Here is a 44635-nt window from a genome sequence, read left to right on the forward strand (position 1 = left end):
CGGGCCGATGACCGCCGCTTTCAGATTGCGAAAGTGCACCCGCAGGATTCGCTGGGCCATGCGCACGGTACGTTCGTGACCCTTGTCGTGTTCGATCAGCTCGCGCAGATGGATCGGTGCCGAGAACTGCACGCGGGTCTTGCGCCCCAGGATCATGATGCTCAGCAAGCGGCGCAGGCGTCCGGTGACGGCCCAGCTGTCGGCGAACAGCAGCTTCCACGGGCTGGACTCGCTGTCGGGCGATTGGCCCCAGAACACGCTGACCGGGATGATCTGTGCGTCTTCGGCAGCGTTGTGGGTCAGGGCGTTGACCAGCCGCGTCAGGGTCGGCGGCGCGCCGCGTTTGTCCTGGCGTCCGAGCCAGTCCGGTGCCGGTGTCAGGTAGAAAAACGCCGCCGGCTCCAACAGGTTGCCCACCGAGACCGGCAGCACCGGGCGGGGCAGGCCGGCCTTGGTGCACTCGGTGTCGAGCACCGCCAGGTCGGTGAGTGAAGGATCTTGCAGGACGTAGAACACCGGACGACTGCGGTCGAGGTTGAGGGTGAAGGACGACTGGTTGATGGTCTCGGAGCGAACCCAGAGATACAACAGGCGGCGCAGGGTGCCAAACACAAGACGGCGGAGCGGGGAGCGGGTCATACGGCTTCTGCATGAGTGGATAAGATCAAGCGGCCGCTAGTGTGCCGGATTCGTCGAAAATCGGCAAAAAAGCGGCGAAGTAAAGTCAGTTGAGAGTTTTTGTGTCTGTCATATACTCGGCCAGTGACTGCCATGGCCTCCTTTCTGGACGGCTGGACGGCAGCTAACGTTCGTACGGCTTTCCCTCGAAAAGCCGACTTAAAAATAAAAATGGGAGTGAGCATCATGGCAGCACGCGAAACCGGCAACGTGAAGTGGTTCAACGACGCCAAAGGCTACGGCTTCATCCAGCGTGAAGGTGGGGCGGATGTGTTCGTGCATTACCGCGCCATCCGTGGCGAAGGCCACCGTTCACTGACCGAAGGCCAGCAGGTCGAGTACGCGGTGGTGGAAGGGCAGAAGGGCTTGCAGGCTGAGGATGTGGTGGGGTTGTAAGCCGTTACATCCACAACAGATCCCCTGTGGGAGCGAGCAAGCCCGCTCCCACATTTAGATCCAGGTAGGACCTGAGACTAGGATCACGCCGTCTTCCAGGTAATCTCTTCTTCCCCATCGGCGCTGATGCGAATCCAGCGATCCGCCGACTCTTCACCTTCCTCTTCCACCCAGGAGCCGGGTGCGCAACGCACTTCGACATTCAGTGCGGCGAAGGCCGCGCGGGCGCAGGCGATATCGTCTTCCCACGGAGTCTGGTCGCTTTCCAGGTACAGGCTGTTCCATTTGCCGACGGCCTTGGGTAGCCAGGTCACTGGGACGTTGCCGGCCTTGCACTTGTAGGTCTGGCCTTTCTGCACCCAATCGCTGCACGGGCCCAGCGCTTGGCCGAGCCAGGCGGCGATGGCCTTGTGGTCGACGTCGGCGTCTTTGAGGTAAATCTCGATATCGGGTTGGCGCATGGATGTCCTCGCTGCGGTCTTGAAAAATCCATTCGCGGATTTAACTGGCCCCGAGCGGTTGCCCGAGGTCCGGAATCAAAAGGTTATTGAAGAACGAAATAATCGTAGCGCATCGACACCGTGACTTCGAACGGCTCGGCCTGCTCGATCACGCTGGCACGGCGTTCGGCACTGGCGCGCCAGCCATGGGGTGTCATGGCCAACAGATTGGCACGGTCCTGGCTACTGTCGAGCGTGAGCTTGAATTCGAGGGTTTCGCTGTGATCCAGCACCATGCCCGAGGGCACCAGGGCCAGGTGCTTGTCATCGGTGTACTCGCGCACTTCGTCGTACAGCCGCTCGCGCAATTGCATCAGGTGGCCGGCGGTCGGGCCGACTTTCATCAAGCCGCCGCCGGGGCTGAGCAGGCGTTTGGCCTCTTGCCAGTCCAGCGGGCTGAACACGCTGGCCAGGAACTGGCAGCAACCGTCCGCCAACGGCACCCGGGCCATACTGGCAATCAACCAGGTCAGTTGCGGGTTGCGTTTGCAGGCACGCTTGACCGCCTCGCGGGAGATGTCCAGGGCATAGCCATCGGCATTGGGCAACGCTTCTGCGATTTGCGCGGTGTAGTAGCCCTCGCCACAGCCGATGTCCAGCCAGCGCCCGGGCGCGCGTTCGGCAGCCAGTTCCGCCAGGCGTCGGGCAACGGGGGCGTAATGCCCGGCGTTGAGAAAATCGCGCCGGGCTTCGACCATGGCCTGGTTGTCACCGGGGTCGCGGCTGTTCTTGTACTGCACCGGCAGCAGGTTCAGGTAACCCTGGCGCGCACGGTCGAACCGATGGCCGGCCGGGCACACCACACCGTTGTCCACCGCGTTCAGCGGCTCATTGCAGATCGGGCAGGCGAGCATCAGGCGAGCAACTTGATCAGCGTCTTGTAGTAGATCTCGGTCAGTACGTCGAGATCGGCCGCCAGCACCCGTTCGTTGACCTGGTGGATAGTCGCGTTGACCGGCCCCAGTTCCACCACTTGCGTACCCATGGTGGCGATGAAGCGACCATCGGAGGTGCCGCCGCTGGTGGACGCCTGCGTCTCGCGGCCGGTGACGTCCTTGATGCTCGACGACACCGCGTCCAGCAACGCTCCCGGCTCGGTCAGGAACGGCAGGCCGGACAGCGCCCAGTCGATGTGCCAGTCCAGCTGATGCTTGTCGAGAATGTCGGCGACGCGCTGTTGCAGGCCTTCGACGGTGGATTCGGTGGAGAAGCGGAAGTTGAACACCGCCACCAGGTCACCGGGGATCACGTTGGTCGCGCCGGTGCCGGAATTGAGATTGGAGATCTGGAAACTGGTCGGCGGGAAGAAGTCGTTGCCGTGGTCCCAATGTTCGGCGGCCAGTTCAGCCAGTGCCGGGGCTGCCAGGTGAATCGGATTCTTCGCCAGATGTGGATAGGCCACGTGGCCTTGCTTGCCGCGCACGGTCAGCTTCGCACCGAGGGAGCCGCGCCGGCCGTTCTTGACCACGTCGCCCACCAGGGTGGTGCTCGACGGCTCGCCGACGATGCACCAGTCCAAGCGCTCCTGACGGGCCTTGAGACGTTCGACCACGGCCTTGGTGCCGTGGTGAGCCGGGCCTTCTTCGTCGCTGGTGATCAGGAAGGTCACCGAGCCCTTGTGGTCCGGGTAGTCGGCGACGAACCGTTCGGCCGCCACCACCATCGCCGCCAGGCTGCCTTTCATGTCCGCCGCGCCACGGCCACAGAGCATGCCGTGCTCATCGATGACTGCATCGAACGGATCGAGCTGCCAGGCCTGCACCGGGCCGGTCGGCACCACGTCGGTGTGCCCGGCGAAACACAGCACCGGACCGTCCTGCTTGCCATGGCTGGCCCAGAAGTTATCCACATCCTCGATGCGCATCGGTTCGAGCTTGAAACCGGCATTACCCAGGCGCTGCATCATCAGTTTCTGGCAATCGGCATCCACCGGCGTCACGGACGGACGGCGGATCAGGTCGCAGGCGAGTTGCAGGGTCGGCGAGAGGTCGGCGTGGGCCGTCATGGAAACTCCGGGAATATTTAGTATGAACGCAAGGCTTGTGTGGGGGCTGGCTGACACCCACAAAATGGCGGTTATCTTATAGCAAAACGACCATCATGGTCCCCTGGTGCTGGTCGGTTGGAACACAAAACCTGTGGGAGCGAGCTTGCTCGCGATGGCGTCGGATCAGCCGCATCAATATTGACTGACACACTGCTATCGCGAGCAAGCTCGCTCCCACAAGGGAAATTGGTCGGATTCATTTCGCGACCGGCTCGAATTGCCGTAGCAAAGCCCTATAATGCGCGCCGGTTTTTGGGGTAATGGTCATGAGTACAGAAGATCCACGGTTTGCCGGTATCGCCCGTTTGTATGGCATCGAAGGCCTGGAGCGCCTGCGGGCGGCCCATGTGGCGATTGTCGGGGTGGGTGGAGTCGGTTCCTGGGCGGCGGAAGCGATTGCCCGATGTGGCGTGGGCGAGATCTCGCTGTTCGACCTGGACGATGTCTGCGTCAGCAACGCCAACCGCCAGTTGCACGCCCTGGACAGCACCGTCGGCAAGCCCAAGGTCGAAGTGATGGCCGAGCGGCTGCGCGGGATCAACCCAGACTGCACGGTGCACGCGGTGGCGGATTTTGTCACCCGCGAGACCATGGCCGAATACATCACACCGAACATCGACTGCGTGATCGACTGCATCGACAGCGTCAACGCCAAGGCCGCGCTGATCGCCTGGTGCAAGCGCCGCAAGATCCAGATCATCACCACCGGCGGCGCGGGTGGGCAGATTGATCCGACGCTGATCCAGGTGTGCGACTTGAACCGTACGTTCAACGATCCCCTGGCCTCGAAAGTGCGTTCCACCCTGCGCCGCGACTACGGCTTTTCCCGTACCGTGACCCGCCACTACAGCGTGCCCTGCGTGTTCTCCACCGAACAGCTGCGCTACCCGAAACCGGACGGCAGCATTTGCTTGCAGAAGAGTTTTGTCGGCGACGGCGTCAAGCTCGACTGTGCTGGCGGGTTTGGTGCGGTGATGATGGTCACGGCGACGTTCGGCATGGTCGCGGCGACCAAGGCTGTGGATAAGATTGTGGCGGGTGTGCGGCGGCCGGCGGACAGGGCCAAGCCTCAGGTTTGAGGGTGGGGCAGATGGCCTCATCGCGAGCAAGCTCGCTCCCACATTGGATCTCATGGAACACAAATTTTGTGTACGACACGAATCCCCTGTGGGAGCGAGCTTGCTCGCGATGGCGATTATTCAGTCAACTCAAACATCCGCTTTAACACCGCATTCAAGCCATTGCTACGCGACGGCGACAGCTGCCGCGACAATCCCAGTTGATTGAACCAATCCGGCAAATCCACCTGCTGCAACTCGTCAGCGGACAACCCATTGACCCGCGCCAGCAGCAACGCCACCAGCCCACGGATCAACCGCGCATCGCTGCTGGCGGCAAACTGCCAATGCCCGTCGTGCAGCTGACCCACCAGCCACACCTGACTTTCACAGCCACTGACCAGGTTGGCGTCGCACTTGTCCGCATCGCTCAAGGGCGGCAGGCGCTCCCCCCATTGCATCAGTAGCCGGGCGCGTTGCTCCCAGCTCGATGCGTCCTGGAAAATCTGCAGCGCCTCGGCGGCCTCGAACGGCAGGCTCATCGCAGCAGCTCCAAGGCCTGGTCCAGGGCTTCGAAGAAGCGTTCGATATCGGCGGAGTCGTTGTACAGCGCCAGCGACACCCGAATCGCTCCCGTCAGTTGCAAATGCTTGAACAGCGGCATGGCACAGTGATGCCCGGCGCGCACGGCGATGCCTTGTTCGGTCAGCAGGTGGGCGAGGTCGGCGTTGTGTACGCCTTCGACCACGAAACTGACCAGGGCCAGGCGCGGGTTGCCCACCAGGCGCACGCCATTGCGCGCCAGCAGGCCGTGGAGCAGGTAGTTATGCAAACCCGCTTCATGGTCGATGAGTGCTTGCGGGTCGAGGGCGGACAGGTAATCCAGGGTCGCCCCCAGGCCGATCACGCTGGCAATCGGCGGCGTGCCCGCTTCGAACCCCAGCGGTGCCGGGCGGAACGTGGCGCTGTGGTAATCGGCCTGTTGCACCATTTCGCCGCCGAACTGCCAATGGCGCAGTTGCTCAAGCGCTTCGGTGCGGCCAAACAGCACGCCCAGCCCCTCGGGGCCGTAGAGTTTGTGGCTGGAAAATACGTAGAAATCGCAACCCAGCGCCTGCACATCATGGCGGCCATGCACCACGCCTTGGGCGCCGTCGATCACCGTCAACGCACCTTGGGCCTTGGCCAACGCCAGCAGCGCCGGCAAGGGCTGCCAGGCGCCCAGTACGTTGGACAATTGGCTCACCGCCAGCAAGCGTGTACGCGGGCCGATCCGTTCGGCAGCGACGTTGAGATCGATCAGCCCATCGGCATCCAGCGGCAACACCACCAGCGTCAACGAACGGCGCTCGGCCAGTTGTTGCCACGGCAGCAGGTTGGCATGGTGTTCCAGGGCGCTGATGACGATTTCATCGCCCGGGTTGAACCGATGTTCCAGGCCATAGGCCAGCAAGTTCAGCGCCGAAGTGGCGCCATGGGTGAAGACGATCTGTCCGCAATCTCCGGCGTTGACCCATTGCGCGACCTTGAGACGGCTGTCCTCGAACGCCTGGGTGGCGTGGGCGCCTGGCAAATGTTGCGCACGGTGCACGTTGGCCGCGCCATTGGCGTAGTAATGCGCCAGGGCGTCCAGCAGGGCTTGGGGTTTTTGCGTGGTGGCGGCGTTGTCCAGGTACGTCTGGCCTTGCCGTTGCAGGGCGGCGATGGCCGGGAAGTCGGCGCGCCAGGGGGAGGGAATCAACATGCTTTCGGGTCCTGCTGGAGTTGCGCCGGACCCTGTGGGAGCAAGCTCGCTCCCACAGGTGACTGTGTGAAGCGGCTTAGTTGTGCGCGTGCAGTGCTTCGTTCAGTTCGATGGCCGATTTGTGGGTTTTGCATTCCACTGCGCCGGTCTCGGAATTGCGGCGGAACAGCAGGTCGGGCTGGCCGGCCAGGTCGCGGGCCTTGACCACTTTGACCAGTTGGTTGTTCTCGTCCAGCAGCGCGACTTTGGTGCCGGCGGTCACGTACAGGCCCGACTCCACGGTGTTGCGGTCGCCCAGCGGGATACCGATGCCGGCATTGGCGCCGATCAGGCAGCCTTCGCCGACCTTGATCACGATGTTGCCGCCGCCCGACAGGGTGCCCATGGTGGAGCAACCGCCGCCCAGGTCCGAGCCCTTGCCAACGAACACGCCAGCCGACACGCGGCCTTCGATCATGCCCGGGCCTTCGGTGCCGGCGTTGAAGTTGACGAAACCTTCGTGCATCACGGTGGTGCCTTCGCCCACGTAGGCGCCCAGGCGGATCCGCGCGGCATCGGCGATACGTACGCCGGCCGGAACCACGTAGTCAGTCATTTTCGGGAACTTGTCCACCGAGAACACTTCCAGCAACTCGCCACGCAGACGGGCTTCGAGCTGGTGCTCGGCCAGTTCGCTCAGGTCGATCGCGCCCTGGCTGGTCCAGGCCACGTTCGGCAGCAGCGGGAAAATGCCGGCCAGGTTCAGGCCATGGGGCTTGACCAGGCGATGGGACAGCAGGTGCAGCTTGAGGTAAGCCTCAGGGGTGGAGCTCAGTTGGGCATCTTCGGCCAGCAGGGTGGCGACCAGCGGCTTGTGGCTTTCGGCCAGGCGGGTCAGCAGCGCGGCTTGCCCGGCATCGACGCCCTTGAGCGCTTCAGCCAGTTGCGAAGCCTGGGCGGTGGTGAAGGTGATGGCCTGGTTGCCGTCGCTGTAGCCGAGAATCGGTGCGATGGCTGCGACGATGTCTGCCGATGGGTTGAGCAGCGGCTGTGCGTAGAACACTTCCAGCCAGGCGCCTTGACGGTTTTGAGTGCCGACACCGAAGGCCAGGCTGAACAGGGTAGTGGACATGAAATTACCTCTACAAAATGGACTGGGCAGGCTTACTTGATCTCTGCCGCATAAATATCTGGCTTGAAGCCAATCAGGGTTCGGTCACCGAGATCGAGCACCGGGCGCTTGATCATCGAGGGTTGGGCGAGCATCAGTTCGATGGCTTTCGTCTGGTCGAGATCGGCTTTGCGTTCGTCGTCGAGTTTGCGAAAGGTCGTACCGGCACGGTTCAACACCACTTGCCAGCCATGTTCGTTGCACCATTGGGTCAGGTGCTCACGGTCGATGCCGACGGTCTTGTAGTCGTGAAAGTCGTAGCGTACAGCGTGTTCATCGAGCCAGGTGCGCGCCTTTTTCATCGTGTCACAGGCTTTGATGCCGAAAAGGTGCAACGTTTTGCTTGAATCGGTCAAGGAATTGCCCCCTTTGCAGGTGCTGAAAGTAAAAGGTGAAGGATTATGCCATGACCGGACGGTTTCGCGACGGCTCAGATCGGCATGCACCCAAACCTGTGGGAGCGAGCCTGTGGGAGCAAAGCTTGCTCGCGATGAACGATGGCACAGTCTTGCAGTTGAACCGTGTCGCCTGCATCGCGAGCAAGCTTTGTTCCCACAGGTGCGCTCCAAAAGTGGGGCTGCGACATAGGTGTAACGGCCAGGCTCATCCTAAGCGGTTAATATGGCACTTCAACGGCAAGCTGTTGCCGGATGTGTGTCGCTGTAATTGGAAAACCGTCATGCAAAGCGCCTATACCGTCCTGATCCTGTTGATGCTGGTGGGCGTTTCGCGCCTGATCGGACGGTTGATCCCGCTGCCGTTGCCCCTGGTGCAGATCGGCGCCGGTGCCGTGCTGGCTTGGCCGTCCCTGGGCCTGCACGTGGCCCTCGATCCCGAGCTGTTCCTGTTTCTCTTCTTGCCACCGCTGCTGTTCTCCGACGGCTGGCGCATGCCCAAGCGCGAGTTGTGGCGCCTGCGTGGGCCGATCCTGACGCTGGCGGTAGGGCTGGTGTTGTTCACGGTGGTGGGCGCCGGTTACTTCATTCATTGGCTGCTGCCGAGCATCCCGCTACCGGTGGCCTTCGCCCTGGCCGCGGTGCTGTCGCCGACCGACGCGGTGGCGGTGTCGGCGATTGCCCGTGACCGTTTGCCCGCGCCGCTGATGCACGTGCTTCAGGGCGAGGCGTTGATGAACGACGCGTCGGGCCTGGTGACCTTCAAGTTCGCCCTGGCGGCGGCCATTACCGGGGTGTTTTCCCTGGCCAACGCGAGCCTGACCTTTGTCCTGGTGGCGGTTGGCGGGCTGCTGGTGGGCGTGGCCCTGAGCTGGCTGGTGGGCCGCTTGCGGGCCTGGATGGTGGCGCGCGGTTGGGACGATCCGGCCACCCACGTGGTGTTCATGTTGCTGCTGCCGTTCGCGGCCTATGTGCTGGCTGAACGCTTGGGGGCCTCGGGGATTCTCTCGGCGGTGGCGGCGGGGATGATGCAGAGCTGGCTCGACCTGCTGCCGCGCCAGACCGGCACGCGGCTGCTCAATCGCAGCGTCTGGTCGCTGCTGGAATTCGCCTTCAACGGCTTGATCTTCCTGCTGCTGGGCTTGCAATTGCCGGACATCATCAAGGCGGTGACCAGCCACGAAGCCACCCTGTGGCCGACACTGATCTATCGTTGCCTGGACGTGGTGGCGATTTCTCTGGTGTTGCTGGTGCTGCGGTTTGTCTGGGTGCAAAGCACCTGGCGGCTGTCCGGGCTGTTACGTCGCTGGCGTGGCGAGAGCGACCTGACCTTCGTGCCGACCGCGCGCTCCTGCTGGTTGCTGACCTTCGGTGGGGTGCGCGGGGCGGTGACGCTGGCGGGCGTGCTGTCGGTGCCGATATTGTTGGCGGCGGGTGAACCGTTTCCCGAGCGGGATTTGCTGATCTTCATTGCCGCCGGGGTCATTCTGCTGTCATTGATCGCCGCCTGCATCGCCCTGCCATTGCTGCTGCGAGGTATCGAGAAAAGCCCCGATGACAAGCGCCGCACCGAAGTGCGTGATGCCTGGCGTAAAACCGCTGAAGCGGCGATCCGCGCGTTGGAAGTGGAGGAGCCGAGCGAGGCCGCTAGCGCACCGGACGCGGCCCAGGCGGCGTTGGCAACCGAGGTCAAGGCGCGGTTGATGTCTGAATATCGCCATCAGTTGGAGGTGTTCAACGACTCCGCCGAAGCCCAGGCGCTTGCGTTCGAAATGGACCTGCTGGAACGCCGGCTGCGCTTGAAGGCCTATCGGGCGCAGCGGCTGGAGTTGTATCGCCTCAGCCGTCATCACCAGATTGGGGATGACGTGCTGCGAGAGGTACTGGGGGAGTTGGATCTGGCGGAGGCGAATTTGGGGTTGGGTAAATAGCAGCCATGGCGCAAAGCTAATTGTGGCGAGGGGATTTATCCCCGTTGGACTGCGCAGCAGTCCCAAAGCAGTCGATTCAAGCTGTCTGACACAGCGCGTTGGTTGTTGGGGCCGCTTCGCAGCCCAGCGGGGATAAATCCCCTCGCCACAACAGCCCCGATACAGTCATTAACCCCGACGCTGAATGAACGCGCGAATCCGCTCGGCCGCTTCCACACATTCAGCCAATGGCGCGACCAAGGCCATGCGCACACGCCCGGCGCCTGGGTTGACGCCATCCACTTCTCGGGACAGGTACGAGCCCGGTACCACGGTCACGTGCTCCTGTTCGAACAGGTCCCGGCAGAACGCCGCATCATCGCCCGCCACATTCGGCCACAGGTAGAAGCTGCCATCAGGACGCTGTACATCCAGCACCGGGCTGAGGATCTCCAGTACCGCGTCAAACTTCTCCCGGTACAGCGCGCGGTTGGCCCGTACATGCACTTCGTCGTTCCACGCGGCGATGCTCGCCAGTTGGGTCTGAACCGGCATCGCGCAGCCGTGGTAGGTGCGGTACAGCAGGAAACCCTTGAGGATGTCCGCGTCACCCGCGACGAAACCGGAGCGCAGGCCAGGCAGGTTGGAGCGTTTGGACAGGCTGTGGAACACCACGCAGCGCTTGAAGTCCTGGCGGCCCAGTTCGACACAGGCGCTGAGCAGCCCTGGTGGCGGGGTCTGTTCGTCGAAGTACAGTTCGCTGTAGCACTCGTCCGCGGCGATGACGAAGTCGTGTTCGTCGGCCAGGGCGATGAGTTTCTTCAGTACATCCACCGGAATCAGCGCGCCGGTCGGGTTGCCAGGGGAGCACAGGAACAGGATCTGGCAGCGTTTCCAGATGTCCGGCGAGACCGCATCGAAATCCGGGTTGAAGCCGTTTTCGTCCAGGCACGGCAGGTAGTGTGGCTTGGCCCCGGCCAGGAACGCCGCGCCTTCATAGATCTGATAGAACGGGTTGGGGCTGACGACCAGGGCATCGTCGCCACGGTTGACCACGGTCTGGGTGAAGGCGAACAAGGCTTCACGGGTGCCGTTGACCGGCAGCACATGGCGCGCCGGATCCAGCCAGCCGTTCGGTACGCTGAAGCGGCGCTCGCACCAGCCGGTGATGGCTTCACGCAATTCCGGGATACCGAGGGTGGTCGGGTACACGGCCATTTTTTCCAGATTGCTGGCCAGGGCCTCGGCCACAAAACTTGGCGAGCGGTGCTTGGGCTCGCCGATGGACAGGGCGATTGGGCGCTTGTCCGAATTGGGCGTGACGCTGCCGAGCAAGGCGCGGAGCTTTTCGAACGGGTAGGGCTGTAACTGGTTCAGGGCGTTGTTCATCGGGGGCCTCGTTCAATGTGGGAGTGGCGGTGCGGCGATCCGACTTGCTCGCGAAAGCAGTGGGTCAGTCAACATAATCATTCACTGACCCACCGCTTTCGCGAGCAAGCCCGCTCCCACAGGGGGAAATTGTTCGTTCAGATATTGATACGTGTCAGGTTGGCATCAGGTTCCTGGTTGACGCTCAAGTGCCGCTCCATTTCCTCCTGCAAGCGGCTGCACAACTGCGGATCGGACAGCGGTTGGCCATGGGCGTCGGTGATGAAGAACACGTCTTCCACCCGCTCGCCGAGGGTGGCGATCTTGGCGTTTTGCAGCGACAGGTCGAACTCCAGGAATATATGCCCGACCCGCGCGAGCAGGCCTGGGCGGTCCGGGGCGCTGAGTTCCAGTACGGTGACCTGGCGCTGGGCGTCGTTGTGGATCGTCACCTGGGGGGCGAACGCGAAGTGCTTGAGCTGGCGCGGCACCCGACGCTGGATGATGGTCGGGTAATCCGCCGGATTGCGCAGGGCTTCGGTCAGGCCATCGCGAATCTGTTTGACCCGCGCCGGGTTGTCGCCAATCGAGTCGCCGTCGGTGTCGAGCACGATGTAGGTGTCGAGGGTGAACTGGCTGCTGGAGGTAATGACCCGGGCGTCGTGAATGTTGAGGTTGAGCTGGTCCATCGCGGCCACGGTCACGGCGAAGAAGTCGTGCTGGTCGGGGGCGTAGATGAAGATCTGCGTGCCGCCCTCGAACTCGCGCTGGGTGGTTTCCTTGATCAACACCAGTGGCCCGCCATCAGCCGGTTGCTGCAGGATCGCGTCGCTGTGCCAGGCCACGTCGCCGGCGGTGTGGCGCAGGAAATAGTCATCGCCCAATTGCGACCAGAGCTGTTCGACGTCGTCTGGATCGGTGCCGCCGCGCACCAGGATGTCCAGGGCGGCGCTTTGGGTCCGGCGGATCTGTTCTTCGCGGTCCACCGGGTTTTCCAGACCACGGCGCAAGGCCCGCTTGGTCTCGGTGTAGAGCTGGCGCAACAGGCTGGCGCGCCAGGAGTTCCACAGGCTCGGGTTGGTGGCGTTGATGTCGGCCACGGTCAGCACGTAGAGGTAATCCAGGCGCGTCTCGTCGCCGACGATCTGGGCGAAGTCGTGGATCACCTGCGGGTCGGACAAGTCCTTGCGCTGGGCAGTGGTGGACATGACCAGGTGGTTCTGCACCAGCCAGACGATCAGCCGGCTGTCCCACACGGGCAGTTGATGGCGCTGGCAGAATGCCTCGGCATCCACCGCGCCGATCTCGGAGTGATCGCCCTGGCGGCCCTTGCCGATGTCGTGGTACAGCCCGGCCATGTAGATCAGCTCTGGCTTGGGCAGCTTGCCCATGAGCTTGCTGGCCAACGGGAATTTCTCCGACACCTGGGTGTATTGCAGCTTACGCAGGTGCTTGATCAGGTTCAGGGTGTGGGCATCGACCGTATAGATGTGGAACAGGTCGTGTTGCATTTGCCCGACGATGAAACCGAACTCCGGCAGATAGCGCCCGAGGATCCCGTAGCGATTCATGCGCCGCAGGTTACGGTGCACGCCGATCCGGCATTTGAACAGCTCGATGAACAGGCTGGTGTTGCGGATGTCGTGGCGGAAATCCTCATCGATCAGATGACGGTTTTCCCGCAGCAGGCGGATGGTGTCGGCGCGCACACCCTTGATTTCCGGCTGCTGGGCCATCAACACGAAGATTTCGAGCATGGCGAACGGCGTGCGGCGGAACACATAGTCGTGACGCGCTTCGATGTAGCCGTCGTGCAGTTGAAAGCGTGAGTTGATCGGCTGCGGCGGTTCTTCGTCTTCGGGGGCGAGGATGACCTCCTCGAAGTGCTGGATGATCAGTTCGCTGAGCTGGGCGATGCTCATCACCACCCGGTAGTACTGCTGCATGAAGTTTTCGATGGACTGCTTGGCGTCCTGGCCCTCAAAACCCAGCAGGCCGGCGATGGAGCGCTGGTGATCGAACAGCAGGCGGTCCTCGGAGCGCCCAGCGAGCATGTGCAGGGCGTAGCGTACCTTCCACAGAAATTCCTGGGACGAGGCCAGCAGGGCGTTTTCGCTTTCCACCAGGAAACCTTCGCCGGCCAGGGCCCGCAGGTTCAGCGTGCCGTACTGGCGGCGGGCAACCCACAGGATTGTCTGAATGTCCCGCAACCCGCCCGGCGAGCCCTTGACGTTGGGTTCCAGGTTGTACTCGGTGTCGTTGTACTTGTGGTGGCGGGCCTTCTGCTCGGCGTGCTTGGCCAGGAAAAAGTCCTTGCTCGGCCACATGTGCTCTGTGCTGGTGACATCGAGCATGCGCTGGCGCAGGTGTTCGGGGCCGGCGATGGTGCGGCTTTCCATCAGGTTGGTGATCACCGTCAGGTCGGCGCGGGCCTCATCGGCGCATTCCTGCACCGAGCGCACGCTCTGGCCGACCTCCAGGCCGATGTCCCACAGCAGCGTCAGGAAGCGCTCGATGGAATCGCGGAAGACCTCATGATCGGCACTGTCCAGCAGGATCAGCAGATCGATGTCCGAATAAGGGTGCAGTTCGCCGCGCCCATAGCCGCCCACCGCCACCAGGGCGATGTCGGCGTCTTCGCTCCAGTTGAACTGCTCCCAGGCCTTTTGCAGGATGTTATCGACGAACCAGGCGCGGTCCTCGATCAACCGACGGATATCCCGGCCGCTGCGAAAGCGCTGGTCAAGCACTTCGTGGGCCTGGCGGATCGCCTTCTTGAACGCCGAGATGGGGCTTGCCTTCAGGGCCAGTTCAGCCTGGAACTGGCCGCGGTCGAAGAGTTCGGGATCCACCTGCGGCATTGAATGGCTTTCCTTTCTATCTATAGCTATAGGCTGTGTTTAGGTCAGGCGGAAACGCGAGGGATGGTGTCATCGCTGCGCAGGGTGAAGATTTCGTAACCGGTCTCGGTCACCAGCAAGGTGTGCTCCCATTGGGCCGACAGCTTGCGGTCCTTGGTGATGGCAGTCCAGCCGTCGCCCAGGACCTTGGTGTCGGCGCGGCCCTGGTTGATCATCGGCTCGATGGTGAACGTCATGCCTGCTTGCAGCTCCATGCCGGTGCCGGCACGGCCGTAGTGCAGGATCTGCGGTTCTTCGTGGAACACCTTGCCGATACCGTGGCCGCAGAACTCGCGCACCACCGAAAAGCCGTTCTTCTGCGCGTGCTTCTGGATCACTTCGCCGATGTCACCCAGGCGGCAGCCCGGTTTCACCAGCTCAATGGCCATGTACATGCATTCCTGGGTGACTTTCGACAGGCGCTGGGCCCACTCCGGCACGTTGCCGACGTGGAACATGCGGCTGGTGTCGCCGTGGTAGCCGTCCTTGATGACGGTGACGTCGATGTTCAGGGTGTCGCCATCCTTCAACGGCTTTTCGTTGGGGATGCCGTGGCAGACCACGTGGTTGATCGAGGTGCAGATCGACTTCGGGAAGCCTTTATAGTTGAGTGGGGCAGGGATGGCCTTCTGCTCGTTGACGATATAGTCGTGGCAGATGCGGTCCAGCTCTTCGGTGGTCACGCCAGGCTTGACGTGGTCGGCGATCATCTCCAGCACATCGGCGGCGAGTTTGCCGGCGACACGCATTTTGGCGATGTCCTCGGGGGTCTTGAGGGTAACGGTCATACAGGCTCTCTCTGCGCTCGACGGCGCTGTTCAAAGCGAAATAGGCGGCGGAGGATGCTCCGAACGGCCCTGAAAGAGGCGATTCTAACAGACGATCAGTACAAAGAACCCTCCAGCCTGGAACTCTGTGGCGAGGGGCGCGAGTGGGAGCAAGGCTTGCTCGCGACCCAGGCGACTCGATTTCTGAAGGACCGCATCGGCTTCGTCGCGGGCAAGCCTTGCTCCTACAATCCATCCGCCGCAGAGGTTTTCAGAATCCATGTTCCGTTTTCGCCCTTGCTGTGGTATAAAATGCGCCGCTTTCCGGGGATGACCCCGTAAGCTTAAATCCACACACGTGTCGACACGATGACCTGGGTGCCTCGGCTTATATAAGCCGCTGGTTGGTCATTGGGATACGTGGAGGCCAAACCCGACTTATCAAGGAACTATCATGTCCCAAGTCAACATGCGCGATATGCTGAAGGCCGGTGTGCACTTCGGTCACCAGACCCGTTACTGGAACCCGAAAATGGGTAAGTACATTTTCGGCGCGCGTAACAAGATCCACATCATCAACCTTGAAAAAACCCTGCCAATGTTCAACGAGGCACTGACCTTCGTAGAGCGCCTGGCCCAGGGCAAAAACAAGATTCTGTTCGTCGGCACCAAGCGTTCCGCTGGCAAGATCGTTGCTGAAGAAGCAGCACGTTGCGGTTCGCCGTACGTCGATCACCGCTGGTTGGGCGGCATGCTGACCAACTTCAAGACCATTCGCGCTTCCATCAAGCGTCTGCGTGACCTTGAAGTTCAGTCCGAAGACGGTACTTTCGCCAAGCTGACCAAGAAAGAAGCGCTGATGCGCACTCGCGATCTTGAGAAGCTGGACCGCTCCCTGGGCGGTATCAAGGACATGGGCGGTCTGCCTGACGCACTGTTCGTGATCGACGTTGATCACGAGCGCATCGCGATCACCGAAGCCAACAAGCTGGGTATCCCGGTCATCGGCGTTGTCGATACCAACAGCAGCCCGGAAGGCGTTGACTACATCATCCCAGGCAACGATGACGCCATTCGCGCCATCCAGCTGTACATGGGTTCGATGGCTGACGCTGTTATCCGTGGTCGCAACAATGTTAACGGCGGCACCGAAGTCTTCGCTGAAGAAGCTCCGGCAGCAGCCGCTGAGTAATCGACGCCCCTGGCGTTGACTCAGTAAGCAAAAAGGGGGCTTGGCCCCCTTTTTGCCACCTCGAAAACCATTTGTCGGCAGCGCAGCTACAGCATTTGTAACGTGCAGCGGCTAACAAGGTTGGTTCGGGAAGAATTGAACGCCCGTTCGATCGGGTGGAATGGTTGAAAACCTATCCAAGAGGATTTTGAAATGGCAGAGATTACTGCAGCGTTGGTCAAAGAACTGCGCGAGCGTACCGGCGAAGGCATGATGGACTGCAAGAAAGCCTTGACCAAGGCTGGCGGCGACATCGAGAAAGCCATTGATGACATGCGTGCTTCGGGCGCCATCAAGGCTGCCAAGAAAGCCGGCAACATTGCCGCTGAAGGCGCGATCGGCATCAAGGATGACGGTAAAGCTGCCGTTATCATCGAAGTCAACTCGCAGACCGACTTCCTGGCCCTGCAAGACGACTTCAAGGCATTCGTTGCTGCCAGCGTAGAAAAAGCATTCGCCGACAAACTGACCGACGCAGCTCCGCTGATCGCCGCTCAGGAATCGGCTCGTGAAGCCCTGGTTGCCAAAGTAGGCGAAAACGTCAACATCCGTCGTCTGGTTCGCGTCGAAGGTGATGTTGTTGGTTCTTACCTGCACGGCAACAAGATCGGCGTGGTTGTAGCCCTCAAAGGCGGCAGCGTCGAGCTGGCTAAAGACATCGCGATGCACGTCGCTGCCAGCAACCCTGAGTTCCTGCTGCCGTCGGAAGTTTCCGCTGATGCTATCGAACGCGAGAAAGCCGTGTTCATGCAGCTCAACGAAGACAAGATCAAAGGCAAGCCAGCCGAAATCGTTGAAAAAATGGTTGCCGGTCGTATCACCAAGTTCCTGGCTGAAGCCAGCCTGGTTGAGCAGGCGTTCGTCAAGAACCCTGAAATCAAGGTCGGTGAACTGGCCAAGAAGGGCGGCGCTGAAATCGTTTCCTTTACCTACTTCAAAGTGGGCGAAGGCATCGAGAAGCCAGTAGACAACTTCGCTGAAGAAGTTGCTGCTCAGCTGGCTGCCAGCAAGCAATAAGACAGTTTTTATAACTGTCGCCCTGAAGAGGCTGCCCGCTTAACGCGCGCAGCCTCTTTTTGGATGGGGATGCCGATTTTTATTGGTTTCCTTTCGGAACTGGCTTACAAAGCCGTGTTCCGATGGCGCTGTGTCAGCGTCAGCTAGAGTGAACGCAGGCTGTAAACAGCTTGCAAAGAATTTTCGAAAATACGCCGCAGGAGAGATTCGCAATGGCTCAGCAGGGCAGTGGTTATCAGGCTCGCTATAAACGCATTCTACTCAAGCTTAGCGGCGAGGCCCTGATGGGCTCGGAAGAGTTCGGGATCGATCCGAAAGTGCTGGATCGCATGGCCCTGGAAGTCGGCCAGTTGGTCGGGATCGGCGTTCAGGTCGGCCTGGTCATCGGTGGCGGCAACCTGTTCCGCGGCGCAGCGCTGAGCGCGGCCGGCATGGATCGGGTCACGGGCGACCACATGGGCATGCTGGCCACTGTGATGAACGCCTTGGCTATGCGCGACGCGCTTGAGCGTGCCAATATCTCGGCCATCGTGATGTCGGCCATTTCCATGGTCGGCGTGACCGATCACTACGACCGCCGCAAAGCCATGCGCCACCTCAACGCCAAGGAAGTGGTGATTTTTGCCGCCGGTACCGGTAATCCGTTCTTCACCACGGATTCGGCCGCCTGCCTGCGAGCGATCGAGATCGATGCCGATGTCGTGCTCAAGGCAACCAAGGTCGATGGTGTCTACACCGCTGATCCGTTCAAAGACCCGCATGCCGAGAAGTTCGATCATCTGACCTACGATGAAGTGCTGGATCGCAAGCTGGGTGTAATGGATCTGACGGCTATCTGCCTGTGCCGCGACCACAAGATGCCGCTGCGCGTCTTTAACATGAACAAGCCTGGCGCCCTGCTGAATATCGTGCATGGCGGCGCCGAAGGAACACTGATCGAGGAAGTGCAACAATGATCAACGAAATCAAGAAAGACGCTCAAGAGCGCATGCAGAAATCCCTGGAATCGCTGAGCCACGCGTTCGGCCAGATTCGTACTGGCAAGGCTCACCCGAGCATCCTGGGCAGCGTGATGGTGCCTTACTACGGTGCCGATACCCCCCTGAGCGGTGTTGCCAACGTTACGGTGAAAGATTCGCGCACCCTGCAAGTCGTGGCGTTTGAGCGCAATATGCTCGCGGCAGTCGACAAGGCCATCCAGAGCGCCGGCCTGAACCTCAACCCGACCAATCTGGGTGAGTTGCTGCTGATCTCCATGCCCGCCCTGACCGAAGAAACCCGCAAGGGCTTCACCAAGCAGGCGCGTAGCGCGGCCGAAGACGCTCGAGTTGCTGTGCGCAACATTCGCCGCGATGCATTGGGTGAATTGAAGAAACTGGTCAAGGACAAGGAAATCAGCGAAGACGAAGAGCGTCGTGCCGCTGCCGATATCCAAAAGCTGACCGACAAGGCTGAGGCTGACATCGACTCGGCCACCAAGCAAAAAGAAGCGGACCTGATGGCCGTATAAGGGTCAGGGCGTTTTCATGGAAAAGACCAAGCAGGCCGTGCCGTTTGCGGTGCCGCGCCACGTGGCGATCATCATGGACGGCAATAATCGCTGGGCCAAGAAACGCTTTATGCCCGGGGTTGCCGGGCATAAGGCAGGGGTCGACGCGGTTCGTGCGGTAATCGAGGTGTGCGCCGAGGCAGGGGTCGAGGTGCTGACCCTGTTCGCGTTCTCCAGCGAGAACTGGCAGCGTCCGGCCGATGAAGTCAGTGCCTTGATGGACCTGTTCCTCAAGGCCTTGCGTCGTGAGGCCAAGCGTCTCAGCGAGAACCGTATCAGCCTGCGTATCATTGGCGATCGCTCGCGTTTTCATCCGGAGCTGCAAGCGGCGATGCGCGAAGCCGAGGCCGCGACCGCTGGCACCGACCGGTTTGTCCTGCAGATCGCCGCCAACTATGGCGGCCAGTGGGACATTGCCCAGGCGGCCCAGCGGCTGGCGCGGGAAGTCCAGGCCGGGCACCTGCAGCCTGAGGACATCACGCCTGAGTTGTTGCAAACCTGTCTGGCGACCGGCGACCTGCCGTTGCCGGACTTGTGCATCCGCACCGGTGGCGACCACCGCATCAGCAATTTCCTGCTCTGGCAGCTGGCTTACGCCGAGCTGTACTTCTCCGACCTGTTCTGGCCGGACTTCAAACACGAAGCCATGCGTATCGCACTGGCTGATTTCGCTTCCCGTCAACGTCGCTTCGGTAAAACGAGCGAGCAGATCGAAGCCGGAGCCCGGGTTTAATGCTCAAACAACGAATCATCACTGCCCTGATCCTGTTGCCCATCGCCTTGGGCGGGTTTTTCCTGCTCGAGGGGGCAAGTTTTGCCCTGTTCATCGGGCTGGTGGTGACCCTGGGGGCGTGGGAGTGGGCGCGGTTGGCAGGCTTTCCTGAGCAGTCGGCGCGCGTGGCCTACGCCGCGGCCGTGGCGGCCATGCTGTTCGTCATGTACCTGGTGCCGGGCATCGCGCCCTGGGTGCTGGGTGCTGCGGTGTTGTGGTGGGCAACGGCGACCTTCCTGGTCTTGACCTATCCGCGGACCTCTCATCATTGGGCCAATGCGGCGACCAAGCTGATGATCGGTCTTTTGATCCTGCTGCCGGCCTGGCAAGGGCTGATCTGGATCAAGCAGGGCGCGCTGGGTAACTGGCAGATCATGGCAGTGATGGTGCTGGTCTGGGGGGCCGACGTCGGGGCGTATTTCTCCGGCAAGGCCTTCGGCAAGCGCAAGCTGGCACCGAAGGTCAGTCCCGGCAAGAGCTGGGAAGGCGTCTACGGCGGCCTGGCCCTGAGTTTGGTGATCACGGCAGTGGTCGGCGTCATGCGGGAGTGGACTGCCGGGCAACTGCTGGTTGGCCTGTTTGGCGCGGCCCTCATTGTATTCGTGTCGGTGGTGGGCGATCTGACCGAGAGCATGTTCAAGCGTCAGTCCGGGATCAAGGACAGCAGTAATCTGTTGCCGGGTCATGGCGGTGTGCTGGATCGCATTGACAGCCTGACCGCCGCGATCCCGATCTTCGCCGTGCTGTTGTGGATGGCGGCATCGTGAGTCGTCCTCAACAGATCACCGTCCTGGGGGCGACCGGTTCGATCGGCCTCAGTACGCTTGATGTCATCGGCCGGCATCCGGAGCGCTACCAGGTGTTCGCCCTTAGCGGCTTCACGCGCTTGAGTGAGCTGCTGGCGCTGTGCATACGCCACACGCCGCGCTTTGCCGTGGTGCCTGAGGCAGGTGTGGCGCGGGCGCTACAGGATGATCTGCGCGCGGCTGGCCTGCCTACACGCGTGCTGGTGGGGGAGGAGGGCCTGTGTCAGGTGGCCTCCGCTCCTGAAGTTGACGCAGTGATGGCGGCGATTGTCGGTGCGGCGGGCTTGCGTCCGACGCTGGCGGCGGTGGAGGCTGGCAAGAAGATCCTGTTGGCCAATAAAGAAGCGCTGGTGATGTCTGGCGCACTGTTCATGCAGGCTGTGCGCAAAAGCGGCTCGGTACTGCTGCCCATCGACAGCGAGCACAATGCGATTTTTCAATGCATGCCGCAGGACTTTTCCCGTGGCTTGAGCGCGGTGGGTGTCCGGCGGATTTTGCTGACGGCCTCCGGTGGTCCGTTCCGGCAGACGCCGCTGGAAGAATTGGTGCATGTTTCACCTGAGCAGGCCTGTGCTCATCCGAACTGGTCCATGGGGCGCAAGATTTCCGTGGATTCGGCCAGCATGATGAACAAGGGGCTGGAGCTGATCGAGGCCTGCTGGCTGTTCGACGCCAAACCGTCCCAGGTCGAGGTGGTGATTCACCCGCAGAGCGTGATTCACTCCCTGGTGGACTATATCGACGGTTCGGTGCTGGCCCAGTTGGGCAATCCGGACATGCGCACGCCGATCGCCAATGCCCTGGCCTGGCCTGCGCGGATCGATTCAGGTGTGGCGCCGCTGGACCTGTTCGCCATCGCTCGCCTGGATTTCCAGGCGCCCGATGAGCAGCGCTTCCCTTGCCTGCGTCTGGCACGACAGGCGGCCGAGGCGGGCAACAGCGCGCCGGCCATGCTTAACGCCGCCAATGAAGTGGCGGTGGCAGCGTTTCTCGAGGGACGTGTCCGTTACCCCGAGATCGCGAGTATCATCGAGGAGGTCTTGAACCTCGAGGCCGTGGTTTCGGTCGATGACCTCGACGCGGTATTCACGGCGGACGCCAGGGCTCGCGAGTTGGCGGGTCAATGGCTGAGGCGCCACGGGCGTTGAAGCTGCGAGACGTTAGTCAGGGCTACCCTGGACAGGATTGCGGAGAAAACAGATGAGCGCGCTCTATATGATTGTCGGCACCCTGGTTGCATTGGGGGTGCTGGTCACATTTCACGAATTCGGTCATTTCTGGGTCGCGCGGCGCTGTGGCGTCAAGGTTCTGCGTTTTTCCGTGGGCTTTGGCATGCCGTTGCTGCGCTGGCACGACAAGAAAGGTACCGAGTTCGTCGTGGCGGCCATCCCGCTGGGCGGCTACGTGAAGATGCTCGACGAGCGCGAAGGTGAAGTACCGGCCGATCAGCTCGATCAATCGTTCAATCGCAAGACCGTTCGTCAGCGTATCGCCATCGTCGCGGCGGGGCCGATCGCCAATTTCCTGCTGGCCATGGTGTTTTTCTGGGCGCTGGCCATGCTGGGCAGCGAACAGGTGCGTCCGGTCATCGGCGCGGTCGAAGCCGGCAGCGTTGCCGCTCGGGCCGGGTTGGGTGCGGGAGAGGAAATCGTCGCGATCGATGGCGAGCCGACTTCGGGCTGGGCGGCGGTCAATCTGCAGCTGGTACGTCGCCTGGGCGAGAGCGGCTCATTGCAATTGATGGTGCGTGAGCAGGGCTCGACAACGGATTCGCCCCGGGAGTTGATGCTCGATAACTGGCTCAAGGGCGCTGACGAGCCGGACCCGATTCGCTCCCTGGGCATCCGTCCATGGCGCCCGGCATTGCCGCCCATACTCGCTGAACTTGACCCGAAAGGCCCGGCCCAGGCCGCAGGCCTGAAGACGGGTGACCGGTTGCTGGCACTCGATGGCCAGCCGGTCAGCGACTGGCAGCAGGTGGTCGATTCGGTCCGCGTACGTCCTGACGCCAAGATTGTCCTGCGCGTTGAGCGCGACGGCGCGCCGATCGACGTCCCGGTAGCCCTGGCGGCCCGTGGCGAGAGAAAGGCACCGACCGGTTATCTGGGGGCAGGCGTCAAGGCTGTCGACTGGCCACCGGAGATGATTCGAGAGGTCAGTTTCGGCCCAGTGGCGGCGATTGGTGAGGGTGCGCGACGGACTTGGACCATGAGTGTCCTGACCCTCGACTCACTCAAGAAAATGTTGTTCGGCGAGCTCTCGGTAAAAAACTTGAGTGGACCGATAACCATTGCTAAAGTGGCGGGCGCTTCTGCCCAGTCGGGCGTTGCTGATTTCCTGAATTTCCTTGCTTATCTGAGCATTAGCCTGGGGGTTCTGAATTTGCTGCCCATTCCGGTACTGGATGGGGGGCATTTGTTGTTTTATCTGATCGAGTGGGCGCGTGGTCGTCCCTTGTCGGATCGGGTGCAAGGTTGGGGGATACAGATCGGTATCAGCTTGGTGGTCGGGGTCATGTTGCTTGCCCTGGTCAACGATTTGGGTCGTCTGTAACGCTTCGCTGAATTGCGAATCTGCCGCATTTTGCGGCAGTTTGTTTATTGCCAGTTGGAATAAGAAAGGACTTCATGAAACGTCTGCTGCTAACTGCGGTTCTCACCGTATTGATGATCGCCGAAGTTCACGCCGAGTCCTTCACTATCTCTGATATTCGCGTCAATGGCCTCCAGCGGGTCTCCGCGGGTAGCGTCTTTGGTGCCTTGCCGTTGAACGTCGGCGAGCAGGCGGATGATCGGCGCCTGGTGGAATCCACTCGTGCGCTGTTCAAAACCGGTTTCTTTCAAGATATCCAACTGGGCCGTGACGGCAATGTCCTGGTCATCACGGTAGTGGAGCGCCCGTCGGTCGCCAGCATCGAGATCGAAGGCAACAAGGCGATCTCCACTGAAGACCTGATGAAAGGCCTCAAGCAATCCGGCCTGGCCGAAGGCGAGATCTTCCAGCGCGCCACCCTCGAAGGCGTGCGTAACGAGCTGCAGCGCCAATACGTCGCCCAGGGTCGCTACTCGGCCACCGTCGACACCGAAGTGGTGCCGCAGCCGCGCAACCGTGTCGGCCTCAAGGTCAACATCAACGAAGGCACCGTGGCGGCCATCCAGCACATCAACGTGGTGGGTAACACGGTTTTCCCTGATGAAGACCTGATCGACCTCTTCGAACTCAAGACCACCAACTGGCTGTCGTTCTTCAAGAACGATGACAAGTACGCCCGTGAAAAACTCTCCGGTGACCTGGAGCGCCTGCGTTCCTACTACCTGGACCGTGGCTACATCAACATGGACATCGCTTCGACCCAGGTGTCCATCACCCCGGACAAGAAGCACGTCTACATCACCGTCAACGTCAACGAAGGCGAGAAGTACACCGTTCGTGACGTCAAGCTCAGCGGTGACCTGAAAGTACCTGAAGACCAGGTCAAGTCGCTGTTGCTGGTGCAGAAGGGCCAGGTGTTCTCGCGCAAGCTGATGACCACCACGTCCGAACTGATCACCCGTCGCCTGGGTAACGAGGGCTACACCTTCGCCAACGTCAACGGCGTGCCGCAGCCGCACGATGAAGACCATACCGTCGACATCACTTTCGCCGTCGACCCGGGCAAGCGTGCCTACGTCAACCGCATCAACTTCCGTGGCAACACCAAGTCCGAGGACGAAGTGCTGCGCCGTGAAATGCGCCAGATGGAAGGGGGCTGGGCGTCGACCTACCTGATCGACCAGTCCAAGACCCGTCTGGAGCGGCTGGGCTTCTTCAAGGAAGTCAACGTCGAGACCCCGGCCGTACCGGGCGTCGATGACCAGGTGGATGTGAACTACAGCGTCGAAGAGCAGGCCTCCGGCTCGATCACCGCCAGTGTCGGTTTCGCCCAGAGCGCCGGTCTGATTCTCGGTGGCTCCATTACCCAGAACAACTTCCTGGGTACCGGTAACAAGGTCAGCATCGGCTTGACCCGTAGCGAATACCAGACCCGCTACAACTTCGGTTACGTGGACCCCTACTGGACCGCCGACGGTGTGAGCCTGGGCTATAACGCCTTCTATCGCACCACCGACTATGACGAGCTCGACTCCGACATCTCCAGCTATGCCGTGGACAGCCTGGGTGCAGGCGTCAACGTGGGTTATCCAATCAGCGAGACTTCGCGTCTGACCTTCGGTCTCACCGCCCAGCAGGACGAGATCAGCACTGGTCGTTATACCGTTGACGAGATTTTCGACTTCGTTGACAAGGAAGGCGACAAGTACCTGAACTTCAAGGCTTCGGCCGGTTGGTCCGAGTCGACTCTGAACAAGGGTGTGCTGGCAACTCGTGGCCACTCCCAGAGCCTGGTGCTCGAGACCACCACTCCTGGCAGCGACCTGTCGTTCTTCAAGCTCGACTACCGAGGCCAGCTGTTCCAGCCGCTGTCTGACAACTACACCATGCGCCTGCACACTGAACTGGGTTATGGCGACGGTTACGGTTCGACCGATGGCCTGCCGTTCTACGAGAACTACTATGCCGGTGGTTTCAACTCGGTTCGTGGCTTCAAGGACAGTACCCTGGGCCCACGCAGCACTCCGAGTTCGGGCAACAACCCGGGTACTATTCGTGATCCGGACCAGGATCCGCTTCCATTCGGTGGCAACGTGCTGATCCAGGGCGGCGCCGAAATCCTGTTCCCGATGCCGTTCGTCAAGGATCAGCGTTCCCTGCGTACCTCGGTATTCTGGGACGTGGGTAACGTCTTCGACTCCTCGTGCAGTGACACCACCAACGCCAACGGTACTAGCTCCAATACCAAGTGCAACGACATCAGCCTGAGCAACATGGCCAGTTCCGTGGGCGTGGGTGTGACCTGGGTCACCGCGCTGGGGCCTTTGAGCTTTGCGTTGGCGATGCCGATCAAGAAACCGGATGACGCTGAAACTCAAGTGTTCCAATTCTCCCTCGGCCAGACGTTCTAAGCGTCTGACCCAAGATAACGACAATGGATTTTGTAGGAGTACATCGTGCGTAAGTTGACTCAATTGGTTCTCCTGGCGACCGTACTGGTCGCAGGTCCGGCTTTTGCCGACATGAAGATCGCCGTGCTGAACTATCAGATGGCCTTGCTGGAATCCGATGCGGCGAAGAAATACGCCGTGGATGCCGAGAAAAAATTCGGTCCGCAACTGACCAAGCTCAAGGGCCTGGAAAGCAGCGCCAAGGGTATTCAGGATCGTCTGGTAGCCGGTGGCGACAAGATGGCCCAGGGCGAGCGCGAGCGTCTGGAGCTTGAGTTCAAGCAAAAGGCCCGTGATTTCCAGTTTCAATCCAAGGAGCTGAACGAAGCCAAAGCCGTTGCCGACCGTGAAATGCTCAAGCAGCTCAAGCCGAAACTCGACAGTGCTGTGGAAGAAGTCATCAAGAAAGGTGGTTTTGACCTGGTGTTCGAACGTGGCGCAGTGATCGATGTCAAGCCTCAGTACGACATCACGCGTCAGGTTATCGAGCGCATGAATCAGCTGAAGTAATCCATGACAGCGACTATCCAGCTCGGCCAGTTGGCCGAGTTCCTCGGCGCCACCCTGCGTGGCGACCCGCAGAGGCCAATTACTGGGCTAGCCACTTTGCAAGAGGCTGGCCCAGCTCAGTTGAGCTTTCTGGCAAATCCTCAATACCGCAAGTACCTGGCCGACAGCCGGGCTGGCGCGCTGTTGCTCAAGGCTGCTGATGCCGAAGGATTTGCCGGCGATGCGCTGATCGTGCCCGATCCGTACCTGGCGTATGCGCGGATTTCCCATCTGTTTGATCCCAAGCCCAAATCGACCCCTGGTATCCATGCCAGCGCGGTCATTGCGGCGGATGCCGTGGTTGACCCAACGGCCAGCATCGGTCCTTTTGTGGTCATCGAAAGCGCGGCCCGGATCGGCGCCGGTGTCACGCTGGGCGCCCATTGCTTCATCGGCGCGCGCAGCGAGATCGGTGACGGTGGTTGGCTGGCTCCGCGGGTCACCCTGTACCACGACGTGCGCATCGGCAAGCGGGTGGTGATTCAGTCTGGCGCGGTGCTGGGCGGTGAAGGGTTCGGTTTCGCCAACGAGAAAGGCATTTGGCAAAAGATCGCCCAGATCGGCGGCGTCACCGTTGGCGATGACGTGGAAATCGGCGTCAACACGGCGATCGACCGTGGTGCACTGGCCGATACGATCATTGGCAATGGCGTCAAGCTCGACAACCAGATCCAGATCGCCCACAACGTCCAGGTCGGTGACCACACCGCCATGGCCGCCTGCGTGGGCATTTCCGGCAGCACCAAAATCGGCAAGCACTGCATGCTTGCCGGTGGCGTTGGGTTGGTCGGCCATATCGATATCTGTGACAACGTATTCCTGACCGGGATGACCATGGTGACCCACTCGATTACCGAGCCGGGTGCCTATTCCTCCGGTACAGCGATGCAGCCGGCGGCCGAATGGCGCAAGAGTGCGGCCCGTATCCGTCAGCTCGATGACATCGCGCGACGTCTGCGACAGGTGGAAAAGCGTGTAGGGGACGTGACCCCTGACGGTATTGCTTCATCAGATGGCTGATACCATTTCCATATCAAGTGTGCACAGCCGTTAGGGCTCCTTGATTTGCTAGCGGAGTGCGCGTCACCCGTGCGCTCCCAATCTTTACATAGGCTTCCTCCCGAAATGATGGACATCAACGAGATTCGCGAATACCTGCCTCACCGTTACCCGTTCCTGCTGGTGGATCGGGTTGTGGAACTGGACGTTGAAGGCAAGCGAATTCGCGCCTACAAGAATGTCAGCATCAACGAGCCGTTCTTCAATGGTCACTTCCCCGCGCATCCAATCATGCCGGGCGTGTTGATCATCGAAGCAATGGCTCAGGCTGCCGGGATCCTTGGTTTCAAAATGCTCGACGTAAAGCCTGCCGACGGCACGCTGTATTACTTCGTCGGCTCCGACAAGCTGCGTTTCCGCCAGCCGGTCACCCCGGGCGATCAATTGATCCTCGAGGCCAAGTTCATCAGTTGCAAGCGCCAGATCTGGAAGTTCGAATGCCAGGCTTCGGTCGACGGCAAGCCGGTCTGCTCCGCTGAAATCATCTGTGCGGAACGCAAGCTATGAGTTTGATTGACCCTCGCGCAATCATCGATCCGACGGCCGTCCTGGCCGCCGATGTCGAGGTCGGCCCGTGGTCGATCATCGGCGCAGGTGTGGAAATCGGCGAGGGTACGGTGATCGGCCCCCACGTAATTCTCAAGGGACCGACCCGGATTGGCCGTCACAATCGCATCTACCAGTTTTCTTCGGTAGGCGAGGACACGCCCGATCTCAAGTACAAAGGTGAAGAAACTCGCCTGGTCATTGGCGATCACAACGTGATCCGCGAAGGCGTGACGATTCACCGTGGTACCGTTCAAGATCGCTGCGAAACGACCCTGGGCGACCACAACCTGATCATGGCTTATGCCCATATCGGTCATGACAGCGTTATCGGCAACCATTGCATCCTGGTCAACAACACCGCGCTGGCCGGCCATGTGCACGTGGATGACTGGGCGATCCTGTCGGGCTTCACCCTGGTGCACCAGTATTGCCATATCGGCGCCCATAGCTTCTCGGGCATGGGCACCGCCATTGGCAAGGATGTCCCGGCCTATGTCACCGTGTTCGGCAACCCGGCTGAAGCCCGCAGCATGAACTTCGAAGGCATGCGCCGTCGTGGCTTCAGCGAAGAGGCCATTACTGCGTTGCGACGCGCCTACAAGGTTGTGTATCGCCAGGGCCTGACGGTCGAACAGGCGCTCGCCGAGTTGGCCGAGGCTTCGGCGCAGTTCCCGGAAGTCGCAATTTTCCGCGACTCCATCCAGTCTTCGACCCGCGGCATCACTCGTTAATCATGGCTAACTTGCGTATCGCACTGGTAGCGGGAGAGGCTTCCGGTGACATTCTGGGTGCCGGTCTGATGCGGGCGCTCAAGGCGCAGCATCCTGCCGTCGAGTTCATCGGTGTCGGCGGGCCGTTGATGCAAGCCGAGGGGCTGACGTCCTATTTTCCGATGGAGCGTCTGTCGGTGATGGGGTTGGTGGAAGTGCTCGGTCGCCTGCGCGAGTTGCTGGCCCGGCGCAAGAAGCTGATCCGGACCCTGATCGATGAAAAACCGGATGTGTTCATCGGTATCGATGCACCGGATTTCACCCTCAATATCGAACTCAAATTGCGCCAGGCCGGTATCAAGACCGTGCATTACGTCAGTCCGTCGGTCTGGGCCTGGCGGCAGAAGCGGGTGCTGAAGATTCGCGAAGGCTGCGACCTGATGCTGACGCTGCTGCCGTTCGAAGCCCGGTTCTACGAAGAGAAGGGCGTGCCGGTGCGGTTTGTCGGGCATACCCTGGCCGATACGATTCCCCTGGAGGCTGATCGCGAAGCAGCGCGCCAGGCGTTGGGCCTGCCCGAAGGGCCACTGGTGGCCTTGATGCCTGGCAGCCGTGGTGGCGAAGTGAGTCGCCTGGGTGGCTTGTTTTTCGACGCCGCGCAGCGCCTGCGGTCGATTCGTCCCGGCGTGCGTTTTGTTCTGCCATGTGCCAGTGCGCAGCGTCGGGCCCAGCTTGAAGAGTTTTTGATCGGTCGCGATTTGCCGATTACGCTGCTTGACGGTCGCTCCCATGAAGCCCTGGCTGCGTGTGACGCCGTGTTGATCGCGTCCGGCACGGCTACCCTTGAGGCATTGTTGTTCAAGCGCCCGATGGTGGTCGCCTATCGCCTGGCGCCGCTGACGTTCTGGATTCTCAAGCGTATGGTCAAGAGCCCTTACATCTCCTTGCCGAACCTGTTGGCCCAGCGCTTGCTGGTGCCTGAGTTGTTGCAGGACGAGGCCACCGCCGATGCATTGGCCAATACGCTTGCGCCGTTGATTGACGGCGGCCAGGAACAGACCCGGGGCTTTGACGAAATCCACCGCACCTTGCGCCGCGATGCCTCCAACCAGGCTGCGGACGCAGTGCTGACTCTGATCGGCGCAAAACAATGAGTAACGTGAAGCTACAGATGGGCCTGGACTTCAATCTGGTCGCCGAAGTCGAAGAACTGGTGGCCGGTGTCGATGAGGTGGGGCGTGGCCCGTTGTGCGGCGCGGTGGTGACCGCGGCGGTGATTCTCGATCCGAAGCGGCCGATTCTGGGGCTCAACGATTCCAAGAAGCTCACCGAGGCCCGGCGCGAAAAACTCTACGACGAAATCTGCGAGAAGGCCCTGAGTTGGTGCATTGCCCGGGCCGAAGTCGAAGAAATCGACGAACTGAATATTCTGCACGCCACCATGCTCGCCATGCAGCGTGCCGTGGAGGGGCTGCACATCACGCCGAAACTGGCGATGATCGATGGCAATCGCTGTCCGAAACTGTCGATGCGCGCCGAAGCGGTCATCCAGGGCGACGGCAAGGTGCCGGCCATCGCGGCGGCCTCGATCCTGGCGAAGGTCAGTCGTGACCGGGAAATGGCCGCCTTCGAATTGATTTACCCGGGTTATGGCATCGGCGGTCACAAAGGCTACCCGACCCCCGTTCATCTGGAAGCCCTGGCGCGCCTTGGGCCAACACCGATCCACCGGCGCTCGTTCGCACCGGTGCGGTTGGCTTATGAGGCGCGTGAAGGGTTGATCGAGAGCTAGCTCTCATGGCTGATGTTTTACCCAAGGCCCGGTACAATCCGGGCCTTGTTGTTTTCATGACTTAACGCAGGATCACTATGCCGGCTTCATTCGTTCATCTACGCCTGCACACTGAATACTCCCTGGTCGATGGCCTGGTGCGGATCAAGCCACTGGTCAAGACCCTGGTGGGCATGAACATGCCTGCCGTGGCGGTCACTGACCAAAACAATATGTGTTCGTTGGTCAAGTTCTACAAGGCCGCCATGGGCGCCGGGATCAAGCCGATCTGCGGTGCCGACCTGTGGCTGTCGAACAAGGACCCTGATGCGCCACTGAGTCGTATCAGCCTGTTGGCGATGAACGCCCAGGGTTATCGCAACCTTACCGAGCTGATCTCCCGCGGCTTTATCGACGGCCAGCGCAATGGCTCGATCATCATCGAGCGTGAGTGGGTGGCCGAGGCCAGCGCAGGCCTGATCATGCTGTCGGCGGCCAAGGAGGGTGAAATCGGCCTGGCCCTGCTCAGTGGCGACACCGAACAAGCCGAGACCCTGGCCCGTGACTGGATGGCGGTGTTCCCGGACCGCTTCTACATCGAAGTGCAGCGTACCAACCGCCCCAACGATGAAGAGCACCTGCACGCCGCCGTGGCCCTGGCCGACAAGATTGGCGCGCCGCTGGTGGCGACCAACGACGTGCGCTTCATCAAGCAGGAAGACTTCGAAGCCCACGAAACCCGTGTCTGCATCGGTGAGGGCCGGGCCCTCGACGATCCACGGCGGTCGAAAAACTACAGCGACCAGCAATACCTCAAGAGCGCCGAGGAAATGGCCGAGTTGTTCAGCGACCTGCCCGAGGCGCTGGAAAACACTGTTGAGATCGCCAAGCGCTGCAACATCGAAGTGAAACTGGGCAAGCACTTCCTGCCCAACTTCCCGATCCCCGATGGCATGACCATCGACGAATATTTCCGCAAGGTGTCTTTTGACGGCCTGGAGGATCGCCTCAGCGTCCTGCTGCCCAAGGACACCACCGAAGATTACGAAGCCAAGCGCCAGGTCTACGTCGACCGGTTGAATTTCGAGCTGGATATCATCATCCAGATGGGCTTTCCCGGTTACTTCCTGATCGTGATGGACTTTATCCAGTGGGCCAAGAACAACGGCGTGCCGGTAGGCCCTGGCCGTGGATCGGGCGCCGGGTCGCTGGTGGCCTACGTGCAGAAGATCACCGACCTCGACCCGTTGGAATATGACCTGCTGTTCGAACGTTTCCTCAACCCGGAACGGGTATCCATGCCCGACTTCGACGTCGACTTCTGCATGGACGGTCGCGACCGGGTGATCGACTACGTGGCCGAGAAGTACGGTCGCAACGCGGTGAGCCAGATCATCACCTTCGGTTCCATGGCCGCCAAGGCTGTGGTGCGTGACGTGGCGCGGGTGCAGGGCAAGTCCTACGGCCTGGCGGATCGTCTGTCGAAGATGATTCCGTTCGAAGTCGGCATGACCCTGGAAAAAGCCTACGAGCAAGAAGAAATCCTGCGGGACTTCATCAAGGTCGATGAAGAAGCCGCGGAAATCTGGGAAATGGCCCGAAAACTCGAAGGCGTGGTGCGTAACGTCGGCAAGCACGCCGGTGGCGTGGTCATTGCGCCGACCAAGCTGACTGACTTCTCGCCGATCTATTGCGATGAAGAGGGCGACGGCCTGGTCACCCAGTTCGACAAGGATGACGTCGAGGCGGCGGGCCTGGTGAAGTTCGACTTCCTCGGTCTGCGGACCCTGACGATCATCGACTGGGCACTGAAAACCATCAACCGTGATCGGGCCAAGGTCGGCGAAGAGCCGCTGGACATCGCCTTCATCCCGCTGGATGACAAGCCGACCTACAGCCTGCTGCAAAAAGCCGAAACCACGGCGGTGTTCCAGCTTGAATCCCGGGGCATGAAAGAGCTGATCAAAAAGCTCAAGCCCGACTGCCTGGAAGACCTGATCGCACTGGTGGCCCTGTTTCGTCCGGGCCCGCTGCAATCAGGCATGGTGGACGACTTCATCAACCGTAAGCACGGCCGCGCAGAGCTGGCGTACCCGCACTCGGACTATCAGTACGAAGGCTTGAAACCGGTGCTGGCGCCGACCTATGGCATCATCCTGTACCAGGAACAGGTGATGCAGATTGCCCAGGTGATGGCCGGCTACACCCTTGGCGGCGCGGACATGCTGCGTCGAGCCATGGGTAAGAAAAAACCCGAGGAGATGGCCAAGCAGCGCGGCGGTTTCATTGACGGTTGCGCCACCAACGGCATCGACCCTGACCTGGCCGGTAACATCTTCGACCTGGTGGAAAAATTCGCCGGCTACGGCTTCAACAAATCCCACTCCGCCGCCTATGGCCTGGTGTCGTACCAGACCGCGTGGCTGAAGGCCCATTACCCGGCGCCGTTCATGGCCGCGGTACTGTCGGCCGATATGCACAACACCGACAAGGTCGTGACCTTGATCGAAGAAGTGCGGACCATGAAGCTGCGCCTCGACGCACCGGACGTGAACGCTTCGGAGTTCAAGTTCACCGTGAACGACGAGGGCCGCATCATCTATGGCCTGGGCGCCATCAAGGGCGTGGGCGAGGGGCCGGTGGAGGCCATCACCGAAGCGCGCCAGGACGGGCCGTTCAAGGACCTGTTCGATTTCTGCGCGCGGGTCGACCTCAAGCGTATCAACAAGCGCACCCTCGACGGTTTGATCCGCAGTGGCGCGCTGGACCGTCTGGGGCCGTACTTCCAGGATGAGCCCAAGGCCTATCAGGCCAACATCGACCGCAACCGCGCGGTGTTGCTGGCGGCCATGGAAGAAGCGATCAAGGCTGCCGAGCAGACCGCCCGCACCCACGACAGCGGCCACGCCGACCTGTTTGGCGGGCTGTTCGTCGAGGAAGACGCTGATGTCTATGGCAATCATCGCAAGGCCAAGGAGCTGACCCTCAAGGAACGCCTCAAAGGTGAGAAAGACACCTTGGGCCTGTACCTGACCGGGCACCCGATCGACGAATACGAAGGCGAGATCCGCCGCTTCGCCCGCCAGCGCATCATTGATCTCAAGCCGGCGCGTGACACGCAAACCGTCGCCGGTATGATCATTGCCCTGCGGGTGATGAAAAATAAAAAGGGCGACAAGATGGGTTTCATTACCCTCGATGATCGCTCCGGGCGCATCGAGGCTTCGCTGTTTGCCGATGCGTTCCACTCGGCGCAGTCGCTGTTGCAGACCGACGCGATGGTGGTGGTGGAAGGCGAGGTCAGCAACGATGATTTTTCCGGTGGCCTGCGGCTGCGGGTCAAGCGGGTGATGAGCATGGAAGATGCCCGCACCAACCTGGCCGAGAGCCTGCGCCTGAAGTTGCAGACCCAGGACCTCAAGGGCGATCAGCTGCGTTGGCTGGGCGAGTTGTTCAAGCGCCATCGCGGTGCTTGCCCGATCACCATGGAGTACGTGCGCCCCGACGCCAAGGCCGTGCTGCAGTTCGGCGAAGGCTGGCGAATTGACCCGGCGGATGCGTTGATTCAAGCCTTGCGTGACCAGTTCGGCAAAGACAACGTCTTCCTCCAATACCGTTGACGGCCAGGGGCCACTCTTGAAACCGGAACGCCCCTGATCTCGACCCGAATTTTTAATCTCGACCTGAACGCGCCTCTCCCTTAAGGTAGGCGCGAATAGACAACCGGCCGGCCCAAGCTCTCTTGGACGTCGACCCAAGACGGACGCCTATGAACCCGAATTTTCTAGATTTCGAACAGCCGATCGCCGACCTGCAAGCCAAGATCGAAGAGTTGCGCTTGGTCGGTAATGACAATTCGCTGAATATCGGCGATGAAATCTCTCGTCTGCAGGACAAAAGCCGGACGCTGACCGAAGACATCTTCGGCAAGCTGACCAGTTGGCAGATCGCCCGCCTGGCGCGTCACCCGCGTCGTCCCTACACCCTGGACTACATCGAGCACATCTTTACCGAGTTCGATGAGTTGCACGGTGACCGCCACTTCTCCGACGACGCTGCCATCGTAGGCGGCGTTGCTCGCCTGGATGACCAGCCGGTGATGGTTATCGGCCATCAGAAAGGCCGCGAAGTGCGCGAGAAGGTGCGTCGCAACTTCGGCATGCCGCGCCCTGAAGGCTACCGCAAGGCCTGCCGCCTGATGGAAATGGCCGAGCGCTTCAAGATGCCGATCCTGACCTTCATCGACACGCCGGGCGCCTACCCGGGCATCGACGCCGAAGAGCGCAACCAGAGCGAAGCGATTGCCTGGAACCTGCGCGTCATGGCGCGCCTGAAAACCCCAATCATCGCCACCGTGATCGGTGAGGGTGGTTCCGGCGGTGCGCTGGCCATCGGTGTGTGCGATCAATTGAACATGCTGCAATATTCCACTTATGCGGTGATCTCGCCGGAAGGTTGTGCCTCGATCCTGTGGAAAACCGCCGAGAAGGCGCCGGATGCCGCTGAAGCCATGGGCATCACTGCCGAGCGCCTCAAAGGCCTGGGCATTGTCGATAAAGTGATCAGCGAGCCAGTGGGCGGCGCCCACCGCGACCCGGCTGCCGCGGCGGCGATGATTCGCGCCGAGCTGACATCGCAACTGTCGATGCTGAAGAAATTCGACAACGATGCGCTGCTGGCTCGTCGCTATGAGCGGTTGATGAGTTACGGTCTCTGATCTGACCAAGCTTCCAGCAGTTGTGGGGGCCAGTGTGGGAGCGGGCTTGCTCGCGAAGGCGGTTTAACATTCAACCCATGTGTTGACTGATTCACCGCCTTCGCGAGCAAGCCCGCTCCCACATTTGATTTGTGCCAAGGCTGATACCCATGAACACAAGCATCGACCTGCCCACCCGGCTCATCACGCAGCTATCCCCCTGGCGCAACGCCGCCACCTGGCGCATCGCCTTCTCCGGCGGCCTCGATTCCACCGTCCTGTTGCACCTGCTCGCGTCCCTCGCAAAAAACCAACCCCTGCCGCCTCTGAGCGCTATCCACGTCCATCATGGCCTGCAGGCTGTGGCCGATGCATGGCCGGACCATTGTCGCTCGGTCTGCAAGGCCCTTGGGGTGCCGCTTGAGGTGGTGAGCGTGCAAGTCCAGCCCGGCGCCAGCGTCGAGCGCGCCGCCCGGGAGGCGCGTTATGGCGCTTTCGTGGCGGTGCTCCAGGGCAATGAAGTGCTGCTCACTGGCCAGCACCGCGACGATCAGGCTGAAACCCTGTTGTTTCGTTTGTTGCGTGGGGCAGGGGTGAGGGGTTTGTCGGCGATGCCCAGGCAGCGTCCTCTGGGGGCGGGGTACTTGCTGCGCCCCTTGCTCGATGTGTCCCGGGTGGAGCTGGAAGCCTATGCGAGGCAACAGGGCTTGAGTTGGATCGAGGACCCTTCCAACGACGATCACCGGTACGCGCGCAATTTCCTGCGCCAGCGAGCTTTCCCGGTATTGACCGAACAGTGGCCCCAGGCTGCGCAGGCCCTGGCGCGCAGCGCGGCGCACATGGGTGAAGCCCAGGGCTTGCTGGATGACCTGGCGCGGATCGATCTGGCTGGCGCCACGACCCCAGGTGCGTTTGACTGGCTTGGCTTGCCATCCCTGGAACTGGCGCCGTTGCAGGCCTTGGCGCCGGCCCGCCAGCGTAATGCGTTGAGCCATTGGCTCAGCTCGCTGACGACGTTGCCCGACAGCGACCACTGGTGCGGCTGGGACTCGCTGCGGGAGGCGAGGGACGATGCGCGACCGATCTGGCGACTGGCCGGTGGTGAGCTGCACCGGGCTGGTGGACGGATCTGGTGGTTATCCGACCACTGGTTGCGACCGGTCGCAGGCCCCGTCGAATGGCCGCTGGCGGATGAGCCCTTGAGCCTGCCGGACAATGGTCGGGTGATGCTCGGCGGCAGGATCCCGGCGGGGCCACTTTGTGTGCGCTATCGTCAGGGTGGCGAAGTAATGGAGCTACCCGGTCGCGGTCACCGTGATCTCAAGCGTTTGCTCAACGAAAACGCCGTGCCGGCCTTTGTGCGCGGCCGATTGCCGCTGCTGTATCGAGGCGAGCAATTGCTGGCGGTGGCCAACCTGGCAGGCCTGGACGCTGGGGTTGATGGCAGTTGGCAATTGAACTGGCAGCCAGGAAGCCAAGATCGGGGTTTGAGCTGAAAGGGGCTTTCCGGTAGACTACGCTCCCTTCTTGATACAACTTCTGTGGATTCGCCTGAATTGCAGGAGTTGCCGATTACCAAGCAGTCTTTGCTGGGCGATTCCAAAAAATGTGTAGCGAGCAACGTACCGGTGATCTCACTTCCGGTCTGTCCCAACGCGGCGGTTTTTTTGAAAGGTGCACTGTGATTAATGCAGGTGATCGGGGGCTTCGGCCTTCCTTCGCTTTCCCCGGCGGCTCGGACCGCTTTAACGCAGACTTCTAGGGTTTTTCATGACGCGCTACATATTCGTCACGGGCGGTGTTGTTTCTTCATTGGGGAAAGGCATTGCCTCGGCTTCATTGGCGGCCATCCTGGAGGCGCGGGGACTTAAGGTCACCATGCTCAAGCTGGACCCGTACATCAACGTTGACCCGGGCACCATGAGCCCGTTCCAGCATGGTGAAGTGTTCGTCACCCACGACGGCGCCGAGACCGACCTGGACCTGGGCCACTACGAGCGGTTCATCCGCACGACCATGACCCAGAACAACAACTTCACCACTGGCCGTGTCTATGAACACGTGCTGCGCAAAGAGCGCCGTGGTGACTACCTGGGCGCGACCATCCAGGTCATCCCGCACATCACCGATGAAATCAAGCGCCGCATCATCAAGGGTGCTGGCGATGCCGACGTGGCAATGGTCGAGATCGGCGGTACTGTGGGCGACATCGAGTCCCAGCCGTTCCTTGAAGCCATCCGCCAGTTGCGTTTCGAAATCGGTGCCAAGCGCGCGATGCTGATGCACCTGACACTGGTCCCGTACATCGCCACCGCTGGCGAAACCAAGACCAAGCCAACCCAGCACTCGGTCAAGGAACTGCGCTCCATCGGCCTGCAGCCAGACGTGCTGATCTGCCGCTCCGATCATCCGATCGACATTTCTTCGCGTCGCAAGATTGCCCAGTTCACCAACGTTGAAGAGCGTGCGGTGATCGGCCTGGAAGACGCCGACACCATCTACAAGATCCCGGGCATCCTGCACTCCCAGGGCCTGGACGATTTCGTCGTCGAACGTTTCGGCCTGCAATGTGCTGGCGCCGATCTGTCCGAGTGGGAAGCGGTGGTCGATGCCAAGCTCAACCCGGAACACGAAGTCACCATCGCCATGGTCGGCAAGTACATGGAGCTGCTGGACGCCTACAAGTCGCTGATCGAGGCGATGAGTCACGCCGGCATCAGCAACCGTACCAAGGTCAACCTGCGCTACATCGATTCCGAAGACATCGAGAACCAGGGCACCGGTCTGCTCGAAGGTGCCGATGCGATCCTCGTGCCGGGCGGTTTCGGTCTGCGGGGCGTGGAAGGCAAGATCACTGCTGTGCAGTACGCTCGCGAAAACAAGGTGCCGTACCTGGGTATCTGCCTGGGCATGCAAGTGGCGGTCATCGAGTTCGCCCGTAACGTGCTGGGCTGGAAAGACGCCAACTCCACCGAGTTCGATCGCGCCAGCGGCCATCCGGTCGTGGGGCTGATCACCGAGTGGGAAGATGCCACCGGCGCCGTGGAAGTTCGCACCGAAGCCTCCGACCTGGGCGGCACCATGCGTCTTGGCGCCCAGGATTGCCTGCTCGAAGCCGGCTCCAAGGTGCACGATTGCTACGCCAAGGACGTGATCGTCGAGCGTCACCGTCATCGCTACGAAGTGAACAACAACCTGCTGCCGCAACTGATCGAGGCCGGCCTGAAAATATCCGGTCGTTCCGGTGACGGCGCGCTGGTGGAAGTGGTCGAGGCTCCGGATCACCCGTGGTTCGTCGCCTGCCAGTTCCACCCCGAGTTCACCTCGACGCCACGGGACGGCCATCCGCTGTTCAGCGGTTTCGTGAAAGCCGCTTTGGCTCAACACCAGAAAAAGGCATAAGACGATGGCCCAGAAGATTATCCGCGTTGGCGACATCGAGATTGCCAACGACAAACCCATGGTGCTGTTCGGCGGCATGAATGTGCTGGAAAGCCGCGACATGGCGATGCAGGTCTGCGAGGAATACGTGAAGGTCACCCAGAAACTGGGTATCCCTTACGTGTTCAAGGCCAGTTTCGACAAGGCCAACCGCTCGTCCGTGACCTCTTACCGTGGCCCAGGCCTGGAAGAGGGCATGCGGATCTTCCAAGACATCAAGCAAGCCTTTGGCGTGCCGATCATCACCGACGTCCACGAGCCAGCCCAGGCTGCGGTCGTCGCCGAGGTCTGCGACATCATCCAGTTGCCGGCCTTCCTGTCGCGCCAGACCGACCTGGTGGTCGCGATGGCCAAGACTGGTGCGGTGATCAACATCAAGAAGGCCCAGTTCCTCGCGCCCCAGGAAATGAAACACATCCTGAGCAAGTGCGAAGAGGCCGGCAATGACCAGTTGATCCTCTGCGAGCGTGGTTCGAGCTTCGGCTACAACAACCTGGTAGTGGACATGCTCGGCTTCGGCATCATGAAGCAGTTCGAATACCCGGTGTTCTTCGACGTGACGCACGCCCTGCAGATGCCGGGTGGTCGTTCCGACTCCGCCGGTGGTCGTCGGGCCCAGGTGACTGACCTGGCCAAGGCTGGCATGAGCCAATCCCTGGCCGGCCTGTTCCTCGAGGCCCACCCGGACCCGGACAACGCCAAGTGCGACGGCCCTTGTGCCTTGCGCTTGAACAAGCTGGAACCTTTCCTGTCTCAGCTCAAGGCATTGGACGAACTGGTCAAGAGTTTTCCGACGATAGAAACCGCGTAACGCGATTTTCTCCGGTAAAGTACCGCTCGATAAACGCTCTGGCCTGCGGGCCGGGCGTTATTGTCGGCGAGCCTGCCCGCTGCTCTATACCCGCCGACGGTAAAAAGATTTCCTCTCGCTGCGTCGTTTTCGTCAACTTTGGAGTGTTTACAACAATGGCAAAAATCGTCGACATCAAAGGTCGTGAAGTTCTCGACTCCCGTGGCAACCCCACTGTTGAAGCGGACGTGCTTCTCGACAACGGCATCATCGGCAGCGCCTGTGCGCCGTCCGGTGCTTCCACTGGCTCGCGCGAAGCGCTCGAGCTGCGTGATGGCGACAAGAGCCGTTACCTGGGCAAGGGCGTGCTCAAAGCCGTCGCCAACATCAACGGTCCGATCCGTGACCTGTTGCTGGGCAAGGATCCTGCCGACCAGAAAGCCCTCGATCACGCGATGATCAAGCTCGACGGTACCGAAAACAAAGCCACCCTGGGCGCCAACGCGATCCTCGCCGTGTCCCTGGCCGCTGCCAAGGCCGCTGCCCAGGACCAGGACCTGCCGCTGTACGCACACATCGCCAATCTCAACGGTACCCCGGGTGTCTACTCGATGCCGGTGCCGATGATGAACATCATCAACGGTGGCGAGCACGCCGATAACAACGTCGACATCCAGGAATTCATGGTGCAGCCGGTTGGCGCCAAGACCTTCTCCGAAGGCCTGCGCATGGGCACCGAGATTTTCCATCACCTCAAAGCCGTGCTGAAGGCCCGTGGCCTGAGCACTGCCGTTGGCGACGAAGGCGGTTTCGCACCGAACCTGGCGTCTAACGAAGACGCGCTGAAAGTGATCTCCGAAGCCGTGGCCAACGCTGGCTACAAACTGGGCACCGACGTGACCCTGGCCCTGGACTGCGCCGCCAGTGAGTTCTACGAAGACGGCAAGTACAACCTGTCCGGCGAAGGCCAGGTGTTCACCGCCGAAGGTTTCGCCGACTACCTCAAGGGCTTGACCGAGCGTTACCCGATTATCTCCATCGAAGATGGCCTGGACGAGTCCGACTGGGCCGGCTGGAAAATCCTCACCGACAAGATCGGCGAGAAAACCCAGCTGGTGGGTGACGACCTGTTCGTGACCAACACCAAGATCCTGAAAGAAGGCATCGACAAGAAGATCGCCAACTCGATCCTGATCAAGTTCAACCAGATCGGCACCTTGACCGAAACCCTGGAAGCCATCCAGATGGCCAAGGCCGCTGGCTACACCGCCGTGATCTCCCATCGCTCCGGCGAAACCGAAGACTCGACCATCGCCGACCTGGCCGTGGGCACTGCGGCGGGCCAGATCAAGACCGGTTCGCTGTGCCGTTCCGACCGCGTTTCCAAGTACAACCAACTGCTGCGTATCGAAGAGCAATTGAACGGCAAGGCCAAGTACAACGGTCGTGCCGAGTTTCGCGGCTAAGCAGTAAATGGTAAAAAGACAGCGGATAGTGTCGGAAAAGTCGCAATAGCGGCGGTTTTGCCTCTAATCTGATGCCTTATCAAGCACAAGCCTGGTTTTTCCAGGCTTCGTGCTATCAGACGCTTCAAAGTTTGGCATGGCTGTCTTTTTTCACTGGATACCTGAGATTCGATGCGCAGTCCCAATTGGTTGTTTCTTGTCTTGCTCCTGTTGCTGGCTGGCCTGCAGTACCGCCTGTGGGTGGGTAATGGCAGTCTGGCGCAAGTGGCCGACCTGACTCAGCAAATAGCCGATCAGCACGCGGAAAACGAAGCGTTGCTGGAGCGTAATCGGGTGATGGACGCCGAGGTCAGTGAGTTGAAAAAGGGCATGGAGACCGTTGAAGAGCGGGCTCGCCATGAACTGGGCATGGTGAAAGAGGGCGAAACCCTCTACCAGCTGGCCCAATGAGTATCCGTTTGCCGGCCTTTTGGGCCGTGATTCCTGCCGCGGGCGTTGGTGCCCGTATGGCCGCCGACCGTCCCAAGCAATATTTGCAACTGGGTGGGCGCACCATTCTTGAACACAGCCTTGGCTGTTTCCTCGATCATCCGACCGTCAAAGGCGTGGTGGTCAGCGTTGCACACGATGATCCTTATTGGCCGACCCTGGCCTGCGCCAGCGACACTCGCATCCAGCGCGTGGACGGTGGCGAACAGCGTTCGGCTTCAGTGCTCAATGCCTTGCTGCATCTGCACGAGCAGGGCGCCGATGATCACGATTGGGTACTGGTGCACGACGCCGCGCGACCCAACCTGGCCCGGGACGATCTGGACACACTGCTCAGCGAGTTGGCGACCGATCCGGTCGGCGGCCTGCTGGCCGTCCCGGCGCGGGACACCCTCAAGCGTGCCGACAAGCAGGGTCGCGTGTTGGAAACCGTCGATCGCAGCGTGATCTGGCAAGCCTATACACCGCAGATGTTCCGCCTCGGCGCCTTGCATCGGGCCCTGGCCGACAGCCTGGTGGCCGATGCGCTGATTACCGACGAAGCCTCCGCCATGGAATGGGCCGGGCAGGCGCCGCGGTTGATCGAAGGGCGGGCTGATAACATCAAGGTCACTCGGCCGGAAGACCTGGAGTGGTTGCGCCAGCGCTGGGCGAATCGTCGCTAATTAATCGCGTATCTGTGCGAATACCGCGTCGCGAAGGCGATCATTCCGGCGCCGAATAAACCACGGACAGAAAACGACCTAACCCCGATACTCCGGCCGCTGCGCCAACCCCTCTTTCAAATAGTCCACCAACTTGCGCACCTTCGGCGACAGATGCCGCTGCTGCGGATACAGCGCCCACACCGCCGTATTAGGCGGTTGATGAGCCTCCAGCAGCGATATCAACGCACCACTGTGCAAATGCTCCAGCACGTAATAATCCGGCAACTGACATAACCCGACGCCTTGCAGGGCCGCGTCGAGTACCGCTTGCCCACTGTTGCAGCGCCAGTTTCCTTGCACGCGCTGGGAAAATTCCCGCCCGTTCTGCTCCAGTTGCCAGATATCGGAACTGCCGATCAGGCAGTTGTGGCGGCTCAATTCCGACAAGCTATGGGGCCGACCGTAGCGTTCCAGATAGGACGGTGAGGCGCACAGGTACATGCGCCGCGGTGCGAGGCGGGTGGCGACCAGGCGTGAGTCCTGCAAGCGGCCCAGGCGTATGGCCAGGTCCAACCCTTCATGAACCAGGTCCAGTGGGCGGTTGCTCAGTTCAATGTCCACCCGCAACTGTGGATAAAGCCCCATGAACCGCGTCACCAGCGGCACGATGAAGCGCTCACCATAGGCCACGGCACAGGTCATGCGCAGCATGCCCTTGGGTTCGCTGGTGAGATCGCCTACCGCCCGCAGCGCTTCCTCGCGTCCATCCTGCAGGCGCTGGCAATGCTGCAAAAAGGTTTGGCCGGCTTCGGTCAGGGTGACCCGGCGGGTGCTGCGATAGAGCAATCGCGTCTGTAGACGCTCTTCCAGTCGTACGATTTGTCGACTGATATGAGAGGACGAAACCCCGAGCCGTTCGGCAGCCGCGGTGAATTGGCTGCATTCGGCCACCGCGACGAACTCGTCGATCCCTTCCCAGCGGTTGTCGGACATAGGCGATTATCCCTGTACAGCAATAATGTTTTGCTTTTGACTGGATTATTCATCGTCCGACGGAGGATTACACTCCCGGTCTTGTTTTTATTTGCTGGAGAATCCGGATGATCAAGTCGCGCGCTGCCGTTGCCTTCGAGGCCAAGAAACCCCTGGAAATCGTTGAAGTCGACGTCGCCATGCCCAAGGCGGGCGAAGTGCTGTTGCGCGTGGTGGCTTCCGGCGTCTGCCATACCGACGCCTATACCTTGTCGGGCGCCGACCCGGAAGGGATCTTCCCGTCGATCCTCGGCCATGAAGGCGGTGCCATTGTCGAAGCCATCGGCGAAGGCGTGACGTCGGTCGCGGTGGGTGACCATGTGATTCCGCTGTACACGCCGGAATGCGGTCAGTGCAAATTCTGTAAGTCGGGCAAGACCAACCTGTGCCAGGCGATTCGCGCCACCCAAGGCAAAGGCCTGATGCCGGACGGCACTTCGCGCTTTTCCTACAAGGGCGAAACGATTTTTCACTACATGGGCACCTCGACGTTCTCCGAATACACCGTGTTGCCGGAAATCTCCGTCGCGAAGATCCCGAAAGAAGCCCCGCTGGAAAAAGTCTGCCTGTTGGGTTGTGGCGTCACCACCGGTATCGGTGCGGTGATCAACACGGCCAAGGTCAAGCCCGGTGACACCGTGGCCATCTTCGGCCTGGGCGGCATCGGCCTGTCGGCAGTGATTGGTGCGGTGAAGGCCAAGGCCTCGCGCATCATCGCCATCGACATCAACCCGGCCAAGTTCGAAATCGCCAAGCAACTGGGCGCCACCGATTGCGTCAACCCGAAAGACTTCGACCGGCCGATCCAGGAAGTCATCGTCGACATGACTGACGGCGGCGTGGACTTTTCCTTCGAGTGCATCGGCAATGTCCAGTTGATGCGTGCCGCGCTGGAGTGCTGCCACAAGGGTTGGGGCGAGTCGGTGATCATCGGCGTCGCCGGTGCCGGCCAGGAAATCTCCACTCGTCCATTCCAATTGGTAACCGGACGCGTCTGGCGCGGTTCGGCGTTTGGCGGCGTGCGCGGTCGCAGCGAATTGCCGAGCTACGTGGAGATGGCCGAGAAAGGCGAGATCCCGCTGGATACCTTCATCACCCACACCATGGGCCTGGAAGATATCAACAAGGCGTTCGACCTGATGCATGAAGGCAAGAGCATCCGCACCGTCATTCATTTCTGAGGTCGGTCATGAGCCTTGAAAATATCTCCTGCCAGAAAAGCTTCGGCGGCTGGCACAAGCGTTACCGGCACCGTTCCGAAGTGCTCGGTTGCGACATGGTGTTTGCCGTGTACCTGCCGCCGCAAGCCGAGCAGGGCGGCAAGTTGCCGGTGCTGTACTGGTTGTCCGGGTTGACTTGCACCGACGAAAATTTCATGCAGAAAGCCGGTGCCCAGCGCATGGCCGCCGAGTTGGGGCTGATTATTGTCGCCCCGGACACCAGCCCCCGTGGTGCCGACGTGCCGGGCGATCCGGACGGTGCCTGGGACTTCGGCCTGGGTGCAGGGTTTTATCTGAATGCCACGCAGGATCCATGGGCGCGGCACTATCGGATGCATGACTATGTGGTGCAGGAATTGCCGGCGCTCGTCGAGGCGCATTTCCCTGCCTCGGATAAACGCGGCATCAGTGGCCACTCCATGGGCGGTCATGGCGCGTTGGTCTGCGCCTTGCGCAACCCGGGACGTTATCGTTCGGTGTCAGCCTTTTCGCCAATCAACAATCCGATGGATTGCCCGTGGGGCCAGAAAGCCTTCTCCCGTTACCTGGGAGAAGACCGTTCGAAATGGCGGGAATGGGATGCCTGCGCACTGATTGCCGAGGCTGATGAGCAGTTGCCGCTGCTGGTGGACCAGGGTGATCGCGATGATTTCCTGGCCAACCAGCTCAAGCCTGAAGCCCTGCAGCAGGCAGCCAAGGCTGCCGGCCATCCGCTGGAATTGCGCCTGCAACCCGGCTATGACCACAGCTACTTCTTCATCGCCAGCTTCATTGGCGACCACTTGCAACATCATGCACGCGCTCTAAACGCCATCCCTTTCAAGGTCTTAGGTAAAATCCCCTGAAGTTTCTATCAGGGATACCAGAACGATGTGGGCCGATGTTC

41 protein-coding genes (1 of these 41 only partly in view) are annotated in these 44635 nt (G+C 60.9%); 29 read left to right on the plus strand and 12 right to left on the minus strand.

Going from position 1 to position 44635, the window contains the following annotated elements:
* Positions 1 to 639: the 5' end (the start) of a glycerol-3-phosphate 1-O-acyltransferase PlsB gene (gene plsB / locus ACWNZ1_RS20180; RefSeq protein ID WP_256452236.1), read on the minus strand. Its footprint begins 1863 nt before the window's first position; 639 of the gene's 2502 nt are visible here — the first part of the coding sequence; the start codon lies at positions 637 to 639; its stop codon lies off the left edge, out of view.
* 225 nt (positions 640 to 864) lie between these two features.
* On the opposite strand from plsB, the gene ACWNZ1_RS20185 reads away from it, so the two are divergent.
* Positions 865 to 1074 (plus strand): cold-shock protein, encoded by a 210-nt coding sequence (locus tag ACWNZ1_RS20185; protein ID WP_003184959.1) that lies wholly within the window; start codon positions 865 to 867, stop codon positions 1072 to 1074.
* Positions 1075 to 1157: 83 nt separating this feature from the next.
* On the opposite strand, the gene ACWNZ1_RS20190 is transcribed toward ACWNZ1_RS20185, so the two are convergent.
* From ACWNZ1_RS20190 to dapE, 3 genes are all read right to left on the minus strand, one after another.
* Positions 1158 to 1535: a hypothetical protein gene (locus ACWNZ1_RS20190; RefSeq protein WP_135843905.1), complete on the minus strand. Its 378-nt coding sequence runs from the start codon at positions 1533 to 1535 to the stop codon at positions 1158 to 1160.
* 83 nt (positions 1536 to 1618) lie between these two features.
* Complete coding sequence (locus ACWNZ1_RS20195; RefSeq protein WP_256452237.1) at positions 1619 to 2428, minus strand: putative RNA methyltransferase; 810 nt, start codon at positions 2426 to 2428, stop codon at positions 1619 to 1621.
* Positions 2428 to 3579, minus strand: a complete 1152-nt coding sequence (dapE, locus tag ACWNZ1_RS20200) for a succinyl-diaminopimelate desuccinylase (RefSeq protein WP_135843907.1) — start codon at positions 3577 to 3579, stop codon at positions 2428 to 2430. Before dapE ends, ACWNZ1_RS20195 begins: the two co-directional genes overlap by 1 nt.
* 308 nt (positions 3580 to 3887) lie before the next feature.
* Between dapE and tcdA the strand changes: the two genes are divergently transcribed.
* Positions 3888 to 4700: a tRNA cyclic N6-threonylcarbamoyladenosine(37) synthase TcdA gene (gene tcdA, locus ACWNZ1_RS20205; protein ID WP_178084237.1), complete on the plus strand. Its 813-nt coding sequence runs from the start codon at positions 3888 to 3890 to the stop codon at positions 4698 to 4700.
* Between the two features lie 116 nt (positions 4701 to 4816).
* Here tcdA and ACWNZ1_RS20210 read toward each other — a convergent pair whose 3' ends face one another.
* The 4 genes from ACWNZ1_RS20210 to ACWNZ1_RS20225 all read right to left on the minus strand — a co-directional run bounded on the left by ACWNZ1_RS20210 (position 4817) and on the right by ACWNZ1_RS20225 (position 7929).
* The gene (locus tag ACWNZ1_RS20210) at positions 4817 to 5221 is read right to left on the minus strand and encodes a SufE family protein (protein WP_135843909.1); all 405 of its coding nucleotides are present in this window, start codon (positions 5219 to 5221) and stop codon (positions 4817 to 4819) included.
* Positions 5218 to 6423 carry an aminotransferase class V-fold PLP-dependent enzyme gene (locus ACWNZ1_RS20215; protein WP_135843910.1) on the minus strand — a complete coding sequence of 402 codons (1206 nt, stop codon included), beginning with the start codon at positions 6421 to 6423 and terminating at the stop codon, positions 5218 to 5220. Before ACWNZ1_RS20215 ends, ACWNZ1_RS20210 begins: the two co-directional genes overlap by 4 nt.
* Positions 6424 to 6499: 76 nt before the next feature.
* Positions 6500 to 7534 (minus strand): 2,3,4,5-tetrahydropyridine-2,6-dicarboxylate N-succinyltransferase, encoded by a 1035-nt coding sequence (gene dapD / locus ACWNZ1_RS20220; RefSeq protein WP_135843911.1) that lies wholly within the window; start codon positions 7532 to 7534, stop codon positions 6500 to 6502.
* A 32-nt stretch (positions 7535 to 7566) separates the two neighbouring features.
* On the minus strand, positions 7567 to 7929 hold the full coding sequence (locus ACWNZ1_RS20225; RefSeq protein ID WP_135843912.1) for an ArsC family reductase: 363 nt from the start codon (positions 7927 to 7929) through the stop codon (positions 7567 to 7569).
* A gap of 323 nt (positions 7930 to 8252) precedes the next feature.
* Here ACWNZ1_RS20225 and ACWNZ1_RS20230 point away from each other — a divergent pair, with 323 nt between their 5' ends.
* Entirely contained in the window at positions 8253 to 9899 is a 1647-nt protein-coding gene (locus ACWNZ1_RS20230; protein WP_265072758.1) for a Na+/H+ antiporter, read from the plus strand.
* A gap of 168 nt (positions 9900 to 10067) precedes the next feature.
* Here the strand turns inward: ACWNZ1_RS20230 and dapC are convergent, their stop codons facing one another.
* From dapC to map, 3 genes are all read right to left on the minus strand, one after another.
* Entirely contained in the window at positions 10068 to 11267 is a 1200-nt protein-coding gene (gene dapC, locus ACWNZ1_RS20235; protein ID WP_456027821.1) for a succinyldiaminopimelate transaminase, read from the minus strand.
* Positions 11268 to 11404: 137 nt separating this feature from the next.
* On the minus strand, positions 11405 to 14107 hold the full coding sequence (locus tag ACWNZ1_RS20240; RefSeq protein WP_135843915.1) for a [protein-PII] uridylyltransferase: 2703 nt from the start codon (positions 14105 to 14107) through the stop codon (positions 11405 to 11407).
* A gap of 44 nt (positions 14108 to 14151) precedes the next feature.
* Positions 14152 to 14934, minus strand: a complete 783-nt coding sequence (gene map, locus ACWNZ1_RS20245) for a type I methionyl aminopeptidase (RefSeq protein WP_135843916.1) — start codon at positions 14932 to 14934, stop codon at positions 14152 to 14154.
* 54 nt (positions 14935 to 14988) lie between these two features.
* On the opposite strand from map, the gene ACWNZ1_RS20250 reads away from it, so the two are divergent.
* The 24 genes from ACWNZ1_RS20250 to ispD all read left to right on the plus strand — a co-directional run bounded on the left by ACWNZ1_RS20250 (position 14989) and on the right by ispD (position 41515).
* Complete coding sequence (locus ACWNZ1_RS20250) at positions 14989 to 15255, plus strand: hypothetical protein (RefSeq protein WP_135843917.1); 267 nt, start codon at positions 14989 to 14991, stop codon at positions 15253 to 15255.
* A 112-nt stretch (positions 15256 to 15367) separates the two neighbouring features.
* A complete protein-coding gene (gene rpsB, locus ACWNZ1_RS20255) occupies positions 15368 to 16105 on the plus strand; it encodes a 30S ribosomal protein S2 (RefSeq protein WP_003198231.1) in 738 nt (245 codons plus the stop codon).
* A gap of 192 nt (positions 16106 to 16297) precedes the next feature.
* A complete protein-coding gene (tsf, locus tag ACWNZ1_RS20260) occupies positions 16298 to 17161 on the plus strand; it encodes a translation elongation factor Ts (protein WP_018603730.1) in 864 nt (287 codons plus the stop codon).
* A 212-nt stretch (positions 17162 to 17373) separates the two neighbouring features.
* On the plus strand, positions 17374 to 18117 hold the full coding sequence (gene pyrH / locus ACWNZ1_RS20265; RefSeq protein ID WP_024779012.1) for a UMP kinase: 744 nt from the start codon (positions 17374 to 17376) through the stop codon (positions 18115 to 18117).
* Positions 18114 to 18671 carry a ribosome recycling factor gene (gene frr / locus ACWNZ1_RS20270; RefSeq protein ID WP_135843918.1) on the plus strand — a complete coding sequence of 186 codons (558 nt, stop codon included), beginning with the start codon at positions 18114 to 18116 and terminating at the stop codon, positions 18669 to 18671. Before pyrH ends, frr begins: the two co-directional genes overlap by 4 nt.
* A 16-nt stretch (positions 18672 to 18687) precedes the next feature.
* Entirely contained in the window at positions 18688 to 19443 is a 756-nt protein-coding gene (gene uppS, locus ACWNZ1_RS20275; protein WP_135843919.1) for a polyprenyl diphosphate synthase, read from the plus strand.
* Complete coding sequence (locus ACWNZ1_RS20280) at positions 19443 to 20249, plus strand: phosphatidate cytidylyltransferase (protein WP_135843920.1); 807 nt, start codon at positions 19443 to 19445, stop codon at positions 20247 to 20249. The genes uppS and ACWNZ1_RS20280 overlap by 1 nt, the downstream gene beginning before the upstream one ends.
* A complete protein-coding gene (ispC, locus tag ACWNZ1_RS20285; protein ID WP_265072759.1) occupies positions 20246 to 21436 on the plus strand; it encodes a 1-deoxy-D-xylulose-5-phosphate reductoisomerase in 1191 nt (396 codons plus the stop codon). The genes ACWNZ1_RS20280 and ispC overlap by 4 nt, the downstream gene beginning before the upstream one ends.
* Positions 21437 to 21488: 52 nt before the next feature.
* Positions 21489 to 22841 carry an RIP metalloprotease RseP gene (rseP, locus tag ACWNZ1_RS20290; protein ID WP_135843922.1) on the plus strand — a complete coding sequence of 451 codons (1353 nt, stop codon included), beginning with the start codon at positions 21489 to 21491 and terminating at the stop codon, positions 22839 to 22841.
* A gap of 74 nt (positions 22842 to 22915) precedes the next feature.
* Positions 22916 to 25291 carry an outer membrane protein assembly factor BamA gene (gene bamA, locus ACWNZ1_RS20295; protein WP_135843923.1) on the plus strand — a complete coding sequence of 792 codons (2376 nt, stop codon included), beginning with the start codon at positions 22916 to 22918 and terminating at the stop codon, positions 25289 to 25291.
* Between the two features lie 45 nt (positions 25292 to 25336).
* Positions 25337 to 25840 (plus strand): OmpH family outer membrane protein, encoded by a 504-nt coding sequence (locus tag ACWNZ1_RS20300; protein WP_003184901.1) that lies wholly within the window; start codon positions 25337 to 25339, stop codon positions 25838 to 25840.
* Positions 25841 to 25843: 3 nt separating this feature from the next.
* Positions 25844 to 26899, plus strand: coding sequence for a UDP-3-O-(3-hydroxymyristoyl)glucosamine N-acyltransferase (lpxD, locus tag ACWNZ1_RS20305; RefSeq protein WP_456027822.1), 1056 nt, complete (start codon positions 25844 to 25846; stop codon positions 26897 to 26899).
* 105 nt (positions 26900 to 27004) lie between these two features.
* Positions 27005 to 27445: a 3-hydroxyacyl-ACP dehydratase FabZ gene (fabZ, locus tag ACWNZ1_RS20310; protein ID WP_135843925.1), complete on the plus strand. Its 441-nt coding sequence runs from the start codon at positions 27005 to 27007 to the stop codon at positions 27443 to 27445.
* Positions 27442 to 28218 (plus strand): acyl-ACP--UDP-N-acetylglucosamine O-acyltransferase, encoded by a 777-nt coding sequence (gene lpxA / locus ACWNZ1_RS20315; protein WP_135843926.1) that lies wholly within the window; start codon positions 27442 to 27444, stop codon positions 28216 to 28218. The genes fabZ and lpxA overlap by 4 nt, the downstream gene beginning before the upstream one ends.
* Positions 28219 to 28220: 2 nt before the next feature.
* The gene (gene lpxB / locus ACWNZ1_RS20320) at positions 28221 to 29351 is read left to right on the plus strand and encodes a lipid-A-disaccharide synthase (RefSeq protein WP_456027823.1); all 1131 of its coding nucleotides are present in this window, start codon (positions 28221 to 28223) and stop codon (positions 29349 to 29351) included.
* Positions 29348 to 29989: a ribonuclease HII gene (gene rnhB / locus ACWNZ1_RS20325; protein ID WP_135843928.1), complete on the plus strand. Its 642-nt coding sequence runs from the start codon at positions 29348 to 29350 to the stop codon at positions 29987 to 29989. The genes lpxB and rnhB overlap by 4 nt, the downstream gene beginning before the upstream one ends.
* Before the next feature lie 77 nt (positions 29990 to 30066).
* Positions 30067 to 33588, plus strand: coding sequence for a DNA polymerase III subunit alpha (gene dnaE / locus ACWNZ1_RS20330; protein ID WP_256452245.1), 3522 nt, complete (start codon positions 30067 to 30069; stop codon positions 33586 to 33588).
* A 149-nt stretch (positions 33589 to 33737) separates the two neighbouring features.
* On the plus strand, positions 33738 to 34685 hold the full coding sequence (locus ACWNZ1_RS20335; RefSeq protein WP_135843930.1) for an acetyl-CoA carboxylase carboxyltransferase subunit alpha: 948 nt from the start codon (positions 33738 to 33740) through the stop codon (positions 34683 to 34685).
* 149 nt (positions 34686 to 34834) lie between these two features.
* Positions 34835 to 36160, plus strand: a complete 1326-nt coding sequence (gene tilS / locus ACWNZ1_RS20340) for a tRNA lysidine(34) synthetase TilS (protein ID WP_456027824.1) — start codon at positions 34835 to 34837, stop codon at positions 36158 to 36160.
* Between the two features lie 274 nt (positions 36161 to 36434).
* On the plus strand, positions 36435 to 38066 hold the full coding sequence (locus ACWNZ1_RS20345; protein ID WP_135843932.1) for a CTP synthase: 1632 nt from the start codon (positions 36435 to 36437) through the stop codon (positions 38064 to 38066).
* Positions 38067 to 38070: 4 nt separating this feature from the next.
* Positions 38071 to 38916: a 3-deoxy-8-phosphooctulonate synthase gene (gene kdsA / locus ACWNZ1_RS20350; RefSeq protein WP_047227577.1), complete on the plus strand. Its 846-nt coding sequence runs from the start codon at positions 38071 to 38073 to the stop codon at positions 38914 to 38916.
* Positions 38917 to 39071: 155 nt separating this feature from the next.
* Positions 39072 to 40361, plus strand: coding sequence for a phosphopyruvate hydratase (gene eno, locus ACWNZ1_RS20355; RefSeq protein WP_028237207.1), 1290 nt, complete (start codon positions 39072 to 39074; stop codon positions 40359 to 40361).
* A gap of 171 nt (positions 40362 to 40532) precedes the next feature.
* Positions 40533 to 40811 carry a cell division protein FtsB gene (ftsB, locus tag ACWNZ1_RS20360; RefSeq protein WP_025212129.1) on the plus strand — a complete coding sequence of 93 codons (279 nt, stop codon included), beginning with the start codon at positions 40533 to 40535 and terminating at the stop codon, positions 40809 to 40811.
* Positions 40808 to 41515 (plus strand): 2-C-methyl-D-erythritol 4-phosphate cytidylyltransferase, encoded by a 708-nt coding sequence (ispD, locus tag ACWNZ1_RS20365; protein ID WP_256452247.1) that lies wholly within the window; start codon positions 40808 to 40810, stop codon positions 41513 to 41515. Before ftsB ends, ispD begins: the two co-directional genes overlap by 4 nt.
* Before the next feature lie 78 nt (positions 41516 to 41593).
* On the opposite strand, the gene ACWNZ1_RS20370 is transcribed toward ispD, so the two are convergent.
* Positions 41594 to 42490: a LysR substrate-binding domain-containing protein gene (locus tag ACWNZ1_RS20370; RefSeq protein WP_109756627.1), complete on the minus strand. Its 897-nt coding sequence runs from the start codon at positions 42488 to 42490 to the stop codon at positions 41594 to 41596.
* A 107-nt stretch (positions 42491 to 42597) separates the two neighbouring features.
* On the opposite strand from ACWNZ1_RS20370, the gene ACWNZ1_RS20375 reads away from it, so the two are divergent.
* Both ACWNZ1_RS20375 and fghA read left to right on the plus strand, forming a co-directional pair.
* On the plus strand, positions 42598 to 43710 hold the full coding sequence (locus ACWNZ1_RS20375) for an S-(hydroxymethyl)glutathione dehydrogenase/class III alcohol dehydrogenase (RefSeq protein WP_135843934.1): 1113 nt from the start codon (positions 42598 to 42600) through the stop codon (positions 43708 to 43710).
* An 8-nt stretch (positions 43711 to 43718) separates the two neighbouring features.
* Positions 43719 to 44594 carry an S-formylglutathione hydrolase gene (fghA, locus tag ACWNZ1_RS20380; protein WP_456027825.1) on the plus strand — a complete coding sequence of 292 codons (876 nt, stop codon included), beginning with the start codon at positions 43719 to 43721 and terminating at the stop codon, positions 44592 to 44594.
* Positions 44595 to 44635 lie beyond the last annotated feature (41 nt).

Source organism: Pseudomonas sp. CFBP 5748, assembly GCF_053850495.1.

Bases quoted from the DNA above. Each gene is read 5' to 3' on its own strand.
- ACWNZ1_RS20185 (WP_003184959.1), top strand. From the start codon at position 865: ATGGCAGCACGCGAAACCGGCAACGTGAAGTGGTTCAACGACGCCAAA.
- ACWNZ1_RS20190 (WP_135843905.1), bottom strand. From the start codon at position 1,535: ATGCGCCAACCCGATATCGAGATTTACCTCAAAGACGCCGACGTCGAC.
- ACWNZ1_RS20195 (WP_256452237.1), bottom strand. From the start codon at position 2,428: ATGCTCGCCTGCCCGATCTGCAATGAGCCGCTGAACGCGGTGGACAAC.
- dapE (WP_135843907.1), bottom strand. From the start codon at position 3,579: ATGACGGCCCACGCCGACCTCTCGCCGACCCTGCAACTCGCCTGCGAC.
- tcdA (WP_178084237.1), top strand. From the start codon at position 3,888: ATGAGTACAGAAGATCCACGGTTTGCCGGTATCGCCCGTTTGTATGGC.
- ACWNZ1_RS20210 (WP_135843909.1), bottom strand. From the start codon at position 5,221: ATGAGCCTGCCGTTCGAGGCCGCCGAGGCGCTGCAGATTTTCCAGGAC.
- ACWNZ1_RS20215 (WP_135843910.1), bottom strand. From the start codon at position 6,423: ATGTTGATTCCCTCCCCCTGGCGCGCCGACTTCCCGGCCATCGCCGCC.
- dapD (WP_135843911.1), bottom strand. From the start codon at position 7,534: ATGTCCACTACCCTGTTCAGCCTGGCCTTCGGTGTCGGCACTCAAAAC.
- ACWNZ1_RS20230 (WP_265072758.1), top strand. From the start codon at position 8,253: ATGCAAAGCGCCTATACCGTCCTGATCCTGTTGATGCTGGTGGGCGTT.
- dapC (WP_456027821.1), bottom strand. From the start codon at position 11,267: ATGAACAACGCCCTGAACCAGTTACAGCCCTACCCGTTCGAAAAGCTC.
- ACWNZ1_RS20240 (WP_135843915.1), bottom strand. From the start codon at position 14,107: ATGCCGCAGGTGGATCCCGAACTCTTCGACCGCGGCCAGTTCCAGGCT.
- map (WP_135843916.1), bottom strand. From the start codon at position 14,934: ATGACCGTTACCCTCAAGACCCCCGAGGACATCGCCAAAATGCGTGTC.
- ACWNZ1_RS20250 (WP_135843917.1), top strand. From the start codon at position 14,989: ATGCTCCGAACGGCCCTGAAAGAGGCGATTCTAACAGACGATCAGTAC.
- rpsB (WP_003198231.1), top strand. From the start codon at position 15,368: ATGTCCCAAGTCAACATGCGCGATATGCTGAAGGCCGGTGTGCACTTC.
- tsf (WP_018603730.1), top strand. From the start codon at position 16,298: ATGGCAGAGATTACTGCAGCGTTGGTCAAAGAACTGCGCGAGCGTACC.
- pyrH (WP_024779012.1), top strand. From the start codon at position 17,374: ATGGCTCAGCAGGGCAGTGGTTATCAGGCTCGCTATAAACGCATTCTA.
- frr (WP_135843918.1), top strand. From the start codon at position 18,114: ATGATCAACGAAATCAAGAAAGACGCTCAAGAGCGCATGCAGAAATCC.
- uppS (WP_135843919.1), top strand. From the start codon at position 18,688: ATGGAAAAGACCAAGCAGGCCGTGCCGTTTGCGGTGCCGCGCCACGTG.
- ACWNZ1_RS20280 (WP_135843920.1), top strand. From the start codon at position 19,443: ATGCTCAAACAACGAATCATCACTGCCCTGATCCTGTTGCCCATCGCC.
- rseP (WP_135843922.1), top strand. From the start codon at position 21,489: ATGAGCGCGCTCTATATGATTGTCGGCACCCTGGTTGCATTGGGGGTG.
- bamA (WP_135843923.1), top strand. From the start codon at position 22,916: ATGAAACGTCTGCTGCTAACTGCGGTTCTCACCGTATTGATGATCGCC.
- lpxD (WP_456027822.1), top strand. From the start codon at position 25,844: ATGACAGCGACTATCCAGCTCGGCCAGTTGGCCGAGTTCCTCGGCGCC.
- fabZ (WP_135843925.1), top strand. From the start codon at position 27,005: ATGATGGACATCAACGAGATTCGCGAATACCTGCCTCACCGTTACCCG.
- lpxA (WP_135843926.1), top strand. From the start codon at position 27,442: ATGAGTTTGATTGACCCTCGCGCAATCATCGATCCGACGGCCGTCCTG.
- lpxB (WP_456027823.1), top strand. From the start codon at position 28,221: ATGGCTAACTTGCGTATCGCACTGGTAGCGGGAGAGGCTTCCGGTGAC.
- rnhB (WP_135843928.1), top strand. From the start codon at position 29,348: ATGAGTAACGTGAAGCTACAGATGGGCCTGGACTTCAATCTGGTCGCC.
- dnaE (WP_256452245.1), top strand. From the start codon at position 30,067: ATGCCGGCTTCATTCGTTCATCTACGCCTGCACACTGAATACTCCCTG.
- ACWNZ1_RS20335 (WP_135843930.1), top strand. From the start codon at position 33,738: ATGAACCCGAATTTTCTAGATTTCGAACAGCCGATCGCCGACCTGCAA.
- tilS (WP_456027824.1), top strand. From the start codon at position 34,835: ATGAACACAAGCATCGACCTGCCCACCCGGCTCATCACGCAGCTATCC.
- ACWNZ1_RS20345 (WP_135843932.1), top strand. From the start codon at position 36,435: ATGACGCGCTACATATTCGTCACGGGCGGTGTTGTTTCTTCATTGGGG.
- kdsA (WP_047227577.1), top strand. From the start codon at position 38,071: ATGGCCCAGAAGATTATCCGCGTTGGCGACATCGAGATTGCCAACGAC.
- eno (WP_028237207.1), top strand. From the start codon at position 39,072: ATGGCAAAAATCGTCGACATCAAAGGTCGTGAAGTTCTCGACTCCCGT.
- ftsB (WP_025212129.1), top strand. From the start codon at position 40,533: ATGCGCAGTCCCAATTGGTTGTTTCTTGTCTTGCTCCTGTTGCTGGCT.
- ispD (WP_256452247.1), top strand. From the start codon at position 40,808: ATGAGTATCCGTTTGCCGGCCTTTTGGGCCGTGATTCCTGCCGCGGGC.
- ACWNZ1_RS20370 (WP_109756627.1), bottom strand. From the start codon at position 42,490: ATGTCCGACAACCGCTGGGAAGGGATCGACGAGTTCGTCGCGGTGGCC.
- ACWNZ1_RS20375 (WP_135843934.1), top strand. From the start codon at position 42,598: ATGATCAAGTCGCGCGCTGCCGTTGCCTTCGAGGCCAAGAAACCCCTG.
- fghA (WP_456027825.1), top strand. From the start codon at position 43,719: ATGAGCCTTGAAAATATCTCCTGCCAGAAAAGCTTCGGCGGCTGGCAC.